Origin of the sequence: Vibrio mimicus CAIM 602, assembly GCF_000338875.1 — a bacterium.
Classification (GTDB): Bacteria; Pseudomonadota; Gammaproteobacteria; order Enterobacterales; family Vibrionaceae; genus Vibrio; species Vibrio mimicus.
Window position 1 is genome coordinate 57,672 of sequence record NZ_AOMO01000033.1, and the last position, 57,671, is coordinate 115,342.

General features: G+C 42.5%; 55 protein-coding genes and 2 pseudogenes (1 of these 57 only partly in view). 21 read left to right on the plus strand and 36 right to left on the minus strand.

Features of this window, described 5'->3' with window-relative positions; translation table 11 throughout:
- From D908_RS08570 to D908_RS08550, 5 genes are all read right to left on the minus strand, one after another.
- Positions 1–189, minus strand: the 5' portion of a protein-coding gene (locus tag D908_RS08570) for a polysaccharide pyruvyl transferase family protein (protein WP_005524805.1). It extends 783 nt beyond the left edge of the window; the window shows 189 of its 972 coding nt (coding positions 1–189); the start codon lies at positions 187–189; the stop codon falls past the left edge of the window.
- Positions 176–1,351, minus strand: coding sequence for an MATE family efflux transporter (locus D908_RS08565; RefSeq protein ID WP_134815419.1), 1,176 nt, complete (start codon positions 1,349–1,351; stop codon positions 176–178). The genes D908_RS08570 and D908_RS08565 overlap by 14 nt, the downstream gene beginning before the upstream one ends.
- A gap of 78 nt (positions 1,352–1,429) precedes the next feature.
- Complete coding sequence (locus tag D908_RS08560; protein WP_005524810.1) at positions 1,430–3,589, minus strand: polysaccharide biosynthesis tyrosine autokinase; 2,160 nt, start codon at positions 3,587–3,589, stop codon at positions 1,430–1,432.
- Positions 3,590–3,667: 78 nt separating this feature from the next.
- Positions 3,668–4,108, minus strand: a complete 441-nt coding sequence (locus D908_RS08555; RefSeq protein ID WP_005524812.1) for an arsenate reductase/protein-tyrosine-phosphatase family protein — start codon at positions 4,106–4,108, stop codon at positions 3,668–3,670.
- Positions 4,109–4,258: 150 nt separating this feature from the next.
- Positions 4,259–5,401, minus strand: a complete 1,143-nt coding sequence (locus D908_RS08550) for a polysaccharide export protein (protein WP_000039768.1) — start codon at positions 5,399–5,401, stop codon at positions 4,259–4,261.
- A gap of 445 nt (positions 5,402–5,846) precedes the next feature.
- On the opposite strand from D908_RS08550, the gene D908_RS08545 reads away from it, so the two are divergent.
- From D908_RS08545 to D908_RS08530, 6 genes are all read left to right on the plus strand, one after another.
- Positions 5,847–6,122: a hypothetical protein gene (locus D908_RS08545; RefSeq protein WP_000750464.1), complete on the plus strand. Its 276-nt coding sequence runs from the start codon at positions 5,847–5,849 to the stop codon at positions 6,120–6,122.
- Positions 6,123–6,184: 62 nt separating this feature from the next.
- Positions 6,185–6,874, plus strand: a complete 690-nt coding sequence (locus tag D908_RS08540) for a YjbF family lipoprotein (RefSeq protein WP_032467614.1) — start codon at positions 6,185–6,187, stop codon at positions 6,872–6,874.
- On the plus strand, positions 6,874–7,425 hold the full coding sequence (locus D908_RS0119450; RefSeq protein WP_265181573.1) for a capsule biosynthesis GfcC D2 domain-containing protein: 552 nt from the start codon (positions 6,874–6,876) through the stop codon (positions 7,423–7,425). The genes D908_RS08540 and D908_RS0119450 overlap by 1 nt, the downstream gene beginning before the upstream one ends.
- A gap of 26 nt (positions 7,426–7,451) precedes the next feature.
- Entirely contained in the window at positions 7,452–7,643 is a 192-nt protein-coding gene (locus D908_RS22945) for a capsule biosynthesis GfcC family protein (RefSeq protein ID WP_265181574.1), read from the plus strand.
- Positions 7,640–9,847 carry a YjbH domain-containing protein gene (locus tag D908_RS08535; protein WP_005524816.1) on the plus strand — a complete coding sequence of 736 codons (2,208 nt, stop codon included), beginning with the start codon at positions 7,640–7,642 and terminating at the stop codon, positions 9,845–9,847. Before D908_RS22945 ends, D908_RS08535 begins: the two co-directional genes overlap by 4 nt.
- 281 nt (positions 9,848–10,128) lie before the next feature.
- Positions 10,129–10,893, plus strand: a complete 765-nt coding sequence (locus tag D908_RS08530) for a serine protease family protein (protein ID WP_005524818.1) — start codon at positions 10,129–10,131, stop codon at positions 10,891–10,893.
- Positions 10,894–10,970: 77 nt separating this feature from the next.
- Here D908_RS08530 and D908_RS08525 read toward each other — a convergent pair whose 3' ends face one another.
- The 20 genes and pseudogenes from D908_RS08525 to D908_RS08440 form a co-directional block, all read right to left on the minus strand.
- Positions 10,971–12,911 carry a polysaccharide biosynthesis protein gene (locus D908_RS08525; protein ID WP_005524820.1) on the minus strand — a complete coding sequence of 647 codons (1,941 nt, stop codon included), beginning with the start codon at positions 12,909–12,911 and terminating at the stop codon, positions 10,971–10,973.
- A gap of 30 nt (positions 12,912–12,941) precedes the next feature.
- Positions 12,942–13,497: pseudogene (locus D908_RS0119455) on the minus strand (sugar transferase).
- A complete protein-coding gene (locus D908_RS08520) occupies positions 13,497–14,444 on the minus strand; it encodes a UDP-glucose 4-epimerase family protein (RefSeq protein ID WP_005524823.1) in 948 nt (315 codons plus the stop codon). The pseudogene D908_RS0119455 and the gene D908_RS08520 overlap by 1 nt, the downstream one beginning before the upstream one ends.
- Positions 14,445–15,374: 930 nt before the next feature.
- Positions 15,375–16,646 carry a hypothetical protein gene (locus tag D908_RS08515; RefSeq protein ID WP_005524825.1) on the minus strand — a complete coding sequence of 424 codons (1,272 nt, stop codon included), beginning with the start codon at positions 16,644–16,646 and terminating at the stop codon, positions 15,375–15,377.
- Entirely contained in the window at positions 16,636–16,986 is a 351-nt protein-coding gene (locus tag D908_RS08510) for a DUF2304 domain-containing protein (protein ID WP_005524831.1), read from the minus strand. The genes D908_RS08515 and D908_RS08510 overlap by 11 nt, the downstream gene beginning before the upstream one ends.
- The gene (locus tag D908_RS08505; RefSeq protein WP_005524833.1) at positions 16,983–17,690 is read right to left on the minus strand and encodes a glycosyltransferase family 2 protein; all 708 of its coding nucleotides are present in this window, start codon (positions 17,688–17,690) and stop codon (positions 16,983–16,985) included. Before D908_RS08505 ends, D908_RS08510 begins: the two co-directional genes overlap by 4 nt.
- A gap of 56 nt (positions 17,691–17,746) precedes the next feature.
- A complete protein-coding gene (locus tag D908_RS22550) occupies positions 17,747–17,920 on the minus strand; it encodes a GMC family oxidoreductase (RefSeq protein WP_235047360.1) in 174 nt (57 codons plus the stop codon).
- Between the two features lie 52 nt (positions 17,921–17,972).
- On the minus strand, positions 17,973–19,322 hold the full coding sequence (locus D908_RS08500) for a GMC family oxidoreductase (RefSeq protein WP_005524835.1): 1,350 nt from the start codon (positions 19,320–19,322) through the stop codon (positions 17,973–17,975).
- Positions 19,312–20,574 carry a sugar nucleotide-binding protein gene (locus D908_RS08495; protein WP_005524837.1) on the minus strand — a complete coding sequence of 421 codons (1,263 nt, stop codon included), beginning with the start codon at positions 20,572–20,574 and terminating at the stop codon, positions 19,312–19,314. Before D908_RS08495 ends, D908_RS08500 begins: the two co-directional genes overlap by 11 nt.
- 4 nt (positions 20,575–20,578) lie before the next feature.
- Positions 20,579–20,953: a GtrA family protein gene (locus tag D908_RS08490; RefSeq protein WP_017045894.1), complete on the minus strand. Its 375-nt coding sequence runs from the start codon at positions 20,951–20,953 to the stop codon at positions 20,579–20,581.
- Between the two features lie 27 nt (positions 20,954–20,980).
- Positions 20,981–22,177 (minus strand): glycosyltransferase family 4 protein, encoded by a 1,197-nt coding sequence (locus tag D908_RS08485; RefSeq protein WP_005524846.1) that lies wholly within the window; start codon positions 22,175–22,177, stop codon positions 20,981–20,983.
- Positions 22,177–23,307 carry a non-hydrolyzing UDP-N-acetylglucosamine 2-epimerase gene (gene wecB / locus D908_RS08480; RefSeq protein WP_002156760.1) on the minus strand — a complete coding sequence of 377 codons (1,131 nt, stop codon included), beginning with the start codon at positions 23,305–23,307 and terminating at the stop codon, positions 22,177–22,179. Before wecB ends, D908_RS08485 begins: the two co-directional genes overlap by 1 nt.
- Positions 23,304–24,170, minus strand: coding sequence for a dTDP-4-dehydrorhamnose reductase family protein (locus D908_RS08475; protein ID WP_005524847.1), 867 nt, complete (start codon positions 24,168–24,170; stop codon positions 23,304–23,306). The genes wecB and D908_RS08475 overlap by 4 nt, the downstream gene beginning before the upstream one ends.
- A complete protein-coding gene (locus D908_RS08470) occupies positions 24,171–25,208 on the minus strand; it encodes a polysaccharide biosynthesis protein (protein WP_005524848.1) in 1,038 nt (345 codons plus the stop codon).
- A gap of 1 nt (position 25,209) precedes the next feature.
- A complete protein-coding gene (locus D908_RS08465; protein ID WP_005524849.1) occupies positions 25,210–26,313 on the minus strand; it encodes a glycosyltransferase in 1,104 nt (367 codons plus the stop codon).
- Between the two features lie 10 nt (positions 26,314–26,323).
- The gene (locus D908_RS08460) at positions 26,324–27,232 is read right to left on the minus strand and encodes a class I SAM-dependent methyltransferase (RefSeq protein ID WP_005524850.1); all 909 of its coding nucleotides are present in this window, start codon (positions 27,230–27,232) and stop codon (positions 26,324–26,326) included.
- 275 nt (positions 27,233–27,507) lie between these two features.
- Positions 27,508–28,659: a glycosyltransferase family 2 protein gene (locus tag D908_RS08455; RefSeq protein WP_005524851.1), complete on the minus strand. Its 1,152-nt coding sequence runs from the start codon at positions 28,657–28,659 to the stop codon at positions 27,508–27,510.
- Positions 28,660–28,871: 212 nt separating this feature from the next.
- Positions 28,872–30,110, minus strand: coding sequence for a lipopolysaccharide biosynthesis protein (locus D908_RS08450; RefSeq protein WP_005524853.1), 1,239 nt, complete (start codon positions 30,108–30,110; stop codon positions 28,872–28,874).
- Positions 30,088–30,723, minus strand: a complete 636-nt coding sequence (locus D908_RS08445; RefSeq protein WP_235047361.1) for a hypothetical protein — start codon at positions 30,721–30,723, stop codon at positions 30,088–30,090. The genes D908_RS08450 and D908_RS08445 overlap by 23 nt, the downstream gene beginning before the upstream one ends.
- An 83-nt stretch (positions 30,724–30,806) precedes the next feature.
- Positions 30,807–32,021: a hypothetical protein gene (locus tag D908_RS08440; protein WP_005524855.1), complete on the minus strand. Its 1,215-nt coding sequence runs from the start codon at positions 32,019–32,021 to the stop codon at positions 30,807–30,809.
- A gap of 728 nt (positions 32,022–32,749) precedes the next feature.
- Between D908_RS08440 and rfaD the strand changes: the two genes are divergently transcribed.
- From rfaD to D908_RS08425, 3 genes are all read left to right on the plus strand, one after another.
- On the plus strand, positions 32,750–33,694 hold the full coding sequence (rfaD, locus tag D908_RS08435) for an ADP-glyceromanno-heptose 6-epimerase (RefSeq protein ID WP_005524856.1): 945 nt from the start codon (positions 32,750–32,752) through the stop codon (positions 33,692–33,694).
- 165 nt (positions 33,695–33,859) lie between these two features.
- A complete protein-coding gene (locus tag D908_RS08430; RefSeq protein ID WP_005524857.1) occupies positions 33,860–35,632 on the plus strand; it encodes a bifunctional glycosyltransferase family 4 protein/polysaccharide deacetylase in 1,773 nt (590 codons plus the stop codon).
- A gap of 13 nt (positions 35,633–35,645) precedes the next feature.
- Positions 35,646–36,206 carry an acyltransferase gene (locus D908_RS08425; protein ID WP_005524858.1) on the plus strand — a complete coding sequence of 187 codons (561 nt, stop codon included), beginning with the start codon at positions 35,646–35,648 and terminating at the stop codon, positions 36,204–36,206.
- A gap of 11 nt (positions 36,207–36,217) precedes the next feature.
- Here the strand turns inward: D908_RS08425 and D908_RS08420 are convergent, their stop codons facing one another.
- From D908_RS08420 to D908_RS08415, 3 genes are all read right to left on the minus strand, one after another.
- The gene (locus D908_RS08420) at positions 36,218–37,210 is read right to left on the minus strand and encodes a hypothetical protein (RefSeq protein ID WP_005524859.1); all 993 of its coding nucleotides are present in this window, start codon (positions 37,208–37,210) and stop codon (positions 36,218–36,220) included.
- The gene (locus D908_RS0119460; RefSeq protein WP_032467615.1) at positions 37,191–37,883 is read right to left on the minus strand and encodes an O-antigen ligase family protein; all 693 of its coding nucleotides are present in this window, start codon (positions 37,881–37,883) and stop codon (positions 37,191–37,193) included. Before D908_RS0119460 ends, D908_RS08420 begins: the two co-directional genes overlap by 20 nt.
- Before the next feature lie 532 nt (positions 37,884–38,415).
- Positions 38,416–39,144, minus strand: coding sequence for a glycosyltransferase family 25 protein (locus tag D908_RS08415; protein WP_005524861.1), 729 nt, complete (start codon positions 39,142–39,144; stop codon positions 38,416–38,418).
- A 187-nt stretch (positions 39,145–39,331) separates the two neighbouring features.
- Between D908_RS08415 and waaF the strand changes: the two genes are divergently transcribed.
- The 8 genes from waaF to D908_RS08375 are packed head-to-tail and all read left to right on the plus strand — an operon-like array spanning position 39,332 to position 47,091.
- Complete coding sequence (gene waaF, locus D908_RS08410; RefSeq protein ID WP_005524868.1) at positions 39,332–40,369, plus strand: lipopolysaccharide heptosyltransferase II; 1,038 nt, start codon at positions 39,332–39,334, stop codon at positions 40,367–40,369.
- Positions 40,366–41,415 carry a glycosyltransferase family 9 protein gene (locus tag D908_RS08405; protein WP_005524871.1) on the plus strand — a complete coding sequence of 350 codons (1,050 nt, stop codon included), beginning with the start codon at positions 40,366–40,368 and terminating at the stop codon, positions 41,413–41,415. Before waaF ends, D908_RS08405 begins: the two co-directional genes overlap by 4 nt.
- A 2-nt stretch (positions 41,416–41,417) precedes the next feature.
- The gene (locus D908_RS08400; protein ID WP_005524873.1) at positions 41,418–42,200 is read left to right on the plus strand and encodes a glycosyltransferase family 32 protein; all 783 of its coding nucleotides are present in this window, start codon (positions 41,418–41,420) and stop codon (positions 42,198–42,200) included.
- On the plus strand, positions 42,200–43,480 hold the full coding sequence (gene waaA / locus D908_RS08395) for a lipid IV(A) 3-deoxy-D-manno-octulosonic acid transferase (protein WP_005524874.1): 1,281 nt from the start codon (positions 42,200–42,202) through the stop codon (positions 43,478–43,480). Before D908_RS08400 ends, waaA begins: the two co-directional genes overlap by 1 nt.
- The gene (locus D908_RS08390) at positions 43,477–43,857 is read left to right on the plus strand and encodes an HAD-IIIC family phosphatase (RefSeq protein ID WP_000734013.1); all 381 of its coding nucleotides are present in this window, start codon (positions 43,477–43,479) and stop codon (positions 43,855–43,857) included. Before waaA ends, D908_RS08390 begins: the two co-directional genes overlap by 4 nt.
- Positions 43,848–45,431, plus strand: coding sequence for a glycosyltransferase family protein (locus D908_RS08385; RefSeq protein ID WP_005524877.1), 1,584 nt, complete (start codon positions 43,848–43,850; stop codon positions 45,429–45,431). Before D908_RS08390 ends, D908_RS08385 begins: the two co-directional genes overlap by 10 nt.
- Complete coding sequence (locus D908_RS08380; RefSeq protein ID WP_005524879.1) at positions 45,428–46,171, plus strand: glycosyltransferase family 2 protein; 744 nt, start codon at positions 45,428–45,430, stop codon at positions 46,169–46,171. The genes D908_RS08385 and D908_RS08380 overlap by 4 nt, the downstream gene beginning before the upstream one ends.
- Positions 46,168–47,091 carry an LPS biosynthesis protein WavE gene (locus D908_RS08375; protein ID WP_005524881.1) on the plus strand — a complete coding sequence of 308 codons (924 nt, stop codon included), beginning with the start codon at positions 46,168–46,170 and terminating at the stop codon, positions 47,089–47,091. Before D908_RS08380 ends, D908_RS08375 begins: the two co-directional genes overlap by 4 nt.
- On the opposite strand, the gene D908_RS08370 is transcribed toward D908_RS08375, so the two are convergent.
- Positions 47,088–47,846, minus strand: a complete 759-nt coding sequence (locus D908_RS08370; protein ID WP_082320969.1) for a 3-deoxy-D-manno-octulosonic acid kinase — start codon at positions 47,844–47,846, stop codon at positions 47,088–47,090. The two genes, D908_RS08375 and D908_RS08370, sit on opposite strands and share 4 nt — an antisense overlap.
- Positions 47,847–47,918: 72 nt before the next feature.
- On the opposite strand from D908_RS08370, the gene D908_RS08365 reads away from it, so the two are divergent.
- Positions 47,919–48,986 carry a glycosyltransferase family 9 protein gene (locus D908_RS08365; RefSeq protein ID WP_005524884.1) on the plus strand — a complete coding sequence of 356 codons (1,068 nt, stop codon included), beginning with the start codon at positions 47,919–47,921 and terminating at the stop codon, positions 48,984–48,986.
- Positions 48,987–49,054: 68 nt separating this feature from the next.
- Entirely contained in the window at positions 49,055–49,834 is a 780-nt protein-coding gene (locus tag D908_RS08360) for a glycosyltransferase family 2 protein (protein WP_005524885.1), read from the plus strand.
- 61 nt (positions 49,835–49,895) lie between these two features.
- On the opposite strand, the gene D908_RS08355 is transcribed toward D908_RS08360, so the two are convergent.
- Complete coding sequence (locus tag D908_RS08355) at positions 49,896–50,933, minus strand: glycosyltransferase family 9 protein (protein WP_005524897.1); 1,038 nt, start codon at positions 50,931–50,933, stop codon at positions 49,896–49,898.
- 110 nt (positions 50,934–51,043) lie between these two features.
- Between D908_RS08355 and coaD the strand changes: the two are divergent.
- Positions 51,044–51,532: pseudogene (gene coaD / locus D908_RS0119465) on the plus strand (pantetheine-phosphate adenylyltransferase); the annotation flags it as partial.
- Between the two features lie 40 nt (positions 51,533–51,572).
- Here the strand turns inward: coaD and mutM are convergent.
- From mutM to D908_RS08325, 6 genes are all read right to left on the minus strand, one after another.
- The gene (gene mutM / locus D908_RS22555; protein WP_005524901.1) at positions 51,573–52,382 is read right to left on the minus strand and encodes a bifunctional DNA-formamidopyrimidine glycosylase/DNA-(apurinic or apyrimidinic site) lyase; all 810 of its coding nucleotides are present in this window, start codon (positions 52,380–52,382) and stop codon (positions 51,573–51,575) included.
- A 9-nt stretch (positions 52,383–52,391) separates the two neighbouring features.
- Positions 52,392–52,874, minus strand: coding sequence for a hypothetical protein (locus D908_RS08345; protein WP_005524902.1), 483 nt, complete (start codon positions 52,872–52,874; stop codon positions 52,392–52,394).
- Between the two features lie 181 nt (positions 52,875–53,055).
- Positions 53,056–53,223 (minus strand): 50S ribosomal protein L33, encoded by a 168-nt coding sequence (gene rpmG / locus D908_RS08340; protein WP_001051801.1) that lies wholly within the window; start codon positions 53,221–53,223, stop codon positions 53,056–53,058.
- Between the two features lie 13 nt (positions 53,224–53,236).
- Positions 53,237–53,473, minus strand: a complete 237-nt coding sequence (rpmB, locus tag D908_RS08335) for a 50S ribosomal protein L28 (RefSeq protein ID WP_000091952.1) — start codon at positions 53,471–53,473, stop codon at positions 53,237–53,239.
- A gap of 294 nt (positions 53,474–53,767) precedes the next feature.
- A complete protein-coding gene (gene radC / locus D908_RS08330; RefSeq protein WP_001049290.1) occupies positions 53,768–54,442 on the minus strand; it encodes a RadC family protein in 675 nt (224 codons plus the stop codon).
- 111 nt (positions 54,443–54,553) lie between these two features.
- Complete coding sequence (locus D908_RS08325) at positions 54,554–56,233, minus strand: methyl-accepting chemotaxis protein (protein ID WP_005524903.1); 1,680 nt, start codon at positions 56,231–56,233, stop codon at positions 54,554–54,556.
- 200 nt (positions 56,234–56,433) lie between these two features.
- On the opposite strand from D908_RS08325, the gene coaBC reads away from it, so the two are divergent.
- Positions 56,434–57,633, plus strand: a complete 1,200-nt coding sequence (gene coaBC / locus D908_RS08320; RefSeq protein WP_005524904.1) for a bifunctional phosphopantothenoylcysteine decarboxylase/phosphopantothenate--cysteine ligase CoaBC — start codon at positions 56,434–56,436, stop codon at positions 57,631–57,633.
- Positions 57,634–57,671: the final 38 nt, after the last annotated feature.

A 57,671-nucleotide genomic window follows, 5' to 3' on the forward strand; every position in this document is an offset into this window, starting at 1 on the left:
ATAGTCTACATTGTTAAGTATATTTATTGAGAATGGTGATAAATAGTCCCTTGTGCTTATATTAAAGAATTGCTCTACAGGAAAAACATTACTAATTTGATTAAAGCAAGAATCATATATTATTCTATCGCCTACATTCAGAGTAGAAACAGTAGTGTCTAACAATCCTATTTTTTCATATTTTTTCATTTAACTTACAACCCAAAAAATAATATCTTGTTTGTTTACATATAACTAAAAACAAAAACCCAGATATGAACCAAGAGATTAAAGAAGCGAGTGCAGCACCTTTAATTGAAAATAATGGTATTAATAAATAATTAGCTAATAAATTCACTGACAAAGCAAGTATATTTCTATATAACGCAATGTTTGGAAGGCCATCAATAATCAATAATCTACCCGTAGTCACATTTAACCCACAAAATAAAATTGATATTGAATAAATTAATGCGATTCCATTGTCTAATTCTGAATCAAAAACAAACTTTATAACATATGGCAACATAAGGAAATATAACACACTGATAAAAACCAGTATTTTAAATGATTTCCAAATAAACTCTCTAGCTAGGAAACCATAATTATCATTCATTTTAGAGTTTATTAAACCTGGGAAAGACGACATCCCAAACACAGTAACAATTACAATTAATCCATCTTGAAACTTAGAAATTACTGATAAATAAGCCACATCACTCATTTTTCCAGAAAGAATACCCAACATATATTGATCTATTTTTGAATATGTTGTGATAATTATAGCACTTAAAACAAGATGATAATTTTCTTTAAGCCTAGTTAAGTATTCACTGACACATTTACTCCACCACAACCATCCTATATTATCTATTCTATTTCCACAAAAACTATGCCTTTTTATAATTAGGAAAATACAACTCCATAAAAAAAACAGAAAATAGTCCAATAGAAACAAAATAGATGCATCCAAAATGGTAATCTGTTCATTTACAACATATAGCTTAAATAACAATAAAATTATCGTTATTGCTACTTTCACTGACAAATAAACCTCTATATCTAGATTACTCTGTGTCAATATTTCCGCATAGCATGCACCATGAAAGAAATATGATAAAAGAAGCAATAGCAATATTAGCAAGCCAACATCTACAAAGATAACACTTGAATATAAGTATGTTACAATCCAAACAAATAAAAAAACAACTAATGATATACTTAGCTTACCAACGGAAAGATTAATAAAACTGCTTTTTTTTGATACTAAATCTTTTACATCAGTTTGATTCAAACTCAATAAAGAATAAAAACTTGTTATTGTTACATAACTAAGAATTAAACTATATTGACCATAAGCGTCAATATCCATTTTTTTGCCAGATAAAATGTATATATAAAACCTGATAAAAGCCAAATATACCTTTCTAGTAATAACAGAATATTTTTTCTAATCATTATGATATGAATAATTGTAATAACCATAACCGTAAGTACTAGAGGCTTTCTTTTCCACTGCGTTGAAAATAACCCCTTTGACTTCAATACCGGACTGCTCAAAACGGTGACGAGCCACATCAATCTCTTTCGCCGTATTTTGGCCAAAACGCGCCACCATTAAGGTGGTTCCGACGTGTGCTCCGACAATACTAGGATCCGTAACTGCCAGTACCGGCGGGGTATCAACAATCACTAAGTCATAATGCTCTGAAGCCCATTGCAGCAACTCTTCCATTCTCTTATGCATGAGCAGTTCAGAAGGGTTGGGTGGCACTTGCCCGCGGGTCATGACAGAGAGATTTTCTACTTGGCTAGTTTTAATGCAGTTTTCTAGCGGTAACTTTCCTGCAAGATAATCAGAAAGGCCATTTTCCCACTGTAGGCCAAACGGCTTTTGTAGGTAGCCTTTGCGCATGTCGGCATCAATCAGCAGTACTTTTTGGCCGGTTTTCGCCGCCACAGCCGCAAAGTTGGTTGAAACGAAAGATTTACCAATGCCCGGCGCAGGGCCAGATATCATCAGGATATTGTTTTTCGCTTCCATCATCGCAAAGTGCAAGCTAGTGCGTAAACCACGCAGCGCTTCAATTGAGAGATCTGCTGGGTTGTATTCCGCCAGTAAAGTGAGTTCATCTTTCTTACGACGTTTCATCAGTTTTTCAAAACCCAACTGCATCTCTGATTTCGGCACACTGGCATAAACCGAAAGCCCTAACGCTTCAATATCATCTGGGTTTTCGACTCCGCGGTGCAGCGCCGCTCTCACCAATACAAACCCCACACTCGCTATTGCGCCCAATAAAGTTGCTAATACTGCGATCAGAGGTTTTTTCGGTTTCACTGGTTGAGCATAGGCTTGCGCGTTATCCAGAATGCGCACGTTACCAACGGTGCCTGCTTTAATCACGTTCAGTTCCTGCACTTTATTGAGTAGTTGCAGGTAGATCTGCTGGTTCACTTCCACATCACGTGTCATGCGCAAGATTTCGCGCTGGGTTTTGGGCAGCTTTTGTACTTGGTGGTTTAAACGCTCACGCTCTTTTAATAGTACCTGACGCTTATCCAGCAATGATTTATAAGCCGGGTGATCGGTGGTAAAACGCTGACTGATTTCACTCTCTTTAAATGTCAGCTCATTGAGTTGTGCTTCTAGTTTTACCATTACCTCAAGGGTAGATTTGGCTTCAAGACTCAAGTCTATCGAATCATTTTCTTGACGGTAGCGGTTTAGCAAATCTTCCGCGCTTTCCAGATCGGTTTTGATATCTGGCAGGTGGCCTTGTAAAAAGCTCAGACTCTTTTCCGCTTCGGCCGAGTTACGTTTTACGTTTTGTAGAAAGTAGCTTTGGCTAATGTTATCGAGCAGCACACGAATTTTCGCTGGATTTTCACCAGTCAGTGATAATTCAACGATTCCAGTCTGTTTACCTTTTTCTGCGATAGAGAGGTTTTTCTTCAGTTCATTGATCGCATCCAATTCATTGATTTTGGCAACATTGAAAGCAAAGCCACTTTCAGCATCAATTCCAGTCACAAACAATCGGTAGTCATCTTGCTCTGCAAGCTGTCCAGCTATTCCTTGGAGGATGATTTTTCCATCCCCACGCACAAGCTGGTAGATACCTTGCTCTGCATCTTGTACTACGATTTTGTGCTCATGGGCGGTGGCAAAATCAGGAAGTTCAAAACGGCTCACTTGCAATTGGTTTACTTGGCCACTTAAACGAGCAATACCTTTGCCTACTACAGGGAAATAATCCGGAGTGACGAGTGTAGTGAGATTAAATTTCTCCACTGTGTCACCCAAGATCATCCGTGATTTGATGATTTCAATTTCTGTGGTGGCGGTAGAGTCCGAACTGAACAGTTCGCCCATATCTCCGCCCACCAGCGATGAGATGCCACCGCCTTTCTTGGATTCGATCTGAATTAAGGCATCCGCCTTGTATATGGGCGTTGAAAGAATGGCAAACGCTACCCCAAAAACGGCGAAAACCATTGTGGTAAAGAGAATGATCCATTTTCCGTCAAGCAGTAAGCCAAAAAGTTTGCCCAGATCGATTTCGTCAGAGGCGGAGTCGATGGTGCGCTTTGATGTTTGTGCTGTCATAGTTTTTGCTGTTTTAGAGTTAAATAGCGTCTAACCCCAGCGAGGGGCGTTAGTTAGCCTGTTGATAATCAATTTCGGTTAGAGTTTTTTTACCCAAGCCGCAGCCGCTTGTTCAATTAGGGAATAAGCGTGATCGAACGCTTCCTTACTTTGGCGGTACGGATCGGGAATGTCACGTTGACCAATCCATTGGCCAAAGAGCATGGTTTTACCACGAGCTTCGGGTGCGATGTCACTCAGGGCGCTAATGTGCCCCTTCTCCATCACGAGGATGAGGTCAAATTGACTGCAAAGTTGTGGGGTAAGCTGTTGTGACTGATGGTCATCCAGCGAGACACCGTGTTCTTGTGCCACTTGGATAGCCATAGCATCAGCCGATTTGCCGACAAGTCGGCTTTTTTCAGAGGCGAGACCAGCAGAAGCGATATTTTTATGAGGAAGTTGTTGTTTTAATATTCGTTCACCAATCGGTGAACGGCAGATATTGCCAACGCAGACGACTAGTATGTTGTTAAACATCTTATTTTCTTAGGTTTTCATGAAAAACGAGCTGCTGAGTGTAATTGTGCGTTTCATTTTCTCAACTGCTATTCTGTGATTTTTTGACACCTATACATGCTTTAAAATTGATCTACTCTCCCCCGACTAAGGGGAGGAATCGAGAATGTATTAAGGCCAGTTTTTAACTCGTAGTGCACCTTCGGTGATTTCATTGAAGCCACTGATAGTTGGTAGCAACTGACGCACCAAACGGTTCCAGCGTGAAACTGGTGCAGCAGTAACGTAAACCACATCATAAGGGCGTAACTCAAATTCGGTTCCCATCACCAGTGCTGTCGCATCTTGGATATTCAGTTGGTAAATATTGGCGATCGGTTCGTCTTGCCCCATGGCAATACCATGTTGATTACTGCGGATAACAAAGATGCCAGTTGCATCAGCTTCCGCTTCATTAATACCACCAACCGTGCTTAGAGCTTCGGTCAAACTCATTCCAGTACGGTCAATTTTAAGCATTTGTGGTTGGTTCACCTCACCCATAACGAATACTTTTTGTGCATCGTTACGCGGAATATGTACGATGTCACCATCACGTAATAAGCGGTTTTGAGTAAGGTCACCTTTCTGGATTAATGCATACAAAGAAATTTGCTCTTCAACACCGTTACGCGTCAAAGTCACATTACGCCAGTCTGCATCTTTAGTGATTCCACCTGCACGGTTAACCGCATCAAGTAAAGTAAGGGGAATATTGGAGATAGGTTGCTGACCAGGGCTTGTCACTTCTCCGGTAATATAGGATTTTTGTGAGCGAAAAGCCGCAACATTGACGTCAACTTGGGGAGCCTCAATAAACTTAGCGAGTTTCTCAGCCAATACTTTACGAACTTCCGTCACGGTTTTACCGGCCACACTGACTTGACCAATATATGGGTAGAAAATGGTGCCATCAGCATGCACCCAGTTACCTGCTTCAGCTGAACTGCGGTACGAACCTGCAGGAATCGTTAGCTCTGGATGATCCCAGATAGTAACGTTCAGTACGTCACCCGCGCCAATACGATACTCATAAAGAGATACCTCTTGCTCTAAGGTGAGATTAGGTTGAGTTACCACTGTTTGCTGTTGGTATTTGAGTTCTTTGATCAGTGTTGGTGTCACCGGATAAACGTTTACCAACGCTGAAAGAGATTCTTGTTCTTCCGCTTCCCAAGCGATGTTTTTATCGCTTGTTGGAAGATGAGCGCCGGGAATGCTACATCCTACAAGCCCAGTAGAGAAAATGAGTAAAAGCAGATACTTCTTTGACACGCGAATAACCTTGCGATTCCGATTTTAATAATTTGAAGCTGTTTGCAGCTTTTTCCTACGCTACCGCCCTGAGGTGTCGTTCCTCCTAACGCGGATATTCCTTTTTTAGCTATAGTGACATCATTTAACTGCGAGTCATTTCACAAAAAGCCTTATTAATGATTAAAACATCATCAGGCGATAATTACTCGTTCACACCAACATGCCATCTAAACATCTTAATTTGACGCGGAATCATACAGAGATTACTTTGCCTTGTGAAGCTTATATTTTCCTATTTTACGGTCTCATTATGAGCCGCAAATTTCCAGTATATTATTAATATCTTTCATTTTAGACTCCTTTATTTTGTTTACATTAAATGCAATTCTGTTTATCTTTTGCGTCGTCCGCAAATAACAGCGGATATACATCGATGTAATTAATATCTCTCATGGAGAATACTATGAAAAAAACAGCACTTGTGTTGCTGGGGATGTTTGCATTTAGTGGTGTGGCAGCAGCTGCAACAGAAGAAGCCGCAGCGACGACTTCTAGCACTTCTACCACTACAACTGCAGCAACAACCTCTGCAGCAGGCGGTGGTGCTGCTGGCGCAGCAGCGGTGGGTACTGTAACAGCAACAGCAGTAGGTCTAACTGCCGTTGCTGTTGGTATTGCCGCAGCAGCAGCAAGCAACTCGGGTACAGGAACTACGACCACTGTAACAGCGGCGCAGTAACCTTACCTTTAAAACAACCGCATTACGCGGTTGTTTTTTTAAATATTTCCGATTGATCTCACATGCGAAAATTACATTATTTACTTTTCTGTCATTTATTTCTTCTTTCAGGATGTGCAAAGAATGCGCAGCATTTATCTGACTCTTTGCAGCTTGCTATTTTGGGGCCTGAACAACCAGCTCTTTCTGCAGAAAAAGTAGCGAGTATTCCTTACGCGAGCATTTATATTCAACAAAATAACAACCCGCTCGCTTTGATGGTGTTAGCCTGGGCTGAACCCGCCAAAAATAACTCAAACATAGCTTTAAAGTGGCTTTCCTCTGGACAGGAAATGGTAATCACTGAAGGTGGACGAATTACCAAAACACTGAATTTAGACGGCGGAAATTTAATCAACATTGAATCTACTTCTGTTGATCCACTTTTATTAGGATTGCATCAATCTAGTACACCTCGTTATTGGGAGTTCTATTTAAGCTGGCAACCTGGCTATCACTTTCACTATTTGGCGCAATCTCGCTTTGTGAATGAGGGTGAACAAATCAAGCAGTTGCCGAATGGTGAATCTCGCCCTCTATTGCTTTTCAATGAGCAAGTCACAATTCCTGCGCTGGATCAGCAGTACCACAACTATTACTGGATCGACCCCCTCTCAGGGGCGGTCGTCGCAACCGAACAGCAATTGGCCCCGGGCTTGAACCGCTATGCTCTCTCAGTCGGTAAGTCTTATCTGAATCAAGGAGGTATCTGATGATTAAACCTTGGATAGCCTTGATTATTTTACTTGGTGGGCTAAGTACTCACTCATTGTTTGCATCCCCTCTATCTACAACACTAGAAATACGTTTTGAAGGCAGCTCAACACAACTGCGCTTTGCTGAACCAATCCGCCTTGATCAGGCCGTGATGCAAACACTTGAACATTACCAGCTAAGCACATTGGATATTGATTGGCTCAGTGCCGGGCTGTTTGATTTAAGTCATCCATACTCTTTTAAGCAGCATGTTTTATTGGTTATGGCGCATCAGCAATCTTCCGCACCTATACAGCAAAAAGCATTATGGGAAAAAATGCGCTCTCAGCTACGCCTTTCTGCCTTCGCTAAGAGAGTTTTTGCACCAATCGATCCGGATTGGACCCGTATTGCCCCTCAAGATAACCCTCGTTTGAATGGTCAGTGGCTACTTACTCTCAACCCTAGAGTAGGTGAGGTCTCGGTTTATGGTGCTGTACATAAACCTGGTGATGTAACTTGGCGAAGCGTCAAACGGCAAAAGATTACGCCCAAGCGGCAGGATTAATTGATGAAAAAATTGCTGAAATTGTGGTGATTCAACCTGATGGAGTTGTACAAGTCCACTCTGTAGCTTATTGGAATATGAATTTTGCCGAGGTAGCGCCCGGTGCAATTGTGTACGTTCCGCTCCCACTGCACGATTCTTCTTTTTACCCAAATACCCCAAACACTGACGCGAACCAGTTAGTGATTGAGCTATTGAGAAATAGATTACCCCTATGAAAAATGGCTGTTGTCTTCAACTTAATACCCCACTCTCACTGCTTGCGGTTTTAGTCAGTAGCGCATTAGCCTTGCCTAAACCCGCCTATGCTGATGAATTCAGCTATCCGCAACTGCGCCACTCACAAACGGATTTTGGCGGTACAGGGCTAATCCAAATACCTAGTGCCCGCATGATGCCCGAAGGTGAACTCAGCCTCGCGGTGACCAATAACGATGATTACATTCATTATGCTGTTTCGTTGCAGCTTTTCCCTTGGCTAGAAACCACAGTACGCTATACCCAAGTGCATGAATTGCTTTATAGCAGTGATGCCAGTTTTAGTGGGAATACTAAATACACCGATAAATCGATTGATGCCAAGCTGCGCTTGTGGGAAGAGAGCTACTGGATGCCAGAGATTGCGCTTGGCTTACGCGATGTCGGTGGCACAGGGCTTTTTGATGGCGAGTACTTGGTCGCGAGTAAAAATTTTGGCTCACTCGATTTTACTCTTGGCATGGGCTGGGGTTACCTAGGTAATCGCGCAAATCTAACTGGCGATAAGTCGAAAACTCCCGATTGTGGACGAGATAGTAACTATGACGGTAAAGGAGGAATGTTTGACCTTGGTCGGATGTTCACTGGTTGTACTGCGTTATTTGGTGGTGTCGAATACCAAACGCCTTTTGAACCATTACGCCTAAAAGTGGAATACGATGGCAATGACTACCGCAGTGATTTCCCAGCCACCCGCGGTAAGCACTCGATGCCTGTCGATACACCATGGAATTTTGGTGTGGTTTACGCTCTCAGTGATTGGGCTGATCTACGTTTAAGCTATGAACGTGGTAATACGTTTACTGCTGGACTCACTTTAGGTACTAATGTTGCTGCACTAACCCCAACTTGGGTAGATTCTCCCGCTCCAACTTATCAAGCTACTCCCGGTAAAATGGAGCTGAGTGATGAAGAGTGGCAGCGACTGACTCAAGAGCTTGCCATAGTCGCTGGATATCAGCCTGTCGAGGTATATAAAGAGCAAGACAGCGTAGTAATTAAAGGGACTCAGGTAAAATACCGAGACCGCGAACAAGCAGAACAAAGAGCTGCAACCTTGATTGCCAATACAGGTATTAACGCCAGAACTTACCGCATTATTGAAACTGGCGAAGATCAGCCTTTAACCGAAACCCGCCTCAATAGTGCAGCATTCAAACGTATAGCGGATCACGATTACCCTGATGCTAAACTCGATGATGCAAAACGAAAAGGCAACCCATCCCCAATCAATGGTGATTTAAAAGCAGAGCAAATCGAACGTTGGAGCTTTGGTTTTGCACCTGTATTACAGCAATCGCTCGGTGGATCAGAAGATTTTTACCTATATGCTATCGGTGTAAATGCTAATGCACGCTATAAGGCGGGCGATCACTGGCTATTTTCTGGTACTGTGTATGGCAACCTCACCGATAACTACGATAAGTATAACTATACGGTTCCACCCGATGGCACAGATTTAAAACGCGTGCGTACGCTGTCGCGCCAATATTTTGATGAGACAATACGGGTTAATAACCTACAACTGACCTATTTTGATCAGTTTGGTCAATTCTATGGTCAAGCTTACGCGGGTTATCTGGAAACCATGTTTGCCGGAGTTGGCAGCGAAATCCTCTATCGCCCACTAGGTAAAAACTGGGCTATCGGCATTGATGGTAACTACGTCAAACAGCGCGACCCAAGCTCAACTTTTGGTCTTTACCAACAAGAACGCCAATATGACCCACAAACTGGACGTTATTATCGAGTACAAACAGGAACCGTTACTGGTCATGCTACGCTTTACTGGCAACCACAATTTTGGTCTCTCCTAGACAATACGTTGCTGAAATTCAGTGCAGGCCGCTATTTGACTGAAGATGTCGGTTTTACTATCGATTTCTCCAAGCAGTTTGCAAGTGGTGTAATCGCAGGTGCTTTCGCGACCAAAACTGATCTTTCTGCTGAGGAGTTTGGTGAAGGCAGCTTCTCAAAAGGTTTCTATATTTCGATTCCACTGGATTTGATGACAATCCGTCCCAGCACTGAGCGCGTCAATATCTCTTGGCTACCTCTGCAACGTGATGGTGGGCAAATGTTAGGGCGTCAATATACGCTATTTGATATGACAGATGCTCGCTCACCTTGGTTTACCCGCCCTATTAAACCTCTTTCTAAATAACCCCCTAAGCCCCATAAAGTATGGGGCTTTTTTTATACCCGAAAAATTAAGATTTTTTTGCCACCCAAACCGCCATATTTATGTCATCTAGTTAATAGAATTACTTTTATTTCATAACTTTATAAATTGACAATTAAATGACTCACGCATCAATAAAAACAAAAGAAAATGTGACATTATGCAACATTAAAAATGGAGTCTATACTCACAGGAGCAATAAAAACGATCCTGAATGCGCATCTTGATCTCAATATCACAATGAGAATCTTCAGGAGGGGCTTATGTACCTTCTCAATTTTGATGTGTTTTCATCAAAACAGTTTTTACCTACGTATTTCGCCACTCTTATAACGGCATTAGCATTATCTGGTTGTGTTTCAAGCAATGGCCCCTTACAGATAGTGACCCATGACAAAGCTCCAGCGATTGATTTTGAGATGACAGGAATCCCTCTCATCTACTTTGGTTACGGTTCAAGCGTTCCCATCACTGAAAACTTAAGCTTAACGGCAGCTCATGTGGCCAAACTCAATTATGACCGAGTGATCGCCTATCACCCGACTTGTGATATTGCTTTGGTTGAATCTGATAATCGCGGGCAAAATTTCCCAAATATGGGCTTAGTTTATCAAGATCAAGCAGTGATCACTTACGGCGTAAATGGTAGCGGAGATATTCTTACCGGGCGTGGCCACTATCGAATGGATTTAAACTTCGTGAATTATCGTTATTTTAAGGATTGTCCAGCAAGCATCATGGACGCCCCAGTTCAAGCAGGTATGAGTGGCGGCGGTACATTTAACAGCCGAGGTGATTTGGTCGGCATCATTGCGGCGATGGCAGATAAAGACAATACCCGCTTACTGAGCGGTGAAACCCTTCCTTACGACCGACTCAGCCTATTTGTTTCAATTAACTACGTTCGTGGATGGCTTGATAACGCAGTAAACCAGTACTACGGTGGGCAAACCCACAGATTGGCATGGCGGGAAGATAGGCCTGAGGAAGTTCTCGCCCAAATAGCCGAGCAAGTAGAGCATCCCTAAAAGAACTCTGGAAGAATATTTCTGAATTAATACAAAAAAGCCCTAAACAGTCGTTAGGGCTTTCATTCATAATAAGGCTAGTGAATTTTCATGTTTTCAATTTTTTCGCTGCCATCTTTTAAGCGGCACCATACAAGATCCCCAATGTCATCTGTTGGATTGAAATCCGTCGGTGCTTCGAGCAATAGCTCACGAATACGCTCATGGTCAAACTCGTGGCAAGCTTTATCTAATTCACTAAAGAGCTTTTCAAATTCCACCAAAGATAAATACCGCTCTTTTGCCGTCATAATCCGTTCATGAGCGGTTTTCTCAACGTTATCGCCAATAAGTAGTTCTTCATAGAGCTTTTCACCAGGACGTAATCCAGTAAATTCGATAGCAATATCTCCATAAGGATGCTGCTCATCTTTCACTTCCAAACCAGAAAGCTGAATTAAATTCACCGCTAAATCGGTAATCCGTACTGGCTCTCCCATATCAAGAACAAATACATCACCACCTTTACCCATTGCTCCCGCCTGAATCACCAGTTGTGCAGCTTCAGGAATAGTCATGAAATAACGAATGATGTCTGGATGAGTAACAGTGATCGGGCCACCAGCCTCAATTTGGCGTTTAAACAGTGGTACCACAGAACCTGATGAACCCAGGACATTACCGAAACGCACCATACAAAAGCGAGTACCTTTGATTTTTCGATTCTCTTGCTCAGCCAATGCTTGCAATCCGAGCTCTGCCATTCGCTTAGTCGTTCCCATCACATTGGTTGGTCGCACCGCCTTGTCAGTAGAAATCAAAACAAAAGATTCAACTCCCGCCTCAATCGCAGCTTGTGCAGCATAATACGTCCCAAAAACGTTATTCCGAACCCCCTCAACAACGTTATATTCAACTAGAGGCACGTGTTTATACGCTGCGGCATGATAAACAGTTTGAACATTGAAGCTCTTCATTGTGACCATAAGACGGTTAATCCGCTGTACTGAACCAAGTAAAGGGATTACTTCAGCATGTAGGCTTTCAGCTTCCATTTGCTGTTTAAGCTCTCGATCAATTTGATACAACCCAAACTCTGAAAGTTCAAACAACACCAATGCTTTAGGTTTTTGCCGAATGATTTGGCGACAGAGTTCAGAGCCTATTGATCCTCCCGCGCCTGTCACCATAACTACTTTACCTAAAATATTGGATTCCATCAGGCATTGCTGAGGAGTCACAGGGTCTCGTCCAAGCAAATCTTCAATTGCTACATCTTTTAACTGGTCAATAGAGGCCTTACCTTCGACAATATCTTTCATATCTGGAACAGTAAGGACTTCAGCAGACAGATCGATCAATGACTCCAAGATTTTCTTCCTACGCGCCCTAGAAGCACTTGGAACAGCGAGCAAAATCTGGGTGACATCATGTTTATCAACTAAATATGCAGCACATCTAATATCATAGACCTGTAACCCCATAATTACTGTATTCTCGAGTGTCTTATCTTGATCTATGAAGCCAACAACTTTGTAGTTCTCTGAATTACGCAAGGCGATCGCAAGTTGCCGCCCTGCTGAACCAGCTCCATAAATTAGAACCGCCTTACGCCCTTTTCCATTCAGGCCTGACACAAGAACACGAACAATTAGACGAGAACCACCACACAACAAACACAAGAAAGTCCCGTAAATGATCGGCAAAGAACGAGGAACAGGAGCATCAAAGTAGAATGCAGCAATAGCAACAGATGCAGCAGAAATCAACGTTCCGATACTCACAACTGCTAGGGCATGAAACGTAAGATAACGTAAAATAGCCCGATACAATCCCAACCGAGTAAACGCAAGGATTGTAATGATGGTAACCGTGGTTAGAAGATAAGGAATAGTTTCCGAATGAATAATTTCAACATTCCCCACCCGTACCCAATAAGCACTATAAAATGAAAAAATGATGAAAAACGCATCAATCAATACACTGATGATGCGTTTATTTACTCGAGATAGATTCCAGATAAAATTCAGCCTAGCCATAATAATTGCTTCATTGTTTCTTTTGTTAAATTATTTTTTATGCACTGCATCACCAGCACCACTTCCAGTTACAGTCTTCATGATGTAATGAAAGTAGTTCTTTAATGTGAGTGTATCAATCATGTTTTTATCAGTTTGAGCTAGGAGTCTCGGTGTAGACATATCAATATTTTGAATTTGCGCGAGCCCAGTGATTCCGGGAAGAACATTGTAGACTCCCAGTGCATCACGCTCTGTAATCAACTCTTCTTGGTTGAACAAATTTGGACGAGGACCAACTAGGCTCATTTCTCCTTTTAACACGTTAATGAGTTGAGGTAACTCATCAATTTTAGTTTTACGCAAAAATGCCCCCAGTTTGGTAATAGAACTGGTATTAGCAAGGTGTGATGCTACCGATTGGGTATCTACTGACATGGTACGAAACTTGACCAACTTAAATGGCCTCTTATGTCGACCTACACGCTCTTGAATGAAAATGGGAGACCCTGTATCAAAATACCCCACTAGCGTAATAACCAAAAGTAGTGGCCAAAAGAGCAACAAACCAAAAAACGAAAAAAATCAAATCTAACAACCGGATCATTACTTTGTCCTACTTTGAGTTAAAAACGCTTTGGCTGTTGCAGCTAAACCTTGTTCCATAGAAAAAGGAGGCACCCAGCCAAGGATTTTCTTTGTGTCACTGATATCAACTTGCAAATCCCCAAACAATCTGTTTGAGATCGCTTTTTTGCCTATCAAGTCAGTCAAGCCTTCAATAAGCCAACGCGGAACATAAACTAGTATTGCTTTTTTATTCATCGCTGCGGCCATCCCTTCTAGTAATTCAGACGTAGATACATCATTGTCATCTGACACTAGGAATGTATTACCTGGCGCATTGGGGTGACGTGTACAATGCCAGAGAAGGTCCACCAAGTTTTGCAAAAACACAAAGCTTCGTTTGTTACCCGTATAACGAAGCGGCAACGGTACTCCTTTGCTAACCCAGTGCATCATGGCGCGAAAATTTGCTTTTACGCCTGGCCCATAAACTAATGGAGGGCGAACAATTACCACTTCCATTCCGGTTTCTTGCGAAAGCAAACGCAACTGTTGCTCTGCTTCAAACTTACTTAAACCGTATGGATCAGCTGGTGCAACTGAAACATCAGATTTAAACGGTGAACCACTCTCTGTGCTCTCGCCGTTTACTTTGATTGAACTCACAAACACAAAGCGTTTAACACCGGCGTCTGCCGCTTGACGTGCTAACGATACCGTCCCTTCTGTATTTGCTCGACGATAAATCTCAATTTCCGGTACACCTTTCATTTGATGTACGAGCGCCGCACAGTGCACTACACATTCGATATCTTTTAAGGCTAGCGACCAATCCGTCGGACTGGATAGATCAGCGAGGAAAACATTGTCATCACTTTTACCATTTGATGAACGTCTTTGCTTAATGCACGTATCACCTTGGCTCTCAGCAAGTTCAACAAAAGCACTACCAACAAAGCCGGAACTACCTGTAACTAAAAGTCTCAATCTTCCTCCTGATTTGAAGCGGTTGACAAACGAGTACCGTACCACATGTTCACGGCAACTGATTTTACTTATATGTGTTTGAAGTGTCTTTAACGTCTGTTGACTATAAGGTCACAGATTTCTTCATCATCTGGACTAAACAAGGCTTGAGATTTGTCAAACGTTTTATTGCAAGCCTTCAAACCGAATAGCATGATTTCCTGCGTTTCGGATAATTGTCGATGAAACCGTAGGGTGATAACAATGCCCCCTATGGCGTGAACCAGATCATAGTTCATGTCATAAGTAGCAAAGTTAAGTTTGTTTCGTCGAATAGATTAAGAGTAATAGTAGCGCACTAAAATTCGCGGGCTACCAAAGGAAAAAACGCAATACCTGAAAAAACAATTGGCACATATCGCCATTTAAAGATCTGAATTAAAACAATTTAACACCAAGTTCTTCAAACACTAGATTTAGATCAAAGGTGTCATTTTTTAATCCAAGTGGTTAAATATAATAATCAATTAATTGCAAATACGTCACGTACCACCGAGATAATTCTTGAGCCATACGACTTCAATTAGACTGATTTTACACGTCGATAATGCTGCCGATGCCCCTTATTCAATGGTCAGTCACTAGCGAGTTAGCGCGATTCTAGCGTTTTTCTCTAAGGCAAATCATTCTCTAGTAACACATTTAATATTTAGGCAATTCTTTACACACGACTTCTAATTGCTTTCGGTTTCGATAAGAGAGAACAAAAGTAATGCAACAGACATAAGCGAAGAAACAATCAGCCAATGCGAATATCGAAAATCAGACGATACTGCGAAAACTGATACACCAAGAAGGTGGAATAATCCCGATAAGGAAACGGCTAAAGCGGACGTCGTGAGCCTCCTATTACTATGGATATTTTTTTTCAAGATAGCCACAAAACTGGTGCTAAACACTGCTAATGCCAGTATCACATAAGCTATAGGCAAAAAAAATCATGGAGTTGAGCGACAACGATCTGATTTCATCGAAAACCATTGAATCAACCTTATCTCTAGCCACAATGCCTAACTCGTTTGAATAGATTGTGTCGAACACAGGTGCCCAAAGCGCCCCAAAATGCTTGGTTGTAAGCGCAAGAAAGAAATCCGCTCGGTGCCTAAAGTACGCCATTGGGTTATCAATAATCGCTTTAACCCAGTAGTTGAACAAAGAATCATTTATTTCATCACCGCCAGAACGTATTTTGAGCGGTTCTCCTTTAAAGCGTTTTTCTGCATCGAGCTCATGGATTTGCTCGCCGAAGACAAGTGGTATGTATGATTTGGGCGTATACAAACCGCAGATATTGTCTAGACCTTTGCCAGATTCGAGAATCTCTGAGAGTTGATCTTTTTGTGTTCTACAACTGATACCCGCTACATCGTACAAAACAGTCACTCGCCAAAAGTGCTTCTTCTCAACGGTGTATTCACTGTTGATGTATTTCGACGCCACAAATAACCCCACAGTGACCACCGTCGCAATCAAAAATACTACCAACAAGCGACTAAAGCGCTCAAGCGGAGCAGCATGGTTTTTATTAGGTATGAACGAGGAAAAAAATAGAAAGACTATGGGTATCACTGCCGCCGCTGCGTTATGACGAGTTGATACGGCTGCAAATGCGATAACCAATCCTAGGATTGCAACAAAGACTTTGACTGGTTTGCTTAATGTATCAGGTTCCGCCCCAAAACCAGTAAACACTGACAAACCAAGTAAAAACATAAGTAAAGAGGTGAGTGTGATGTCGGACCAAACAGCTCCCAATATTCCAATAATTGGTGGAAAAAAACCAAACAGCATACAAACTAGAGAACTTAGCCTTAAATAAGTTTTTGCCAGAGAGTAAAAAGTCATAAACAGACCAGCATAGTAAAGGAGCATGTTCAAAACCAACATACCCGCAGGTCCTTCAACAACATATTGATCTAAGAGCTTCCAAAGGTAAACATTAAAAATGGGAAATGAGTCAGAAATATTTCCTGTTCTCGCTTGAGTGAGAATATTGATCGAATCTGGAGACATCGCTCCTGGATAAAAATGTTGCACGACAAAGTAAAACGCTAAAAAACAAGGTAGCCCAATTTTTATTATTCTTGCAACGTTGCTTGATTCTTTCTTTAGCAACACATTTAACAAGCTTTTATTCAAAACAACGAGCGTTCTATTTTTCATGTTCAACAGCCGAAAATTTATCTTCAATTTTCTTTTCTAGTATCGCTATATGCCTAACGAGCTTGGTATGCTTATCTAGCAATGCACGATTTTTCAAGTGCAAATTAAATACTACTATGGCACCACCCACAACAAAGAAATAAAGTAGAAGATCAGCCCCACGACCAACACCCAAGGCATTTGCGATCGAGTTAGACACCTCAGGGAATATAACCAGAAATATCCCAACAAATGAAAAAGCAGAAATCAACAATGAGACAAAAAAGAATTTCTTTCTCTGCTGAATTGCATAGATGAAAAAGATTAATAGAAAAGCCGACAGTATTAACTTAATCATCATTTATATAACCTATTAATCAACAAATCTAATACTATGGAAATGGAATTTGAAATTCTCTGCCCTTTCGACACAGAATACTCAGTATATTTAATCGTCACTGGTACTTCGCACCATTTTAGATTCTTATTGTAAATTTCATCGATGATTTCAGATGCATGCGCCATACCACGTTGAGTGATAGAAATTTCGTTCACCGCACGCGCAGTAAGCAGCCTCAGACCATTATGCGAGTCAGTAAGCGTTACACCACTGGTTGCATTCGTAAACGCTATCGCCGCTTTTAGTGTGAGCAGCTTTTTCTTCGAGATATTTTCTACTCGGCCAAGAAAACGACTACCCAAGGCAATATCCGCTTGCTCTTTCTCAAGCGCCTCCATCATCACGAAGATGTCTTCGTACATGTGTTGTCCATCAGCATCAAATGTGACGACGTAATCAAAGTCGATTCCTTTCAGATAGCTAAACCCAGTTTGCAATGCTGCACCTTGACCCAAATTATCACAGTGACTGATCACTTGAGCACCCGCAGCTTTTGCTATCTCTGCCGTATTGTCACTGGAGCCGTCATTCACTACCAACACATTGTCTGTAACGTTAAGCAGTACATCTTTGATGACATCACTGATGACACTCGCTTCATTATAAGCAGCAATTAAAACCCACAGCCTTCCATCAGAAAAACGGCGAGTACTATCTAAATTCATTTTTCATTTCCTAATATGTACAGCGAGCTAAATAGGTTTGCTTTCGTTGACTAGCACTACACTATTTTTAAATATTCTCTGGCAATCCTATCTGCGTTTGCCATGATCGTAAGAGTATGCGACTTTTCTGTGAGATTAGGTAAAGAAGAACCATCGACCAAGTACACATTTTCTAACCCACTAACTTCCCCTGAAAGTTTACATTGCCCTAACACGGGTTTTTCTTTCATCGGAAATGTCGATGCGTAATGAATACATGCACCAGGTTGTGTAAATTTAAAACTAAAAGGAAACAATATCGCACCAAGTTTTAAAAAAATTCCTCCTTAAAAGTCCTTTAACTTCCTTACCCGCAGTTTGGTATCGTTCATCATATTTCCCTTCAATTTTCATGTTGCCTTTTTCATCAACAATAATTTTTGATTTAGAAAAATACCCTGGTAGGAACACATTACCTATGACACATGCGTTCATTAACCGGCTCAATAGTTTAAGCGCGTTAGCCTGTCCCATAGGCACATATCGGGAAAACTCAAACAGTGGTAAGCCTTGTGTGCCCAATAATGAACCAAACGCGCTGTCTTTCTTTTTCGTTTTGACATTGAAGGAAAGTTGCCCCAATCCAAACTCACTGCTTTCGACTTTGCGACCAAAAAAGCGAGGAATGAAAAGCAAAAATGCTGCTGCTGGGCAACTTTGCACTTCAATTTCCTTGTTTTTAATTTTTAACGATCGAACAAGAATTTTTGTACTTGAAAGAGTCCCAGCGGCCAAAAAGACCGCTGAAGTACTGTAAGAATATGACGCCCCATCTCTTCCGACAGCATGTATTTTGCTCCCTTCTGGTTGCGACTCTACATCAGTTACACGTCGATCTTTGATCAAGGTAAAGTTAGGTGAGCGAAGCAACTCATCAAGATCATATTTCGCTGAGTAAATAGCCTTCTTACCACACCCCCAAAGGCAGTTTCCAGACTTGTCACACTTTTGTCTTTCACCTCTTTGCTCATTGAGCACAGCGATGCGTGAGCGCCCCAATTTGAACCTATTACTTCCAGCATTCTTAACTCTGTAATTATTATTAATGTAGGAAGCCAGAGGATCTATATCGATGGGATCAGAAGACCAACTATCCAGACCAAAATAATACTTCATATCATCTGAACAACGACCACTGATACCCATACGACGTGCAACAGTCGCGTAAGATGTATACATTTCTCTATAGTGGTGCCCAAAGTGATAGATCAGACTTCTTGAATCCCATGCTGCGACACCAGCCCCCCACGCCGTCGACAGTCCACCGAGCGCCATAGAACCTGCAACAAAAAAATTCTCTGTCTGAGTATTAAGTTGTTCACTAAAATCTTTAAACACATGTGATAGTGTTGGCACACGAAACTTAGGTGATACCGCACCACCATTTTTTAAGGAGAAATAGGTTTTTCCCAGCATCCATTCCCACTGCTTCTTATCATTTAGACGACTTATATAGTGAGGTACAGTTGGGCCGCTCAATGCAGTATCATTCCCCCAATCCAGCATCAACACTTTCTTTCCACTTGCTATTAATGGAAAGGCAGTTGAAGTTCCTGCTGGACCACTTCCGATAATGATTACATCATATATCATATTTTTTATCTCTAGTCGGGTGAACACCATATAAGAGTTTAAAGAAAGGCGCAGTAACTATGGCAATCACCTCTTTGAAAAGAGTTATTACAATATCTCTTATTGAACTACCAACAGTTCTATTTCGACAGTTTACAAACTCATTAAATCCTTCAGGCGTCGTCTCAATCAATATCGATGCAGCCACTATTCTGTCAAAAAGTTCGGGGTGTCGTGACAAGGTATTATCGTAATATTTAATCAGGTTTGGCGAAAAAATAAGTCGCTCTTTCAAATAAAGAGGCACACCATCATGTAACGTCTCAATGACATGAACATAACGTTTTATTAGGCTAGCCGACGGCAGTTGACCGTATACATAACTTAATACCGCTTTGGCTTCTCGAATAAGTAAGTATCTATTGACATTGCAGCTTCTACAAATACTTGGTATAGGTTCATCTTGGCAAAGATCTGATTCAAATAATTGATATCCAAAACTCAGCGCTAGATAACGATCCAAACCAAATGGTTTCAAAGAGGAGTGTTTCATCACTTCATTTAAAAGGTAACTTATCGGTTTGGGTATATAAAAAAACACTAAACTTTTATTTAACTTAAAAAAGGCTGTTTGACTAAGAAAGTCGTCAAACGCCATCGTATTGGTTATGATATTTAGCTTATGCTTTGTTGCATTGTCATCAAGAATCGTTTTAACACTCGCGCAAACTTGCCCAATGTAGGACGTTTGAATTTTCGGTATCGGCTTAAATATGGGTACCAGAGGAAGCTTTTCACTCAGACCAAGCAACATTTGATAGAAACCTTGCGGTTCACCACCATACACTAAGCCTAATCGCAACACATAAGCATTAGGTTGAGAGGAAAGATAATTTTCAATCTCCAACTTTACTCTCGCATATTTGGTTTGAACGGTTTTCTGTGCAGACAAGCTGCTGAAAAAGATAAACTTAGCTCCCATCGAAATAGTGTCTTCGTAGAGTTTTTTTGCCGCAGATATTTCTGTTTCTGCTGACAAATCTGCTTCTTTATCAAGTTTGGTGATTGCAGCAAGGTGCACAACGGCATTTACATCTTTTGGAAGATGGAAATTCTGATAGTCTGCAAGACTATACTTCAACGAAGTTATTCTCCGCTGGCTGCTTTGTTCACCGCTTCTAGAGCAGGCAATAACGTCTACGCCATCTTTCGTCAACGCATTGATTAGCGATTTGCCGATGTACCCCGTTGAACCAGTAATTAGTACTTTCAATTAGTTATACCTTAAATATAATCTTTTTGGTCACATAGAAGCTAAGTATCATGATCAATACATCAGAGCAGAACTTGAGTATAGATATATGTGCACTAAAATAATATTCAAACACAAGTAACAGTGTGGTTCCTAACATTGAGTTAGTAATTACGGCAAGTATATATTTCATGACTTGAGCCAATATTTGGTTTTTGTCGGCGCCTTTAAAGGTTACATAGCGATGCCCTAGAAAAGACATTGCTGCGGCAAAGGCCTTCGATGAAACATTGGCGAGAGCAACATCAAACTTTACGCTCATGGTCAGCAGCAAAAACATTCCCATCTCAAGTAAGTAAACCACTCCTTGAAGAAAGAAGTAGATGATTAATGATTTCATTTTTTATCTATCAGAAAAGACTGTCACTCACTTATTCATCAACAACAATTTGATAGCAGAACGTACGGAGAAGTATTGTTCAAGCGTTTTACGTCCATTTTCACCTAATTGCTCTCTAAGGTTGGCATCTTCCGTTAATTTTCTAGCTGCCTCAGTGAGCAATTCATCCTCCCCGTTGATATACGCAAACCCACACTGATTGTCGTTGATGTAGATTGACAAGTCATTGTCAGGATTCAAACTACCCAAAATCGGGAGTCTATTTGCTTTATATCCCAGCAGTTTGCCTGGGAAATTATGTGCTTTATGACTTCTTGCTAATGAGAACAGACCCACGTCTACCTGCGTGAGAATATCGGCGTAAACTTCCTGACTTACCGCCCCCATAACGGACAAGTTGTCAAGTCTCCACTCCTCTTTCTTTTCAAGAACCAGATCGAATTCATCCCCCTGCCCAACAAAGAGAAAATGAGCCGAAGGAACGTCTTTCATGTTCCTTACCAAACGAAGTAGGTTTGCCATATCTTGCGCATGGCCGATATTGCCACCGTAGAAGAAAAGGACTTTATCCTCTGTCGCGGTCTGTTTTCTGATATCAATCAGAGAACATGGCATGCCATGACACTTCATGTTTGACCAATTTCGAAGAACTTCGAGATTCTTAAACTGTGGATGTATTGAACTGAAGTAAGTCACATTGGCGTCGGACATCAAACCAATCTTATGAGACGCTTTGTAATTTAGGCGTTCAAAACACTGGAAATATCGTGCGACGATTGACCCTTTTCGAATGATTCCCTCATCAATGGCCCACTGAGGAAACATATCTCTAAGTATCAGATAGATTTGTGAATTGTGCGTCTTTCTCATCCAGTGCATTAACGGCCCAAAAAAGATGGTCGGAGAATAGTTAATACAGAGTTCGAACGGGTTTTCTTGAACTTTTTTGCGGATGGCCACCCAAGCCCGAAAAGATAAGAGCGACTCATTAATCGCCCTCTTTACCATGCCAACACCTCTAAGTGTACCGCTTCGAAAACGCCACACTTCAACATTGTTTACATAGTCAATAACCAGATCGCGCTCTTGATTAGACTTTCCCGGAGTAATAACAACAACATCATGTCCTTGGGACTGCAATTCGACCGCCAACTCGTTGAACATTTTCGCGTGAACACGTGTTCCTTCAGGCAAATATTCATCGGGGAACAGAGCAATTCGCACTAGTAGCGCCTCCAGACAATACGGTTTATGTAGTCTGTATAACTCAAAATCGTTCGAACCACTTTGTCTGATACGTTAGGGGCAACATAATCTTTGACGACATTGATTAATCGATTCGAACCTGATGCTTTCTGGTCTTCTAAGATGCTAATCGCTTGAATAATACGATCTACGTTCATACCCGTGAACATGACTGCACCTTCTTCAAAACCTTCTGGTCTTTCTTGAGCGTCTCGAATGTTGACCGCCGCAAGATTCAAAATTGATGCTTCTTCTGTGATGGTTCCACTATCACTGAGAACGATAAATGCGTCCTTTTGTAGTCTTACATAGTCAGAAAAACCAAGTGGCTTTAGAAGTTGCACGTTTTTGTGAAACTCAAGATTCAGCGCATCAATTTTCTTGCGCGTACGTGGGTGCGTAGACACAATAATCGGGAGATCGTACTTCTCGCCGATCACATTTAGGGCTTCAACAAATTTATGGATATTAACCGAATCTACGTTCTCTTCGCGGTGCACACTCACCACAAAGTATTTATTTGGCAAAACGTTCAGCTGCCCAGTAATGGTTGATTGCTCAATTTTGTCTTTATAGTACGCCAGTACCTCATCCATCGGGCTGCCCGTCTTAACGATAAAGTCAGGTGAAATCCCTTCTGCCAACAAGTATTCACGCGCAATATCACTATACGGCATATTGACATCAGAAATATGGTCAACAATCTTGCGGTTGATCTCTTCAGGTACGCGTTGATCAAAGCATCGGTTACCAGCTTCCATATGGAATAATGGGATTTTGTGTCGCTTCGCGGAAATAGCTGACAGTGCGCTATTTGTGTCACCGAGGATCAGCACCGCATCTGGTTTCACTTCTGCTAGCAATGCGTCTGACTTACAGATCACTTGAGAGATAGTTTCGGCTGCCGAGCCACCTGCACATTCTAAGAACATATTTGGTGCGCGAATTTCTAAATCATCAAAAAAGATCTGATTCAGCTCATAATCATAGTTCTGACCTGTATGAACAAAGATATGCTCGAAGTACATATCCAGTTTCGCAATCACGCGAGACAAACGAATAATTTCAGGTCTGGTACCTACAAATGTAACAACTTTTAACTTTTTCATTTTTTATACCGTTTGACAAAGTCTGTATGCATGTAATCGACAAGCTCTTCCCAGGAAGGAGGAGTAAAGTCAATTTCAGTTCTTAACTTTGTAGAATCCAACGAGCGATCAATATTAAGTGTATTGTCTGCATTGATCACAATATCTTTCTTATAGGTATTGGACACCAACTTTAGTAGCGTGTATTTGTCAATTGGAGCAACTGACAAATGATATAGGCCATTGATATCACTATCGAAGATTTTTTCGGACAACAATTGGGCGATGTAACACGTAGGCAAACCCGAGAAAATAGCTTTCGTGAAACCTTTCACTTGCCCTTCTTGAGACAAAAACCAGTCAATCAGACTCAAGTTCGAATTCAGTTCGTGACCAATGATTGAAGTGCGCAATGTCAGGTGATTACCGTATTCCACCTCACCCAGTTTCTTTGATAACCCATATAGGTCAACTGAGTCTGGTGCAGTTTCTTCGGTATACATGCCTTGTTTACCAGTGAAAACACAGTCGGTTGAGAAATGGATAAGTTTGGCAGAGACCATATCACATAGAGCTGCCAGTTTATGGGGTAACAGAGAGTTAATGGAAATCGCCGCAACATGGTTTTTGGCGACATCATGCTGCTTGATCAAACCCACACAGTTGAGCACAAACTGAGGTTTCAGACTCTTGATAACGCTTTCGATTGTGCTGAAGTCATCAACATCAATGCCCGTGAAGATACTTGTCTCATAACCTTGGAAGTGCTCATTTAACTGATTTGCACGGACAGTACCAAAAACATTCAAGTTTTTCTTTTCACTAAGGTTTGAGAACAAGCTGTAACCCAGCATACCCGATGCACCTATGACGAGTACTTTCATTTATACGCCCTCTGGCACAAAAATATTGCCACTTTCAATTTCACGAATAAAATCCAGTTTACGCAGTAGCTCTTTCATTTCTTCAACGTTCAGAAGTTGGGTATTGTGAGAGTTGTAGTCTTCGATTGCTGACAAATCCTTTTCTCCATCCTCGAAGTACTTGGAGTAATTCAAGTCGCGGTTGTCAGAAGGAACGCGGAAGTAACGGCCTTGCTCTTCAGCAACAAACATTTCTTCACGGCTACAAAGTGCCTCATACAGTTTCTCACCATGGCGTGTTCCAATCACGTTCACGGTATGATCTTCTTTACCCATAATTTCTAGGATTGCTTTTACCAGAACGTCAATTGTTGCTGCGGGTGCTTTCTGAACAAAGATGTCACCGTTTTCACCGTTCTGGAACGCGTGAATCACGAGGTCTACTGCATCATCCAGCGTCATCATGAATCGGGTCATATTTGGATCAGTTACAGTAATCGGTTGCTTATTAACTACCTGACGAATAAATAGCGGGATCACAGAACCGCGTGACGCCATTACGTTTCCGTAGCGCGTACAACAAATAGTCGTGTTGGTGTGTTCCAACGAACGGCTCTTTGCAACGATGACTTTTTCCATCATAGCCTTTGAGATACCCATTGCATTGATCGGATAAACAGCTTTATCTGTGCTCAGGCACACAACCTTCTTCACATTGTTTGCGATCGCCGCTTCAAGAAGATTCTCAGTACCAACAACATTGGTTTTCACCGCTTCCATTGGGTAAAACTCACAAGATGGCACTTGCTTCAACGCGGCGGCATGGTAGATATAGTCAACGCCACGGGTTGCACTCAGCAAACTGTTATAGTCACGGACATCAGCGATATAAAATTTAAGTTTATTGTTGTTAAATTTTTTACGCATGTCGTCTTGTTTCTTTTCATCACGACTTAATATGCGAATTTCTTTAATATCACTATCTAGAAATCTATTCAGAACAGCATTTCCGAACGAACCAGTTCCGCCTGTAATTAGTAACGTTTTATCTTTAAACACGCTATACCTCACATATTTTATTTAATAATTTAAAAAAATCATTCCAGCCGGAATCAAACTTTGGTTCAAATTTGTTGAAACGTGCCAAATCGGATTCTGACAATTTCTGAATAGCTTCGGACCAAAGTAATGCAGAATCAGATACGAATGTAGCACCTTCATAACCATTTAATATTTCACGCGAAAAGCTGGTATCAGCACAAATAATAGGCTGCCCCTTGCTAGCTGCTTCAAGTAGGGGTAAACCAAAACTTTCAATTTTACTCGGAAATACGGTTGCAGATGTTTTCCTATAAAACCTTTGAACGTCAGGAAAACTCAGCTTTCCCAAATACACTACATTGCTCGATAAACCTAGCGTATCAATAAGACTGTCTAGGTAGCGTGACTCACCTTTCGCAATAGTAAAATAAAGCCCGATTTGTGAGATGTCATCCCGTTGTCCTATTTCACTGAGTGCTCTAAGTACTACCTCATGGTCTTTAAACGGTTCTGGTGTTGCAGGATAAAAAAGAGAAACACGATGGCGAATTCGTGTATCGGTTCCACCTTTATACTCTTCAACCGACAAATTTACCGTAGGCTTTAGTACATATGTTGCCTCATCACGAAGAGAAAACTTATTAACCAAAGCCTCTTTCATCCATTTTGTCTGCACAACAAAATGGGTGAGTTTGTCATTGTATAGAAAGATGAAAAGTGGATATATGTACTTGTAGAAAGCTAACCCCCTTTCTCTTTTAGAGAAAAAAGACCACTTCATATCATTCAGAGGAATACCTTGATGCAGATACACAATCTTGGGCTTACCCGGAAAATACACCGTTGTATTTTGTAGTGAAACCACAACATCGGGATCAATACCCTTCGCCTTAAGTGTTGCGCGAAGACCTTTAAAATCCCAGATAATCCTTTTTAAGGCGGATTGGCGCTTTACTTGCGTAACATGGAAGTTTTCTTTTTCACTGACATCTTTAATCTCATCATTGATGAACAAGTGGTAGTCATTTTGATTATCACTGTGCTCAATTAACTGATTTAAGATGGTCAGCCCCCCACCACCAATCAGGCTCGTGGCGGAGATCACAATAGATTTTCGTTTCATAGCACTTAACTTATTCTTGGCGAAAAATCATCACAACTTCTTCGCCATACTTTTTGCTAAATTTTGCTACGATGTATGCCACCCAAGCAAACGGGATAAGCATTAGCCATCTAGCTACTTTCCCAAGCTTGGTCGCCCAAAAATTTCCGACAAAAGATTCGTTATATATGCCAAGAAACATACTGTTTTTCGTTGTGACGTGACTCTTCGACGAAGAAAACGTCGAGAGCTCAATGAGTCTATTTGCGCTGTTAATACAAAATACGTTGACATGTCTTGGTGTTTCCCAACCTCGCCAGTAATCCCTAAAGGCTTTACAAGTTAACGAATCGATATTTGGTGTGCTCGCATAGATAATTCCACCGTCATGTAACAGCAGCTTGAGTTTCTCCACTTCTTTGAGCGGGTCTGGAACATGCTCTATGACGTGGTTAAGAAAAATGACATCAAATTTAATGTCTGTCTCGAGGGATGCTAAAACTTCACACCCAGTACTTTTGGCAACGTCCATCGCCTTACTGTCAAAATCATACCCATAGACCTGAGAAATACCCAACGCCTTCAGTTTGCGAAGAAAGTTCCCATTACCACAACCAAAATCAAGCACAGACACTGATGCTAAATCTTTGCCCGCAAAAAGTGCTTTCCAATCGGCGTCAAAGTGACGCATCTCTTTGGGGATCAAATACGCGAGCACTGACAGGTTCGCGGGTCTGTTTTCTTTATGCGTAGTATATTTGCCATAAAGCACTGCTAAATCGAAGTTTTCAGGCACTTTTGCGGAAACATGCCCACAGTCTGGGTTCAGGCACTGAATATAACTGAACTTAATGGGTAGAGAACATTCATAATCCGGCCTTTTTGATAGAATTTCTTTGGTCACACTCGAACAAAAAGGGCATTTCTTTTCATCTTTCAAAGGGGAACTCCAATATCAAGGCAAGCGCATATGAATAAATCGATATTTGTTTGAAATGAATTCAAAACGAGTAGACGAGTCAAAAACTCCTGCATGAATGTTCGATTTCAAACAGTTTCATAATATTACTTAACTAAGCGTTGCTCATCAGATATTCGCCATTTCCCCCAGATCGCTGCATCTATCACAAGGAACAGAAATTTCATTTTACAATCACCTTAGCAAACGAACATTACAATCTTAGTTATTTATAATTATATTCTACTACTTATGCCTCACTTGGTTTTCATAAACTCTACGTACTTTTCTACAGCTTCATTTATGTTTCTGTTATCAGAAATAACGTATTTACCACCACTCGGCATAGGATTTTTAAGTCTGACCAGAGTATTTTTCACTCGGTTAACTTTCAACTTCACTTTTTCCACCAAAAGAGAATACGTGCTGATCGGCATACCTGAACTTACACAAACCTCCATTGCGACTGCGATCTTGTCACCGTATTCAGCATGATTCGACTTACACAGAGATATCAATCGCGCAAAGTTAAACTTATCAGCAAGGTTGTAAACTTGAAGCGTCTCAACAGCAGCCTGAGACCAAGTCGTCTCAACAGAAAAGAAACGAGGTATACGTTCGTCCCATTTAATATTCTTAAACGGCTTGATATGTTCATCGTCATCGAGGGAACCTTTGTGCTTGTTCAAAGCACTTCGTCCTGTATTGCTCCCTCCCGAAGCGCCGGGGATCGTTACTGGATAGTCAACAGTATAATACTCGTCCGTTTGTGCAGCCAATGATACAGCAATAGATATATCAGGACTGATCCCTAAAAAGTAATTGCCATTCTTTGCTTTAATTTTTTCCAACACGGTTTTCTGCACTATCCCGTGATACAGTTTCGGTAACTCGTCAGTACCTTGACAGGCGTTGCTTAATGCATGCTGGAGTTGTTTTTTACTGTCACATCTCTTCCAATCACCACTAAATTTATCGATATACAATTTTCCTGCATGTTTGTCGCCCCAGACTTTAGTAACAAAGTCTGGCCATGAGTAAGTCGCAATGATTCGTGGAGAGAGAACACTAATTTCACGTTCTTTCATTGATTCAACAACTCGCTCTATTTCCGGGCAAACACTATCATCATCACCAATCAGACATACATACTCACCCATTGCGGATTCCACAGCGAAATTGTAGTTTTCTGTCATCGATAGACGCTGGGTATGATGCGTATATTTCAGCCGAGGTGTATCACTGTATTTTTCTAATAACGACTTTAACGAATCAGACTCGCTTGTATCACTCACTACAACTTCAACTCTGTCGCTGGTGTATGCTAGAATTGATTCTATCGAATGAACTGCATATTTCTGTCGGTTATGAGTTGCAATAACAACCGATAACAAATACTCATTTTTCATCTATATGTCTCATCATGTAAAAAGCATAAGCGGTAATTAATAGTAATGATGCTATTCCGCTTGGGACAATAATCAAAAGTTCATTAACATTCGCCAATAAGTTCAATAGAAAATGAGCGACCAGAAGAGTTAATACACATATTAATATAGGCAAAAACGTACCAAGTGCTATCCATTTAAACTTACTCTCTATTCCTGTAATATTTTCAAGATTAAAAAAATATAACTACTAATGTAACAATATTATAAGCAAGCCAACATTTTGCCACATCTATTGGTGTTAAATATGATGCAGCATAAATCTGAGCGGCAATCATGATCATACCAAAAAACACATTAACCTTTACCAGATATGAGATCCTACCAAATGCAAGTTGTGCACAATAAGGGATCATTAAAATACCTTGAATTAGACTACCTAAAATTAGGTACTTTAATATTTCTGATACCTCTTTTGCTAAAACCTCATTGCCAAAAAACAGTAATAGAACATATTTTGAATATGCAGCAGCGTAAATACAAATTGATGTAACACCGACCATCATGATCAATGAATTTTTAGTGATTTCTGCTTCATAACGTTGCATTTGGTTTGAGGCTTTGAGTACCACCAGTTTAGGGAAAAGATAATAATAAAATGCAGAAGTGAAGATCATAGGAAAACTTGCGATAGTAAACGCTAAAGAGTAATAACCAAGAATTTCACTCGATACAAATTTTGCCAGAATCAACTTATCACTTTGGAAACATAGAGAAGACATTATGACGAGAAACAACATCTTATTTTTAAAACTCTTATCTTTTACATTAGCATCCTCATTGATTTCAAGCATATCATTATATTGAGATTGATAATGAACAAATTTATTTTTTACCACTAATTGCAATACGCTAGTGTAAATAACGTTAGCAATAAAAAATATTAAGAAGTATGCAAAAACATTAAGATCAAAATGCAGAACAACAAAGGTTGCCACTGGGTATCGAATTATACTGAACGAAATATATAGTTTATTGAATTTTACTTGATACCCTGTTCCACACAGAGTTGCCTGATAATAGATTTGTAAGAATATCAATGACAGCGATGCCGACATTATGATATTTATTTTACTTAGGCTATCGCCGTGTGAACTAGCGAAATAAGTAAAGAGGACTAGTGAAACAAAGAAAAGCAGAGAAGAAACCTTCAAAAATGTGATGAAATACTGCTTCATCAATGCACTTGTCAGTAACGCATCTCCGCGCGAGTAGGAGTTTGAGATATTTTTTGTATAAGCTGCACTTATCCCACCATCAAGCAGCATCAGTACAGATTGTACTGCTGCAAAAAGTCCTACAAGCGCATACCCGTTTGGTCCAATAGCATCGATTAGAAAAGGAAGTGATACCAACATCATCAATGCTGACAAACATTTTCCAAGTATATTAGCTAGTAACTCTCGATTCATCCAAACTACCAAAAAGACGGCGATATAATGTCGATATATAGACTATAGAAAAACCACTTAACATGAATAACAAAAATAACCCGTATCTAATCTTATTGTTATTCGCATAGTAGACAGAGATGTGTTGAGACTCTTGATATAAACCACGACTTTCAACAATGGATATTAGCTCTAGATATGGCTCAAGAAGGTTTGAACAAAGTCTATCGAAATAATAACAAGTGCTTTCAGGATTTCTAAATCCATCAACATACTCTAATGTTGTTTTACGATAAATCCTTTCAACGTTTGCTTTGAAAAGTTCCATAGAATCCCGATATAACTCTAGATCACCCACTACTTTCACCATATAAATACCAGTTCCAATCCTCTTTATGTTGATCGTCTCTTTTATTTTATGATAAAGCGTGACTGTATCCTTAACCGTTAATAATTCAGGATGTTCATCTTTTAGTAATTCGACCAATTCCTTAGCAAAAACCATATCTTCAGTGAGATTTTTAGTCAACTGATCTAGTGGTGGTTTGGGATTCCTTAGATTACCATAACCATCATAAGTTGGTGTAATGAACAAGTAGCCTTCATAAACACTGATTTCTTGTTTTTCGGGCATAAATTTATACCCTAAGTATCCAGAAATTGCCGTGGCAACGAGTAGTATGAAGAGGTTTTCTCTCAAATTTGACAGTATAATCCTCATGAATCCATTATCCTTGAGTTTCCATAAATTATCGGTAGCAAATAGATCATTGGGAATACCTCAAATGTTACTGTTGTCATCCCAAATATTACATATACAGCTATAATTGAAAGTCTCGCACCATTCTTATTTGTCAGTGCTTTATAAGTAAAGTAAATCACAACACCAAGATACATGATGGAACCTAAATAACCCAGATTTCCCTGAACTGATGCAATAATTGAATCAGCAGCTTCGTAAACTTTAGCAGGATCTAACATTGAAAAAAGTAAATTAGCCGTATTAGTATTGTAGCCAAATTCACCAGACAAAAAACCTACATTTTGAAATTCAGCCATCATCAGATTAAATCTTCCAATACCAGATAAAGCCACATAGTTTTCACGATTTAACAAGCTGTCTAAGTTAAGTAAAATAATAGGTAATATTATTGTCAATGCTAATGCGGCAAAGATTATGTAACGCATAGGAACGATGAATATCATCAACAACGCGACTAACGTAATCAAACCAGTACCAGATCTTGTCAAAAATATAGAAAATGTTCCAAGTAAAAGAAGAGATATTATTGTTGTTCTACTAAAGTATTCTTTTTTGTAAGCAAGAAATGCAATTGCTGTACATGTGAAGAATGCACTTGTATTTGGTGCCATGAATATACCCATAACACGGGAAGACATACCAAATTCAGTAGTACCAAACCAATGAGGCATAAATGCTAACTGGTAAATTTGTGTGGCTATATTAATGATAAAAATGTATGAAATAAGATATACTGCTGTCTTTTCAAATTTCTTAAAATCGATAACCCCTAAAAACATTATTATGAAGACAGGTAGTATCCATCGAAATCCAGCAAGAAAATAAATTTCTTTGGTGGTAAAATATGTATATGCCGCACTGACAACAACAAATAAACCAAATAATAATATCGTAATGAAAACTGGAGTTTTTGACCTATATAAAAACAATGGCAGCAATGCCAAGAAAAGCACAACTACAAGTATATCTTTTATAAATTTAAAAATAGGAAATATTCCTGCACTGGCGAGAGTTGTAAAAGTACCAGAATACATCGGAATTTGATCAAAGATACTCATCACAGCGGTAAACGAGAGTAAGATGAAATAAATCTTGATAACTAAATCTTCAATTTCTTCTTCGTGGTGAAGTCTTTTTATACCCAAAATATTGTTCGATATTGCTATCATTCAATGACGCTCTCTTATCAGAATGGGAGCATACTTTGCCCACCATTTAACCAATGCATGTTCCATGGATGATGTCACGAACATTTCCCGATCAACAATTGACTAAGTAATGCTCTGAAATTATTTTAAAATCAAAAATTAATACAGAGCCTGTTCCGAACAAATATTAACAATCAATATTTTTCCAGGGGTTTATCTACATCAGAGCCTTGTATACGTTACAGTTCGTAAAACTCTTGAATAAAACATTTTATGATCAATTAAAGCATTCAATACTCAGCCAGTAATATTTTGTAGTTGTGTTAGCGCACGCTCTCTTTCACACTCCATAGCTACTGTGCTGTCAACGCTTCAGCTATAGAGGCAGCCGTAAAATCCGTGTACTAAGAATAATTAACCATTAACCTTACCAAAAGAAACCTACTGGCCTCATTTAAATCAACTTCATCACCAGAACAATGAGCACTTGATCGCTATTAATCTGGTAGAACATTAACGTTGTTTGGTGGTGCTCTCATTAACGTCCCATGAAATATAAATTTTTGACACGCTACCGCCCTTAGGTCTCGCTCCTAATAGCGGTCATACAGGGTGTGTTTTGCCACGAAGTCTAAACCAAAACCCCCTACAGGGCGAGCCTTCAAAAGGCACGACTTAGATTTTGTGATTACAGTACTGAATTGACAGGCTATAATGCGTGCAACTGTTCGCATCTATAGGAATTCATAATGATTATCGTAACTGGCGGCGCTGGCATGATTGGCAGCAACATTATCAAAGCGCTTAATGAGCGCGGTATCACTGACATTCTGGTCGTCGATCATCTGAAAAATGGTCGTAAATTCAAAAATCTGGTTGACCTACAGATCGCTGACTACATGGATCGAGATGACTTCCTTGCTCAAATTATGGCTGGTGATGACTTCGGGCCGATTGACGCTATTTTCCATGAGGGCGCTTGCTCAGCTACCACTGAGTGGGATGGTAAATATGTCATGCTCAACAACTATGAATACTCTAAAGAGCTGCTGCACTACTGTTTAGACCGTGAAATTCCATTCCTTTATGCCTCTTCTGCAGCAACCTATGGTGATACCAATACCTTCATTGAAGAGCCGCAATACGAAGGTGCACTCAACGTTTACGGTTATTCCAAGCAGCAGTTTGATAACTATGTGCGCCGCCTATGGCTAGATGCGAAACAACACGGTGAAACCTTATCGCAAATAACGGGTTTTCGTTACTTCAACGTATACGGTCCTCGTGAGCAGCATAAAGGCTCTATGGCTTCGGTTGCTTTTCATTTGAACAATCAAATGAACGCGGGTGAAAATCCGAAACTGTTTGCTGGCAGTGAGAACTTTAAACGTGATTTCGTGTATGTCGGCGATGTTGCTGCGGTCAATTTATGGTTTTTAGATCATGGTGTATCTGGCATTTTCAACTGTGGAACTGGTAAAGCGGAATCGTTCAATGAAGTGGCAAAAGCAGTGATCGCATTCCATGGACGTGGCAAAGTCGAAACCATTCCTTTCCCTGACCATCTAAAAGGTGCTTATCAAGAGTTTACCGAGGCAGACCTCACCAAACTTCGTTCCGCTGGCTGTGATGTACAGTTCAAAACTGTGGCTGAAGGTGTTGCTGAATATATGGCGCTAATTAATCGTAAGTGAAGAACCACCTTCCCAAACTCCCCCTTGAAGGGGGAGACACAAAAACAAACCCGATACCCTCACCGAAAAGATGAAGGGAAACCGGATAAAACACTCCTTACCACAGGGAGTAAAATAATTGCCCTAACAAGGCGTTCATGATCAAACATGAAAGTTGGAGTTTAGATGAATATTTTGATGGCCCTATCCCAACTCGAAGTAACGGGAGCCGAGGTGTATGCCACTAGTGTAGGTAATGAGCTCACTCGACGTGGTCATCAGGTATTTTATGTTTCCGATACGCTCACCAAAGCTCACGATGGCCTGTTTTTTAAACTGCGCTTTAATAAACGCAGCATCCCACGGCGCTTTTGGCATGTCGCCTATCTGGTTTACCTGCTCAAGAAACATCAGATCCAGTTAGTCCATGCTCACTCACGAGCATCAAGTTGGAGTTGCCATATTGCCTGCCGTTTGACTAATACTCCAATGGTTACCACGGTCCATGGTCGTCAACCGGTACATGCTTCGCGCAAAAAATTCCATGCAATGGGAGATAAAGCACTGCCTGTTTGCGAAGCAATACGAGAGCAATTAATCAAAGAGCTCGATGTACCAGAGAGCCAACTGCACGTAAGCCGTAATGGGATAGAAACAAGTATCTTTAAACGTAGCGCTGCACCCAATAATCCTAAGCCGGTTATCTCTATCATTGGCCGACTCAGTGGCCCTAAAGGTGAACTTTGCTATAGGTTGCTAACCGAGTGTTTAGACCTCGAGCGCTACCAAGTACAAGTGATCACAGGTACACCGTTAACCGAGCGTTTTAGCGCACTGCAAGATAAAGTCTCATTTCCCGGCTACAGCGCTAACGTTGAACAGATCATGGCTCAATCAGATTTGGTGATTGGTGCAGGACGAGTCGCGATGGAGGCACTCCTGTGTGGCCGCCCGACCCTTGCGATTGGTGAAGCAAGCTGCGTGGGGATTATCGAACTGGATAATCTAAACCAAGCCATGGCAAGCAATTTTGGCGACATTGGCCCACACGATCTGGCGATAGATTTCCAGCAGATCCCCGCTTTGATTGAGCAAGGCCTAAGTCAACCACACTGCGCTCAAGAGATCACTGAACAGATCAAGCTTAACTATGATTTACAAGTGATTGTCGATGACCTTGAAAGCCTTTATCAAACGGTTTATGTCAACAAGTTACAACGAGAAGTTCCCATCATTATGTACCATCGCTTTATTCGTGATGACAGTGAAAAAGGGGTACATGGAACCTATTTGCATGTTAAACAGCTTGAGAAACATTTTCAGTTGCTTAAGAAAATGGGCTTTGAAACTTTGACCTTTAAAGAGCTAGCCGAGAAAGGGTTTATCCATCGTTTACAACCCGGTAAACGTTTTATCATGATTACCGTGGATGATGGCTATCGAGACAACCATGAACTGTTACTGCCACTGCTCAAAAAATATCGTTTTAAAGCGGTAGTTTACGTTGTCACGGGAGAAAACTTTAATCGCTGGGATGTCGAAGTGAGTGACAACCCAGAAAAAGTGGTGCCTTTGATGTCACGTGAGCAAGTCAAAGCGTTACATAACTCTGGATTAATAGAAATTGGTGGCCATACAATGACTCATCCCTTTTTGAGTAAACTCAGTGAATCGGAGCAACGCGAAGAGATTCTGCGCAACAAGCTCGAACTTGAAGAGCTAATCGGAGAGCCACTCACCTCCTTTGCTTATCCTTATGGTGACCACGACGCAACATCTAAACGACTGGCTCAGGAGTTGGGTTATCCATTCGCCGTAGCAACTAACAGTGGTCCACTTTTGATGCACCAAGATCCCTATCAAATACGCCGGATTGCGATTTTTCCAAGAACCGACACTTTTGGTCTGTGGCGAAAAGTGAAAGGGAATTATCTATTTAGAAAAATGAATAAGAAATAATAAGAGGTTGCAGATGGCAGGCTTTAGTTTGATTGCAAAATTACGTAATAAAATTCGGGTAAAACCCAACAATAGCATTCAAATAGGTAAAAACACTCGCATTCGTTATTGTGACATTTATGTTAATGGAGAAAATAATCAACTTATTATTCATGATGGCGCAAACTTAAAAGGTGTATCTATCGAGCTCAATGGCAATAATTGCCTCTTAGAAATTGGTGAAAACTGCGTAATTGGCGAGAATTGTTTTTTATCATGCCGAGAATCTGAAACAAAATTATTGATTGGTAAAGAATGCATGTTTTCGCGCAATGTAAAACTGATGACCAGTGATGGCCATGATATTTTACGTGATGGAAAACGAATTAATCCGGCTAAAAGTATTTATATCGGACCGCATGTATGGTTAGCAGATAACGTTACCATATTAAAAGGTGTTCACATTGGTAACGACTCTATAGTGGGGATAAACTCAACACTCACAAAATCAATAGAAACAAATGTTATTGCTGTTGGTAACCCAGCCAAAGTTATTCAAAACAACATCAACTGGGAGGAAAAACTAACTTATTGATAAGTTAGCCTTCAGCGAGATTCTTTAATCTGCTTTAACCAATCAGAAAAAGTATCTAACTGCCGCTTGAAACGATCAATTTCTTTTTGAATTTTTCCTATTCTTTCGTTACTCAGCTTAGAAAAAAGCTTATACATGGATGATTTTTTTTCTTTCCCATCAAGGCCCTGTAGATAGGTTGGCATATCAATTTTTTGCTCAAACTTTCCAATTGACTCAAAACTAACTTTCAAATGGTTATTTCCAGTAGTTCTGACTACTGCGTATGGGAATTCATAAAATCGAGAGATTACCCCACACTGTAATAACATCTCATTAAAGCTTGCCTCAGGAGCACTAATTCCACCAATATTAACCTTGTTAAAATCAATATAAAATCGATTAAAAAAATCGGTGTTATCATTAAATATATTGTCTATCGTCTGAGGTGTACTAATATAAAATATATCAGATGCAAGAGGAGTGTATATTTTTTTATTTACCTGTGAGTGTTGATGTGCACCATTAGAAAAGTGAATACATACATGTTCTGCAAACTCAAATTCTTGAATATAATCATCCAAATTCAACCTACACAATGGCATGACATCAGGTCTTAGTGTAATAACGAAATCATAATCAATAGAATGAGTTAATGAATACTCTCTTCTAAGCTTGTTCACCTTTTGCTGGGAATGGAACATAGCTTTCATTGAACGTAAAAGAATATTATTGTTTCCATTAAAATAACCTTGCTGCACAACAATTGAATTATCTTCAATTTCTAATGCCACAGGGTGGTAACATTCGATCAAATCCTGACGACTAGTTATACTTATAGACTCATTTTCTAGCGCTGATTTATGCCATGTTGGATCATTATGCTCTTCTGTTTCCCAAGTATGAATAAATATATCACAATTATATTCAGAAATAATATGTGCTATTTGGTAGGGAAGTGTTTTACGATAACTTCTTAGGTGGCCAAAAAACTGTAATGCCACTCTATAGTGATTCTTTTTCATCAAACCTAATCCAAAATAAACTTATAATAATTAAACTATATAAAATCACAGTGTGGTTGTATAAAAATAATGAATCAAACCATAAGCATACTCCAGTAAATATCACAAGAGACATCCCAAAAAGTTTGGTATGATAATTTTTATATTCCATTCCGCAAAAAAATGGACACGCAATAAAAATCAGTATAAAAACCAACCCAAACATTCCGCTATCGACTAACGCTTGAATATATTGATTATGAAAGTTCGCATTCGGATGTATCAAGAACTCGCTTAAGTAATCTGGATATTTTTTGTTGGCAATTTTTTCTGATGAAATAGACCTAACCAAACTTCTATCTGTACCAAAAATGATATGCTCAGAGGCAATATCTAATCCAGATTCCCATAATTTTATGCGAACTCCCGATGATGAACTATAATCATCATGCTCATAATTATGAATTTGTTCTACAGCATCACTTATTCTTTGCTCTACCATTGGTATATTCCACAACGCTAGAGGAAGCAAAATATAGCCAATAAGAATACTAAAAAACTTTATTTTTGATGGAGATTTTATTACAGAATATAAAGTAGAAAAAATAAACACAACTAACATCGCAAGTAGAGTTGCTCGTGTTTGAGTTAGAATAATTGAAGAGAATGCCAGAAAAAAACCGAAAAAAAACATTAGCCATGTTGATAGATTTTTATTCTCCTTCCTTATGAAAATATATGATAAAAAATCATACAAATTCCAGAAAAATAAGAATATGGTATCGGATTTATGGAGAACAAGCCCGCCCTCTCGACTCCTAAAAAATAAACTTGGTAAAAAGAACCTATACCGATTGATACTGAAGACATTGTTAATAAATAAAAAAACCAATTTCTCCTAAATCGTTCCAAAGGTAAGAAAATAAAATAAATCAATGAATGTAATATAGCCCGAGGAAAATCCGAATTCCCTTCATTAAATAGCTGCATCAAATAAAAATAACAACAGAATAAAAATGCCGAGATAATTATGGTTCTTTTTTCTCTAAACTCAGTCTTCCATAATGGATAAAACCGCACTGCACAATACAGAGCAGAGATAAGTATCAACCTAGATGCAAAATACTTAGAATCCGGCACATTAAATATAATCAAAAACACAACAAAAAATGGTGAGTATATGATTAAATCTTCAATATCAATCCAGGCCTTTTGAACTCTACTTTTCATAAAATTATTTTTTTATTGTGGAAATACATTGCAAGCTTTCGATAAACTGAATAGAACTCACGTATTGGTTTTCGAAACCACTTAGCTTCAGCCTCTTCATCTAATTGGATGGTAGTTCCAAAGTCCTCTGGGTTTTCAACAACGTAAGGTTTAAATAAATAAGATGGCATATGATGTATATACAACGAGCCTATATAGTTATCTACTGGCATGCACCACTGTTTAGAGCCTAATAATAGCTTATTAGCAGCATTAGGAGAGATTGCATATGAACGTGTCCCCCCAAAATTATTACTCATAAAGGCTATCTGATAACTACCGTTATCTTCTTTAGTAAAAAGCTGACACCTCTCCGTCTCTGGTTCTAATCTCAAAAAACCATACTCATGTACTTTCCTCTCTATCGTAGCGAAGAGATCTACTAACTTGCTATTTATTGCTGCATCATCTTCAATCACTAAAATAGATTCATTAAGTTTTACACATTTATCCCAGAGTAGATAATGGCTAGCATAGCAGCCTAACTCGCCTTTGGATGGCATTCGACCACTCGTCAACCATAACCGCTTAAAGTAGTTATAGTTAGAAAACAGAGGATGTGGGGGTTCAACTCTTCCATCGACAGCATCAAAAAACTCAAACTCTAATCCCAGAACATCAAATTGTCTCTTAATGTTCTCTCTCCTTTCTGGAGAGCGTTTGAGGCTAATCACAAAGATTTTCATTTTTGAAATCCAGTGTTGTTCTTCTCATTACTTCAGTATGGGGTAATTAGAGCATATTTGTATTTAAGTTAGAACGTTTTTGTCTACAGCAATCAATTTGATAGGCATGGCTTTAACAACAGGCAGGTTATCATCTTTATACCAGTATGCTATTCTCACGGCGAATTGATGAGAGCATTGTAGGCAAATGAAAATTCTTGTTATTGGCCCTTCTTGGGTTGGCGATATGGTCATGTCACAAAGCTTGTACCAGCGCCTCAAACAGCAGCACCCTGATGCACAGATTGACGTATTAGCTCCTGCTTGGTGTAAGCCAATTTTGGAACGTATGCCTGAGGTAAATCATGCGATTGAAATGACTATCGGTCATGGTGCTTTCAATCTGCTTGGGCGCCGCGCTATTGGGTGTGAGCTGCGCGATAATCGGTATACCCATGCCATTGTGCTGCCTAATTCAGCTAAATCAGCCTTGATCCCGTGGTTTGCTAACATTCCAAAACGTACCGGCTGGAAAGGTGAATTCCGCTATGGTTTGCTCAATGATTTGCGCCCAGATAAGCGTGTTTTCCAATATATGGTGGAAAGGTATGTTGCGTTGGCTCACCCAAAAGCCACGATGCTTGCCGATGTTTCGTTAGCACATTGCCCAAGACCTAAACTCGTCATCGACGCCATCGCGCAGCAAGCCGCTCGACAGCGACTCAGCTTAGTCTCATCGCGTCCCGTCATTGGACTCTGTCCTGGTGCAGAATTTGGCCCCGCGAAACGCTGGCCTGATCATTACTACGCTGAAGTCGCTCGTTATGCTATTGAGCAAGGTTTTCAAGTATGGCTTTTTGGCTCAGCAAAAGATCACTCCGTCACCACCCAAATTCAACAGGTTTTAAGTGAAGAGCAGCGAGAATACTGCGCCAATCTCGCCGGCGAAACCTCCCTCATCGAAGCCGTTGATCTGCTTGCAGCTTGCCATACTGTGGTCAGTAACGATTCTGGTTTAATGCACGTTTCAGCCGCTGTTGGTTGTAACATTGTTGCAATTTATGGTTCAAGCTCTCCCAAATATACGCCACCACTGACGGATAAACTGGCAGTCGTACATACAGAGATCGAATGTCGTCCGTGCTTTAAACGAGTTTGTCCGTTAGAACATTTAAATTGCTTAAATCAACTCAAACCTACACAAGTCATTAAAGCTTTAGATAAATTTATTGGAAAAGATTCATGAAACACCTCTGGTTTGAAAAAGGTGCTTATGCTTCGAAAGCGGCACGCCAATACTTAAATGACCATTTTAACCCTCTAGAAGTTAAGAAAATCGCTGTCATTCGTCATGCAGCGCTTGGTGACCAAGTCATTGTGCGCCCCTTTTTAGTTGAAGCTAGAAAGTTCTTTCCTAATGCCGAAATCACCTTGGTCACCGTGTCAAACTACCTCTATGGAACCCCCTCTGAGCTAGCGGACAAAACAGTAATAATGAAAAGCCGCGATGATTCAAAACAGCTGTCACTCAAGCAAAAATGGCAAGACTATAACCAACTGGAAGCACAAGACATTATCTTTGATGTGGCTGGTACGAATCGCTCTTACTGGATGACATTGCTGACTAAAGCGAAACTCAAAGTGGGCTTTCCTTACAAACCCTTTTTATGTGGCACTTTGTATAACTTGGCAGTCTTTCGCTCTGATTTTCAACCGGAAGTGGAATGCATGCTCGATATGCTGAAAATTCTTGGCCACAACCCGAGTTATCCGCTTGATTTTGCTTACCCTGATAATAGGCAGATCTGCGATCATGCCGATCCGTATATCGTCTATTTCAGTGGTGCCTCCCAGCTGCGAAAAATTTTAACTAAGCCTGAAATGCGGGCTGTGATTGAGCAAACCATTCAGCAACAACCGAATGTGAAACATGTCTTTCTAGAAGGAAAAAATGAGTTTGAAAAAGGTGAGTACCTACAAGACCTAGCCGACAATGGCTCGTTAACGATTCAACCATGTTTGCCTCTTGATGACTTAGTCACCTTCATTGCGAAAGCGACTCTGGTGATTGCTCCCGATACGGGCATCCGAAACGTGGCAATATCAACTCACACACCAACGGTGGGAATTTTTTATGCTACGGTTCCCTTTCGCTACACACCTCTCTATGAAGCGCATACTATCGTGATGAATGCGAATGGTGAAAAACCGTCTACTGAGCAAATTACCTCAGCGATCGACGCAACGTTAAAAATGCGCTTGGCGGCAGCCAAAAACACACAGGAACAATGAATATGAGCAAAGTAACCGTATTGATCGCCAACCGACTGATTCGTCTGACTGGCAACCTATTTAAAATGCTCTCTTACCCGTTTCATTGGGTGTTTCCAAAGCTGCGTTTTACGATTCCCGCTTACTCACCAGCTAAGCTAAAAATGCGCGCCAATGCCACCATTCCACACACTATTTGGCAAACCAACTTCACCGATCAAGCTTCATTACCGGTTTACCTTAACTATCTGTTTAACCGTCTCATGTCGCTCAGCTGTGACTATCGCTATGTGAGTACCGAAGCACGTGGTGAGTTCTTAAAAGAACATGCGTCACCAGAAGTTTATGATGCTTACTCTCGCCTCACTAACGGCGCAGCCCAAGCTGACTTATGGCGTTTAGTGGTACTCAATACCTATGGTGGTGTGTATATGGATATTGATGCCACACTGGTATGGCCGCTCGATAAGCTGCTCGGCGACTCACAAGAGCTGTATATTCGCATTAAAAATAATACCGAGATCACCAACTATTTCATTGCCACAGCACCAAACAATCCGGATCTACAAGCGACTATTGAACAGGTAGTTTATAACGTGAATCACTACGAGCCTTCGATGGGGGTGTATCACTCCACAGGACCAACGGTACTCAATAACATCTTGTCAGCTAAAGCGGTGATTCACACTCAAGACCGTAAATACGTATGTATTCAGGGCACCTTTACCAATGAACACTTCCAGTACATTGATAAACCTCGTGGCAAGTGGACACACATCAACCCCGAAGATCTCGTGAAAAAATAATGCTGCTTCGTACGCTTTATACATTTTTACTCACTTTAGCTGCGCCGTTTTTACTGTATGGCCTCTATCGCCGTAGGCAGGGGAAACCCAGTGTCGGAAAACGTTGGAAAGAGCATTTCGGCATTACCCCACAACTAAAAACTGCAATCCCACCGATTTGGATCCATGCCGCTTCGGTGGGTGAAACCTTAGCCGTAACGCCACTGATTAAACAGATTAAGCAGCGTTCACCGAATACACCGATTCTGCTGACTACCACGACCCCGACGGGTGCTGAACAAGCGGAAAAATTGGCGGATTGGGTTGAGCATCGCTATACCCCGATTGATTTTTCGTTTGCAGTAAGAGGCTTTTTGCATCGTGTCCGACCTTGCCAATTGATCATCGTGGAAACAGAACTGTGGCCAAATACTCTACACACCGTTGCCAAAGCAGGTTTGCCGATTACACTCGTGAATGCACGACTTTCGGAAAAATCCTATCGCGGTTATCAGCGAATTCGCCCATTTTTTAACGGCATGACGAAGCATCTCAGCCTAGTGTTGTGTCAATTCGCAGACGATGCACAGCGGTTTATTCAGCTCGGTATGGCTGAGAAAAAAATCAAAATCACCGGTTCGATTAAGTTTGATATCGCCCTCACTGATGACGTGATTGCTCAAGGTGAAGCGCTCAGAACGGCTTTAGGTAAACATCGCCCAATCTGGATAGCCGCCAGCACACATCAAGGCGAAGATGAAATCGTGCTTGCGGCACATCAAGAAATCCTCAAGCAGCATCCTAATGCTTTGTTGATTTTAGTGCCGCGCCATCCTGAACGTTTTGCGGCGGTGCATAAGCTCGCAGCCAGCCTATTTTCAGTGCAAACTCGTAGCAGCCAACAAATCATAACCTCCGACACTCAAGTGTATCTCGGCGATACCATGGGCGAGATGCTGGTATTACTCGGCGCTTCTGATGTGTGTTTTATGGGTGGCAGTTTAGTGGGTAAAAAAGTCGGCGGGCATAATTTGCTTGAACCTGCTGCACTGGCAAAACCCATCATTACAGGCCCTAGCTTTTACAACTTTACCGATATCACCCACGCACTCATGAATGCACATGCCTGTGTGATTGCTGACCAACCAGAAACCATTGTCAAGCAGGTGAACCATTGGTTTGCTGATGTTCAAGAACGGCAGCAATGCGGAAAAAATGCGTTAGAGATTGTGATGCAAAATCGTGGGGCTCTCGAAAACACCTTGATCGAATTAGGTTTTACTAAGGAATTCGTCCAATGAAAAAATTGATCGTCGACCTCGACGGCACTCTCACCCAAGCCAATACTTCAGATTATCGTAACGTGCTACCTCGGCTTGATGTGATTGAACAGCTTCGCGAGTACCACCAACAAGGGTTTGAGATTGTGATTTCGACGGCGCGTAATATGCGCACTTATGAAGGTAATGTCGGCAAAATCAATATCCACACGCTTCCTATCATTACTGAGTGGCTGGATAAACACCAAGTGCCTTATGATGAAATTTTAGTGGGTAAACCTTGGTGTGGACACGATGGCTTTTACATTGATGATCGTGCCGTGCGCCCTTCCGAATTTGCCTCGATGAGTTTGGAAGAGATCCACCAACTCTTTGAGAAGGAAAAATCATGTTCCTAATTATGTCTGGTGCCTATGTTGGCCAAGAGTTGGAATCTGAATTTGGGCGTATTCCTCCGAGTTTTCTGCCGTTAGGCAATCGTCGCCTGTTTCAGCATCAAGTCGCTTTGGCACCACAAGGCGTAAAAGTCTATCTATCTTTGCCTGAGTCTTATGTGGTTTCAGAGATCGACCTCCAATGGCTTGAACAACATCAGGTGACAATTATCGCTACACCAGATGGACTCAGCTTAGGGGCATCACTGGTGGCAGCACTCAATATTAGTGGGCACTCACTCAATGCACCGCTGCACATCCTCTACGGTGATACGCTATTTAACCAACTGCCGGTTGGCGATGATATAGTCAGCGTTTCCACCGCAAAAGACAGCTATAACTGGGCCGTATTAACTAATGATGACGTCGATTGGCTACAAGATGCCAATACGCCCATGAGTCACGAAAGTCAGCGAATTATCGATGGCTACTTCAAATTCAGCCGCCCACGAGAACTGGTTCGTTGTATCACACAGAGTGAATGGAAGTTTATTTCTGGCCTCAATCGCTATCATAAAAGCGTAGGCTTAAGTGCGGTCAATTCCATCGGTTGGCTCGATTTTGGCCATGTGAATACTTACTATCACTCCAAAGCCGAATTCACCACCCAACGCGCCTTTAATGAGCTGACCATAACCGCTAAATGGATTGAAAAGTCGAGCATCAAAAACCAAAAAATCGCCGCTGAAGCTTACTGGTTTGACAATCTGCCAATGGCGATGCGTGGCTTCATTCCACAATATTTAGGCAGCCAAAACAGCGAGGGGAAAATATCTTATCGCTTAGAATATCTCTACCTAACAGCACTGAACGAGTTATTCGTTTTTTCCAGATTACCGAGCCAAATCTGGCAGAAAATCTTATCCAGCGCGGTGGAGTTTTTAAGCCTATGCCTTGAGCAAGCTGTCGAGCCGAATGCTCCCATCAATACTCTCGACATACTGTTTGCCAATAAAACCGATCTACGCCTCAATGAATTCTGTGCATCGCGACACATCACTTTAGAAGATCAATGGCAGTTTGCGGGACAAGATGTTTCGCTCGCGCAAATTCTGCGTGATAGCCAAAAACATTTGCCTGATGAGGTACCCTTGTTAGGGGTCTTGCACGGTGATTTTTGCTTTAGCAACATTTTGTATGACTTCCGAGCCAACAAAATTAAGACGATTGACCCTAGAGGGATGACGCCTGACGGGCAGAAAACACTGTATGGTGATATCCGCTACGATTTAGCCAAGCTGAGTCATTCGATTCTTGGTTTGTATGACTGGATTATTGCTGGTTACTACCATGTTGAGATTTGCGGTAACGCGATCGAATTAAAGATTGCAGAGCAGAGCCATCATAAAGAGACGCAACAAGGTTTTATCGAACTGATTGAACAAACCTTCGGACTCACGGCGAAAAATCTCTACGCGATGCAAATTCAACTATTCCTATCCATGTTACCTTTGCATGCCGATGATCGTCGCCGCCAAGATGCTCTATTTGCTAATGCATTTCGTCTCCACCAAATTTTATTGAGGCTTGATCAATGATTGTGATCCCAATGGCGGGAATGAGTTCTCGCTTCTTTAAAGCCGGTTATACCCAGCCCAAATATATGCTTGAAGCCCATGGTCAAACCCTGTTTGAACACTCGGTCAACAGCTTTGCCACCTATTTTGCTAGCACTCCGTTTCTGTTTATTGTGCGTAATGTTTACGACACTGCGGCGTTTGTGCGCGAAAAAGCCACTCAGCTTGGCATTAAACAATTTTACATCGCTGAATTGCATGCAGAAACTCGTGGCCAAGCAGAAACGGTGACTTTGGGGTTAGAAGAACTCGCAAAACAGGGCGTGGACTATCAAGGCTCGATCACGGTGTTTAACATCGACACATTCCGTCCGAATTTTGTATTCCCTGGCATTAGCCAGCACAGCGATGGCTACCTAGAAGTGTTTCAGGGCGGTGGTGACAACTGGTCTTTCGCCAAACCAGAACATGCTGGCAGCACCAAAGTGATTCAGACAGCCGAGAAAAATCCGATTTCCGATCTCTGTAGTACCGGGCTTTATCACTTCAATCGTAAAGAGGATTACTTGGAGGCATATCGCGAATACGTTGCCAGACCGAGCCAAGAATGGGAGCGAGGCGAGCTATACATTGCGCCACTCTACAACCTGCTCATTCAAAAAGGGTTGAATATTCACTACCACTTGATTGCCCGCCATGAGGTCATTTTTTGTGGCGTACCAGATGAGTACACTGACTTTTTGAGGCAGCCACAACCATGATCAAGATTGATGATGAAGCGATCACCTTTGTTGTGCAGGGGCCGGTGCAAGCAAGCGCCAGTCGTCAGCAAATCGCGAGCATCACAGAGCAGTGTTTGAACTCCATACGCCGCTTTTTTCCTAAATCGACCATCATTCTGTCGACTTGGAAAGGACAGCCTCTTGATGGGCTCGATTACGACCAAGTGTTGGAATTGGATGATCCCGGCGCAAATACCGTTTTTTATGACGGTCAGCCGCTCAAACTTAATAATAACCGTCAGATGTACAGCACTCACATGGGGCTGAAAGCGGTAAAAACGCCTTATGCAGTTAAGCTACGTACCGATAACCTGCTAACGGGTCGCCAATTTGTTGAGCTGTATGAACAATATGCCGATCTACCCAAAGCGCAGAATTATCAATTTTTGACTCAGCGAGTGCTCACCAGCAGCACGTTTTTTATTTCGAGCCACTATGGGCATCCGGTACATTTTCATAAAAGCGATCTGTTTGACTTTGGCCTGACCCAAGATCTCCTAACCATTTGGTCTGATCGCTGGATACCAGAATTACACTTCACGCTTAAGCAGGGCTACAAAGCACGCCACCCAGCAACAGAGCAAGTTTTATGTCTGAATTGGATCTCCGCACTACTCGGTGCAGATCATCATATCGAGAGCAAAACCTGCGATCATGCGGGCTTAGGTGAAGACTTTTGGCCACAGTTTATGGCCAATAACTTACTCATGGATTGCCCAGAGAAGATAGGGCTAGACGTCACTGAGCGTTTTTATAAACGAGGTAATTTGGCACTTGAGTATGATCTCAAGGATTGGTTGTATCTTAATGGGCAAACTCACAGCCCATTCGATGTTAAACGCTTATATCGCTGTTACCGTTATCAAGAAGGTAAGCTTTTACGTAGGCTCAAATCCTAATCGACCAATTGGTAACCTTGCATTAAAGGTTGCCAATCCATTTCATTCCATTTAACTGCTCGTTTAGCAACTTCTTTGGTAAATGAGCGTTTTAATCTCTCTAAATTCGACGGCTGCCAAGTTCGACTAGCGTCTAGATAACACTTATCAAAATCAATAATCCATACCTTCTCTTGGTCATCAATCAAGATGTTATGGATATTGAGATCGGTATGGTTGACTTGCGCATCGTGCATTTTGCGGATCTCACGTCCGATTTTACGATAGAGTTCATCGCTGATCGGGCTTTCTTGTAAAATGCTCACCAGATCGCGAGCATTCGGCACTTTTTCACTTAAGAGATCGGCTTTATACAGCAGCCCGTGTTTTTGTACGCGAGCGGCAATCGGGCGCGGCACGTTAACGCCAGCATCGCGCAAGTGATTGAGCAGCATAAACTCTTGATAGCTTCGGGTCTTTTCCCATCCGCTGAACCAGTAGGAATCTGCCACCACCTTTCCAAACAAACCACCGCGGCGATAATGACGCAACGCACCTTGTGTCTGTTGCAACTGCACAAACCACGTGGTGCCTCGCCCTGTCGCGCTGCCGAGCACTTTGCCATTTTGCTGCCAAAACTCAGGGTTACAGCATTGACTTGGATCTTCATGCAAAATCGCATCGTCAAACCAAATTTTCTGCTGAGCATCGTTGAACGTCTGTATCAAGGGGCGATTCCTATCGTTATCCGGTGGTTTTGCAGTTTTGCTCTGCATGTAGCGTGCTGCATTTTACATTTTCTGGTCAGCTCTGCATAATTCTGGCTCAATTATCGAATAGGTTTGGCTATGGCACTGTTTCAATCAGCCCCACACTCCCTCTGTATCCTGCGTTTATCAGCGATTGGTGATGTCTGTAATACCATTGCTGCCGTGCAAGCGATTCAATGCCAATGGCCGCAAACACGCATCACTTGGGTGACGGGTAAACTAGAAGCAGAACTTATCCAATCTCTGCCCGATATGCAGGTCATAGTGTTTGATAAAAAACTCGGATGGCGAGCTTACACCCAACTCTGGCAAGCCTTAAAACAAGAGCGTTTTGATGCGTTGTTACACATGCAGTATGCCTTCCGAGCCAGTATTGCGACTTTGGGGATCAAAGCGCGCTACAAACTGGGTTTTGATGCGGCGCGCAGCCAAGATTTTCAAACTTGGTTTACCAATGTCAAAGTTCCCTCACCGGACAAAATGCACGTATTAGATGGCTTGTTGGCATTCGTTGAACATTTAGGTATTAGCGATATTGAACCCAAGTGGTCACTTACCTGCCAGCCTGACGATCTGGCTTGGGCAGAGGTGCAGTTTCAACCTGAGCAACCTCGCTTGGTGATTGTGCCTGGAGCAAGCAAAGCTTATAAAAATTGGACAGCTGAAGGCTATGCAGCCGTCATTAAACATGCGCAGCAACAAGGCTGGCAAGTTGTCTTAGCGGGTAGCCCAGCACAAGTCGAGCGAGATCTGGCCGCGCAAGTTGAACAAGCACTCACTCACCCAGTGTTGAATTTGGTGGGAAAAAGTACACTACAGCAGATGCTAGCGCTGCTCGCTAAAGCGGATTTGGTGATCGCCCCCGATACCGGACCAGCACATATGGCCAACGCCATGGCCACACCAATCATTGGCCTGTACGCTCACCATAATCCTGAGCGTACAGGCCCATACCATTATCGCCATTATGTAGTTTCCGCTTACGAAGAAGCCTTACTAGCAGAAACAGGTAAAACGCCGCAGCAGGTTGATTGGCGTACGCGAGTCAAAGATCCAAATGCGATGCAGCGCATCACCGCACAGCAAGTGATTGCAATGTTTGAGCGCGCATCTGCTGACATCACGGCAACACGGGCGATCGATTGAAACATCATTTACCGTTATAGTAGTCAACATTGTTTGTACCCAAGGCTTGTTCGTACCGAGGATTTTTCGTGAATAAACCAACGCTTGCTGTCGCATTGATAGTAAAAAATGAAGCGCGTCATCTGGATGAGTGCTTACAAACCGTGCACGACTGGGTCGATGAAATCGTGGTGCTCGATTCTGGTAGTAACGATGAAACCGAACAGGTCGCACGTCGTTATACTGAAAAATTTTACGTTAATGCCCAATGGCCGGGCTTTGGCCCACAACGCCAACTGGCTCAATCTTATGTGCAGTCCGATTATGTACTGTGGTTGGACGCCGATGAGCGAGTCACTCCAGAGCTTAAACAGAGTATTTTGCAGGCTGTTGCGGCCAATAAGCCCGATACTTTGTATCAATTCGCGCGTTTGAGTTGGGTGTTTGGTCGTTTTATCCGCCATAGCGGTTGGTATCCAGATCGCGTGCTGCGCCTCTACCCAACTCAACTGACTCGCTACAATGACGCATTAGTGCATGAAAAGGTACACGTTGAGCCAAGCATGAAAGTCGAAACTTTAGCGGGCGATGCGATTCACTACACCTATAACGATGTGCACCACTATCTGGTGAAATCCGCGGGTTATGCCAAGGCGTGGGCGGATCAGCGTCAGGCAAAAGGTAAGAAGGCTTCGCTTTCCCAAGGCATCGTCCATGCTCTGGGCTGCTTTTTGAAAATGTATCTGCTCAAGCGCGGTTTTTTAGATGGAAAACAGGGTTTTTTGATTGCGCTGCTCTCCGCACACTCCACCTTTGTGAAATACGCTGACTTGTGGGCACGTGATAATGACGAGCACTACAAACGCTAAGCGGATATCTATCGAGCAAAGTAAGAAAGACAAAGGGAGCCGCAGCTCCCTTTTTTAATGATTAAAGCTGCACACTACGCAGCCAAGGTGCAAGTTCAGCCAACACGGCCTTAATATCAATCCGACTCATGTTCTCTTGGTTCGCTTTGTCATCTGCGGGCGGCGGACAAAAAGCGATATGCTTACCTTGCGAGTTGAGTGGTCGCCAGCGCAGTGGCGTTGCAGAACGCTTGGCCGGAAAAAATCCAACGGTCGGCACATCCAACGCCGCGGCAATATGCAAAGGCCCCGTAGAACCCGCTATAAACAGTTGTGCGCAAGCCAGCGAGCGCGTGAAATCCACCAGTCCATCATTTTTGGTATATAAGGCCGCACGAACACCTTGCTCAGCAAGCAAGTTTTGCAACTGAGCGGCTTTCTCTTCTTCACCCGGCCCCGCGGTGAGCACCACCTGTTTGTGCTCATCCATCACTCCTGTGACTAACTCACAGTACTGCTCAAGGGAGAGATTATTCGCGGAACCGCCACTACCAGCATGCACAAAAAGCCACGCTTTGTCGGGAGTAATGTCTAACTGCTCAGCGAGTTTGCTGCGCTGCACTGCCAATTGCTCGGCAGAAAAAGTCAGATACGGCGCGTTCGGTTCAATAATCGGCTGACCAATATCGCGCAAAAAAGCGCGTACCAAATCGAGGTTGTATTCGTATTCAGGTTTGGCCGATTGCGAGCGCTTTTGCTTAATGCGGTGCTGATAAAAAATCTGTGCCAATTTCGTCGCCGGAGCCAAACGGTAAGGAATACGTGCTTTCCACACCAAGAGCGCGTTATACATAGTCGAAAAGAAGTTGATAGAAGCATCAAACTGCTGTGCTTTAAGTGTTTGCACCAGTTGCTCATGCTGCGCCTTATCAGCCTGTTGGCCGGGGTCGATGATCACCGCGTCAATCCATGGACAAAGCTCTGCCAGTGCGGCGGTATACTTCGGAACCAGTGCAGTAATGTGACAGTCCGGCAGAGAAGCCTTCAGCATAGCGAAACTTGGCCAAGCCAGCATAAAATCGCCAATTTTATCGTTGCGAATAACCAGTAACTTTTTCATTGTGCTCGATAAGGTGTGAAATTTTGCGTCCTCATCATACCGACTTCATAGGTAAATGTGAGGCTTTTTGTTAGGATGAGGCCACTTCCCTGATTGATGAGTAACGGATTGTGAGCCAAAAACGTCTTTCCCGGGTAATTTACCCCGGCACTTTTGACCCCATCACCAACGGGCATCTGGATCTGGTTGAGCGTGCTGCACAAATGTTTGATGAGGTGATCATCGCTATCGCGGCCAGCCCAAGCAAAAACACCATGTTTAGCTTGGATGAACGTGTGCGTTTTGCACGTGAAGTGACTGCCCATTTGGATAACGTCACCGCCAAAGGGTTTTCAGGATTGCTCGTCGATTTCGCGCAAACGGAAAAGGCCAATGTGCTGATCCGCGGTTTACGTACCACGGTCGATTTTGAATACGAATTTGGCTTAACCAATATGTATCGCCGCTTGATGCCGGGGTTGGAGAGCGTTTTCCTTACCCCTTCTGAAGAGCATGCGTTTATCTCTTCAACCATAGTGCGTGAAGTCGCGATTCACGGCGGCAATGTCGATGAATTCGTTCCATCCATAGTTGCCGAAGCGCTGCATCAAAAGGAAAAAAATCTAAAACTTCAAAGGGATGCAAACCAGCATCCCTTCATCAATGCTGGCACTGCGGACAGAAAAAGGTATTGCGCTGCGCAATTTTCTGCTCGCAAAGCGGTTCACCACAATTGGGGCAAGGCTGTTTTGCTTTGCCATACACTTGCAGTTCTTGCGCAAAATAGCCTGGTTTACCATCACTTTGGGTAAAGTCTTTCAGCGTTGTGCCACCTTGCTTAATCGCTACTTGCAGCACTTGTTTGATGTTCGCCACCAAGGTTTGCCACTCATCCAAACTCAGTGAATTGGCAGGGCGCAGTGGATGGATGCGTGAAGTAAACAGCGATTCATTGGCGTAGATATTGCCCACACCCACTACCGCCGCGTTGTCCATAATGAAGGCTTTCACTGCAATGCGTTTATTGCGTGCTTTATCGACCATGTATTCAGCATTAAATGCTTCGGTCAGAGGCTCAGGCCCTAAACGCCCGAGCACTTCATGGCTCTCATCGGGTGCACACCATAACCAAGCCCCGAAGCGGCGCGGATCGTTATAGCGCAGCCGTTTACCACTGGTCATCACCAGATCCACGTGATCGTGTTTAGCCGCAGGAAAATCACCATCCAAAATGCGCAGCGAGCCGGACATGCCCAAATGAACAATCGCACTACCGACTGCTGTTTCAATAATCAGATATTTAGCTCGACGATGAATAGCGAGAATTTTCTGCCCTTCAAGTTGTTTAAGCTCTCGTGGAATTGGCCAGCGCAACTTGGGCGTACGCAATATTAGGGATTGAATCGTGCCACCAACCAAATGAGGGGAAACCCCTAAACGACTGACTTCAACTTCTGGTAACTCAGGCATACTGACCTCTTACAATGGCGCAGGAAATAGATAACTCGTCTCAACAGAGACCGCAATCCAGTGATCTTGCCAGTTTTTCAGCAACCAAAATTGCGAGGTTTGATAAACCGTGATCCTTTGCGGTTCTGCATGATCGGCGTACCACACTTCGATCGTTTCTGGCGATGGCAGTGTCGGTTGTAATGAGCGATAAGTGGCTTCATCCACTTCCGTACCCGTTAAGGACTGCCAACGCTTCACCAATTCTTCAGCATCAATGCTCAATTCCGGCGTTGCTAGCCACTCTTCACGGCTCTTTTCTAAAGAAAACTGCGGGAAATTCAGCGCTTGTAAGGTGGCATCCGCTCGAAGTAGGGTTGGAAACTGGCTAGAAGGTTCAGGCAATAGATAGGTTTTAATGACTGTCGGTAAATTGATGACAGCAATAAAACCAATGACAGCTAAGATCAGTATGTTGTTCCAACGGCGACGTCGATTGGGAGAAACGCGCATAATCACTCCTTGCGATAAGCAAACGTTTTGAGAGTAGCAAAGTGTACGGGGAGATCCTAGCGAAGCGAATTCCCTAAGAAAACACGTTGAATTACAGAGGCCAAAAACTCAAATTGCAGATAGAAAAAAACCCAACCAAAGGCTGGGTTTTTTCACGCACTGTAAACAAGAGCGAAATCAATTACTTGATTTTTGCTTCTTTGTACACAACGTGCTGGCGAACTACAGGATCATATTTCTTGATCTCGAACTTGCCAGGCATATTGCGCTTGTTCTTATCAGTGGTGTAGAAGTGACCTGTACCTGCAGATGATACTAGGCGGATTTTTTCGCGAATGCCTTTAGCCATTGCTCAATTCCTCTTAAACGTTTTCGCCACGTGCACGGATCTCTACAAGAACAGCATCGATGCCTTTCTTGTCGATGATACGCATACCTTTAGCAGTTAGACGTAGTTTAACAAAACGTTTTTCGCTCTCTACCCAGAAACGATGAGTTTGTAGGTTCGGCAGAAAACGACGCTTAGTAGCATTTTTTGCGTGTGAGCGGTTGTTACCAACTGCAGGACGCTTACCAGTTACTTGGCATACTCGTGACATGAATGTCTTCTCCAAATCGTTTCAGCTCGATATCAACCTTGGTGGCCGAACCTCTCTCTTTCCAAAATAAGAAGTTGAGGTTAAAAACCGTTATGGAATACCCATACAAGGCTATCAAAGGTCGCGCATTATACTAACTTGCCGCACATTGCTCAAGACCCGAACAGATCCTTTTCGCAGGATTTGCTGATCTTTTTACGGTGCGAGCTGAATCAGGGTTAAAAAATGTCGGGGCATATTATCAGATTCTCGCCAACTCACAAGCTTAAAAATGCCGCAAACCATAAGTGTTGGCTATATCCAGCCACGTTCAGCAAAAGAGACCACTTCCCCGTCGCCAACCACGAAATGATCCAGCACTCGAATCTCAACTAAACTCAGCGCATCACGCAGCCGATCGGTGATCCTTCGGTCAGCTTGACTTGGCTCAGCAACCCCTGAAGGATGGTTGTGCGCCAGTATCACAGCAGCGGCATTGTGGTGCAGCGCTCGCTTGACCACTTCCCTTGGATAAACACTCGCGGCATCAATCGTCCCTTCAAATAAAATTTCATCGCGGATCACTCTGTGCTGGTTATCCAAAAATAATATATAGAAGGCTTCACGCTGGCGATCGCGCAATATGCTGGAAAGATAGAGTTTGGTTTGCTGCGGACTGGTGAGTGCGTCACCCCGCTTTAAGGTTTCACCGAGATAACGTTGGGTCATCTCCAATACCGCTTGTAACTGGACAAATTTGGCTTCACCCAACCCTTTGTGACGACAAAACTGCTCTTTGGATGCACAAAACAGCGCGCGCAGTGATCCAAAATCACGCAGCAACAGATCCGCCAAAGCCAACACGTTCATGCCTTGGGTTCCGGTACGTAGGAAAATCGCTAACAACTCCGCATCACTTAACGATTGTGGGCCGCGTTGCAGCAATTTTTCGCGCGGCATGGACTCGGCGGGTAAATCTTTCAGGTTCATTTCTTTTCTCTGGGTCGGTTTTGCTTACACAAGCCAGAGAAAACAAAGGGCCGCAAGCGGCCCTGATAAAGTTTCGAATCACCTCAAGTGGCGATGCAATTTCACTGTTGGTTAAAGCTTAAAATGCCCAACCAGAGCGCCCATCTGTTGTCCTGAATGCGATAAGCTCGCACTCACGCTTTCCGTCTGTTTAAAGCTTTCACTGAGCTCATTCACAATATGCTGAATCGCGACCAGATTTTGATTGATGTCTTCCGCCACAGCGCTTTGTTGCTCCGCAGCTGAAGCGGTTTGAATGCCCATATCGTGAATTAAGCTCACCGCTTTAGAAATCCCCGCCAAACTCTCTTTAATCTGTACCGATTCTAGAGCCGTTTTCTCGCCACGTTCTTGGCTGATGTTCATACTGTTAACCGCTTTACTGACGCCTTGGTGTAGCGCATTAAGCATATCGCCAATCTCTTTGGTGCTGTTTTGGGTACGGCTCGCCAGAGAACGGACTTCATCAGCCACCACAGCAAAGCCGCGCCCTTGTTCACCAGCGCGAGCCGCTTCAATCGCTGCATTCAGTGCCAGTAAGTTGGTTTGTTCAGCAATATCTCCGATCACTTTGAGCACTTGGGTGATCTTCGCGGCCTGTTGGCTGAGATCGCCCACTGCCGCAGAGGTTTGGTTAACTTCATTCACCAACTCGCCAATCCCGTCAATCGCAAGATTGACTTCTTTCTGCGCCACCTCGATTTGACTATTCGCTGATTCAATAGCTTGCGCCGTGGAATAGGTGTTGCTCGCCACTTCACGCGCCGTTGCACTCATTTCGGTGACGGCGGCCACCACTTTGTCGGTTTCCATGCAGTGACCATCCATTTTCTGGCTGGCTTGCGAAGTTTGCCTGTCGAGATCCTGCGCGGCAATTTCAACATTGTTGGCCGACGCTCGAATATCCGTCATCAGTGGGTGCAGCTTATCCATAAAGGCGTTAAACGCTTTCGCCACATCGCCAATCTCATCTTGGCTTTCGACTTTAATGCGCGCGGTTAAGTCACCGCCACCGGCGGCCACATCTTGCAATGAACGCACGACATGCTGCAGCGGAGTAATACCGCGTGATACCAACATACTGACGACAACGATAGTCAGCACTAAACCCACCACAGAAAGTCCGATCGCTGAGATCGTTTGATCGTAGAGATCCGCCTCACGCTGCGCACGAAAGTCCGCGACTTGCGTATCCACATCATCGATATAGATGCCCGTGCCTAATACCCAATCCCATTTCGGTAGGTATTCTGCGTACCCCAGCTTCGGAGCTTGGGCGTTGATGGTCGGTTTATGCCAAGAGAAATAGAGGAAACCATCACCGGATTTTGAAGCATCAATTAAGCCTGCAATCACCGCGACGCCATTTTCATCTTTCATGCCGTACAGGTTTTTGCCTTCCAGCTCAGGTTTAATGGCGTGTAGGGTATTTACCCCTTTTGAATCGTAAGCAAAGAAGTAGCCATCACTATCAAAACGCATCGCTTTGAGGATTTGCTTGGCTTGCTCTTGGTTTTCTCCCGCTTTATCACTTTCATATAAAGGTTTCACCGCAGTCACACCCATCATTAGATAGGCTTGCAGCTCTTTTTTCTTGGCATCAATCAGTTCCGTACGGTAGTTTTCCAGCTCTTTTTGTAAGCTGGACAATCCGCTGTGATAGTTCACTGCCATCACCAATGCGGTAATGATGATCAGCGGTATCACAGTCAGCAACAGTAATTTGGTACGGCTTCGTAGAGAAGACAGCATAATGTTCCCTTTCATTATTGTTAGTCTTGTGAATTACTTATCTCATATCCATGGTCTATTGTCTGTGAAATGGGCGATGCTTTGCAGCTCGACCACTCACACTCCGTATGATGGTATGGCGCTGACACAACTCCGACATTTAGCGAGAGCTGTGCTAACATAGCGCGCAGATTTTTGAGGGATCCCAAATGCAAACCCAAATGCAATCATTGGCAGGCAAAAAGATTCTGCTTGGTATCAGCGGCGGCATCGCTGCGTATAAGTGTGCAGAATTGACTCGTCGATTGGTGGAGCGCGGTGCGACCGTGCAAGTGGTCATGACCCACGCCGCCAAAGAATTCATTACTCCGCTGACCATACAGGCCGTTTCTGGACGTCCCGTTTCTGATAGCTTGCTTGACCCAGCCGCAGAAGCCTCAATGGGGCATATCGAACTGGCCAAATGGGCGGATTTGGTGCTGCTTGCTCCTGCCACTGCCGATCTCATCGCGCGCATGGCCGCGGGGATGGGGAATGATTTGCTGACCACGCTGATTCTGGCCACCAATGCCCCAGTGGCGATTGCTCCGGCCATGAATCAACAAATGTATCGCAATATTGCTACCCAAGAAAATCTACAAACTCTAACACGCCGTGGTTACACCATTTGGGGCCCCGCTGCGGGCGAACAAGCCTGTGGCGATGTTGGCCCCGGCCGTATGTTGGAGCCGATGGAATTAGTGGCACGCTGCGAAAGCTTCTTCGCACCGAAAATTCTGCTCGGTAAACGTGTGCTGATCACCGCAGGTCCAACTCGTGAAGCACTTGACCCCGTACGCTATATCACCAATCACAGCTCAGGAAAAATGGGCTTTGCGCTGGCCAAAGCGGCCGCGCAACTCGGTGCTGAAGTCACATTGGTCAGCGGTCCGGTGCATTTGCCAACCCCTATGGGCGTCAATCGTATTGATGTGCAGAGCGCATTAGAGATGCACAGCGCGGTGATGGCACAAGCCACATCGCACCAGATCTTTATTGCTTGCGCAGCCGTAGCCGATTATCGCCCACAAGCCGTGGCTGAACAGAAGATCAAAAAGAACAGCGACAACGATACGCTCACCGTTCAGATGGTGAAAAATCCCGATATCGTTGCGTCAGTCGCTGCTCTCACACAAGATCGACCATTTACCGTTGGCTTTGCGGCAGAAACGCAAGATGTCGAGACTTATGCGCGTGGCAAACTGGTGCGTAAAAATCTGGATATGATTTGTGCCAACGACGTATCGATTGCTGGACAAGGCTTTAACAGCAACGACAACGCCTTGAGCGTGTTCTGGAAAGACGGGCAACAAAGCCTGCCTTTGACCAGTAAAGAAGCACTCGCCACCGCGGTGATGCAATTAATTAACGACCAAATGTAGGTGCTATTTTCGCCACCTACTTCAACCATTTTTATCAA

Excerpts from the sequence above, each read along its gene's own strand:
- D908_RS08565 (WP_134815419.1), bottom strand. The coding sequence starts at position 1,351 with ATGGATATTGACGCTTATGGTCAATATAGTTTAATTCTTAGTTATGTA.
- D908_RS08560 (WP_005524810.1), bottom strand. The coding sequence starts at position 3,589 with ATGACAGCACAAACATCAAAGCGCACCATCGACTCCGCCTCTGACGAA.
- D908_RS08555 (WP_005524812.1), bottom strand. The coding sequence starts at position 4,108 with ATGTTTAACAACATACTAGTCGTCTGCGTTGGCAATATCTGCCGTTCA.
- D908_RS08545 (WP_000750464.1), top strand. The coding sequence starts at position 5,847 with ATGAAAAAAACAGCACTTGTGTTGCTGGGGATGTTTGCATTTAGTGGT.
- D908_RS08540 (WP_032467614.1), top strand. The coding sequence starts at position 6,185 with ATGCGAAAATTACATTATTTACTTTTCTGTCATTTATTTCTTCTTTCA.
- D908_RS0119450 (WP_265181573.1), top strand. The coding sequence starts at position 6,874 with ATGATTAAACCTTGGATAGCCTTGATTATTTTACTTGGTGGGCTAAGT.
- D908_RS08535 (WP_005524816.1), top strand. The coding sequence starts at position 7,640 with ATGAAAAATGGCTGTTGTCTTCAACTTAATACCCCACTCTCACTGCTT.
- D908_RS08530 (WP_005524818.1), top strand. The coding sequence starts at position 10,129 with ATGTACCTTCTCAATTTTGATGTGTTTTCATCAAAACAGTTTTTACCT.
- D908_RS08525 (WP_005524820.1), bottom strand. The coding sequence starts at position 12,911 with ATGGCTAGGCTGAATTTTATCTGGAATCTATCTCGAGTAAATAAACGC.
- D908_RS08515 (WP_005524825.1), bottom strand. The coding sequence starts at position 16,646 with ATGAAAAATAGAACGCTCGTTGTTTTGAATAAAAGCTTGTTAAATGTG.
- D908_RS08510 (WP_005524831.1), bottom strand. The coding sequence starts at position 16,986 with ATGATGATTAAGTTAATACTGTCGGCTTTTCTATTAATCTTTTTCATC.
- D908_RS08505 (WP_005524833.1), bottom strand. The coding sequence starts at position 17,690 with ATGAATTTAGATAGTACTCGCCGTTTTTCTGATGGAAGGCTGTGGGTT.
- D908_RS22550 (WP_235047360.1), bottom strand. The coding sequence starts at position 17,920 with ATGAAAGAAAAACCCGTGTTAGGGCAATGTAAACTTTCAGGGGAAGTT.
- D908_RS08500 (WP_005524835.1), bottom strand. The coding sequence starts at position 19,322 with ATGATATATGATGTAATCATTATCGGAAGTGGTCCAGCAGGAACTTCA.
- D908_RS08490 (WP_017045894.1), bottom strand. The coding sequence starts at position 20,953 with ATGAAATCATTAATCATCTACTTCTTTCTTCAAGGAGTGGTTTACTTA.
- wecB (WP_002156760.1), bottom strand. The coding sequence starts at position 23,307 with ATGAAAAAGTTAAAAGTTGTTACATTTGTAGGTACCAGACCTGAAATT.
- D908_RS08475 (WP_005524847.1), bottom strand. The coding sequence starts at position 24,170 with ATGAAAGTACTCGTCATAGGTGCATCGGGTATGCTGGGTTACAGCTTG.
- D908_RS08465 (WP_005524849.1), bottom strand. The coding sequence starts at position 26,313 with ATGAAACGAAAATCTATTGTGATCTCCGCCACGAGCCTGATTGGTGGT.
- D908_RS08455 (WP_005524851.1), bottom strand. The coding sequence starts at position 28,659 with ATGAAAAATGAGTATTTGTTATCGGTTGTTATTGCAACTCATAACCGA.
- D908_RS08450 (WP_005524853.1), bottom strand. The coding sequence starts at position 30,110 with ATGAATCGAGAGTTACTAGCTAATATACTTGGAAAATGTTTGTCAGCA.
- D908_RS08445 (WP_235047361.1), bottom strand. The coding sequence starts at position 30,723 with ATGCCCGAAAAACAAGAAATCAGTGTTTATGAAGGCTACTTGTTCATT.
- D908_RS08440 (WP_005524855.1), bottom strand. The coding sequence starts at position 32,021 with ATGATAGCAATATCGAACAATATTTTGGGTATAAAAAGACTTCACCAC.
- rfaD (WP_005524856.1), top strand. The coding sequence starts at position 32,750 with ATGATTATCGTAACTGGCGGCGCTGGCATGATTGGCAGCAACATTATC.
- D908_RS08430 (WP_005524857.1), top strand. The coding sequence starts at position 33,860 with ATGAATATTTTGATGGCCCTATCCCAACTCGAAGTAACGGGAGCCGAG.
- D908_RS08425 (WP_005524858.1), top strand. The coding sequence starts at position 35,646 with ATGGCAGGCTTTAGTTTGATTGCAAAATTACGTAATAAAATTCGGGTA.
- D908_RS08420 (WP_005524859.1), bottom strand. The coding sequence starts at position 37,210 with ATGAAAAAGAATCACTATAGAGTGGCATTACAGTTTTTTGGCCACCTA.
- D908_RS0119460 (WP_032467615.1), bottom strand. The coding sequence starts at position 37,883 with ATGTTTTTTTTCGGTTTTTTTCTGGCATTCTCTTCAATTATTCTAACT.
- D908_RS08415 (WP_005524861.1), bottom strand. The coding sequence starts at position 39,144 with ATGAAAATCTTTGTGATTAGCCTCAAACGCTCTCCAGAAAGGAGAGAG.
- waaF (WP_005524868.1), top strand. The coding sequence starts at position 39,332 with ATGAAAATTCTTGTTATTGGCCCTTCTTGGGTTGGCGATATGGTCATG.
- D908_RS08405 (WP_005524871.1), top strand. The coding sequence starts at position 40,366 with ATGAAACACCTCTGGTTTGAAAAAGGTGCTTATGCTTCGAAAGCGGCA.
- D908_RS08400 (WP_005524873.1), top strand. The coding sequence starts at position 41,418 with ATGAGCAAAGTAACCGTATTGATCGCCAACCGACTGATTCGTCTGACT.
- waaA (WP_005524874.1), top strand. The coding sequence starts at position 42,200 with ATGCTGCTTCGTACGCTTTATACATTTTTACTCACTTTAGCTGCGCCG.
- D908_RS08390 (WP_000734013.1), top strand. The coding sequence starts at position 43,477 with ATGAAAAAATTGATCGTCGACCTCGACGGCACTCTCACCCAAGCCAAT.
- D908_RS08385 (WP_005524877.1), top strand. The coding sequence starts at position 43,848 with ATGTTCCTAATTATGTCTGGTGCCTATGTTGGCCAAGAGTTGGAATCT.
- D908_RS08380 (WP_005524879.1), top strand. The coding sequence starts at position 45,428 with ATGATTGTGATCCCAATGGCGGGAATGAGTTCTCGCTTCTTTAAAGCC.
- D908_RS08375 (WP_005524881.1), top strand. The coding sequence starts at position 46,168 with ATGATCAAGATTGATGATGAAGCGATCACCTTTGTTGTGCAGGGGCCG.
- D908_RS08370 (WP_082320969.1), bottom strand. The coding sequence starts at position 47,846 with ATGCAGAGCAAAACTGCAAAACCACCGGATAACGATAGGAATCGCCCC.
- D908_RS08365 (WP_005524884.1), top strand. The coding sequence starts at position 47,919 with ATGGCACTGTTTCAATCAGCCCCACACTCCCTCTGTATCCTGCGTTTA.
- D908_RS08355 (WP_005524897.1), bottom strand. The coding sequence starts at position 50,933 with ATGAAAAAGTTACTGGTTATTCGCAACGATAAAATTGGCGATTTTATG.
- mutM (WP_005524901.1), bottom strand. The coding sequence starts at position 52,382 with ATGCCTGAGTTACCAGAAGTTGAAGTCAGTCGTTTAGGGGTTTCCCCT.
- D908_RS08345 (WP_005524902.1), bottom strand. The coding sequence starts at position 52,874 with ATGCGCGTTTCTCCCAATCGACGTCGCCGTTGGAACAACATACTGATC.
- rpmG (WP_001051801.1), bottom strand. The coding sequence starts at position 53,223 with ATGGCTAAAGGCATTCGCGAAAAAATCCGCCTAGTATCATCTGCAGGT.
- rpmB (WP_000091952.1), bottom strand. The coding sequence starts at position 53,473 with ATGTCACGAGTATGCCAAGTAACTGGTAAGCGTCCTGCAGTTGGTAAC.
- radC (WP_001049290.1), bottom strand. The coding sequence starts at position 54,442 with ATGAACCTGAAAGATTTACCCGCCGAGTCCATGCCGCGCGAAAAATTG.
- D908_RS08325 (WP_005524903.1), bottom strand. The coding sequence starts at position 56,233 with ATGCTGTCTTCTCTACGAAGCCGTACCAAATTACTGTTGCTGACTGTG.
- coaBC (WP_005524904.1), top strand. The coding sequence starts at position 56,434 with ATGCAATCATTGGCAGGCAAAAAGATTCTGCTTGGTATCAGCGGCGGC.